At 73.2% G+C, this 57,671-nt stretch carries 41 protein-coding genes (2 of these 41 running past the window's edge); 23 read left to right on the top strand and 18 right to left on the bottom strand.

What is annotated here, in order from left to right; genetic code table 11:
• From Q7A36_RS06935 to Q7A36_RS06915, 5 genes are all read left to right on the top strand, one after another.
• A protein-coding gene (locus tag Q7A36_RS06935; protein ID WP_305102936.1) for an SMP-30/gluconolactonase/LRE family protein crosses the window boundary here: on the top strand, positions 1–594 show its 3' portion. It extends 351 nt beyond the left edge of the window; only the last 594 of its 945 coding nucleotides appear in the window; the start codon falls outside the window, past its left edge; its stop codon occupies positions 592–594.
• Positions 595–702: 108 nt separating this feature from the next.
• Positions 703–1,476: a fumarylacetoacetate hydrolase family protein gene (locus tag Q7A36_RS06930; RefSeq protein WP_305102935.1), complete on the top strand. Its 774-nt coding sequence runs from the start codon at positions 703–705 to the stop codon at positions 1,474–1,476.
• A gap of 98 nt (positions 1,477–1,574) precedes the next feature.
• Positions 1,575–1,874, top strand: a complete 300-nt coding sequence (locus tag Q7A36_RS06925) for a SemiSWEET family sugar transporter (protein ID WP_305102934.1) — start codon at positions 1,575–1,577, stop codon at positions 1,872–1,874.
• Positions 1,875–2,049: 175 nt separating this feature from the next.
• The gene (locus tag Q7A36_RS06920; RefSeq protein ID WP_305102933.1) at positions 2,050–3,210 is read left to right on the top strand and encodes an MFS transporter; all 1,161 of its coding nucleotides are present in this window, start codon (positions 2,050–2,052) and stop codon (positions 3,208–3,210) included.
• Between the two features lie 26 nt (positions 3,211–3,236).
• Entirely contained in the window at positions 3,237–3,686 is a 450-nt protein-coding gene (locus Q7A36_RS06915; RefSeq protein WP_305102932.1) for a MaoC family dehydratase, read from the top strand.
• 16 nt (positions 3,687–3,702) lie between these two features.
• Here the strand turns inward: Q7A36_RS06915 and Q7A36_RS06910 are convergent, their stop codons facing one another.
• A complete protein-coding gene (locus Q7A36_RS06910) occupies positions 3,703–4,500 on the bottom strand; it encodes an alpha/beta fold hydrolase (protein WP_305102931.1) in 798 nt (265 codons plus the stop codon).
• A 132-nt stretch (positions 4,501–4,632) separates the two neighbouring features.
• On the opposite strand from Q7A36_RS06910, the gene Q7A36_RS06905 reads away from it, so the two are divergent.
• Positions 4,633–5,826: a caspase family protein gene (locus Q7A36_RS06905; protein WP_305102930.1), complete on the top strand. Its 1,194-nt coding sequence runs from the start codon at positions 4,633–4,635 to the stop codon at positions 5,824–5,826.
• Positions 5,827–5,836: 10 nt separating this feature from the next.
• Here Q7A36_RS06905 and Q7A36_RS06900 read toward each other — a convergent pair whose 3' ends face one another.
• Positions 5,837–6,472 carry a JAB domain-containing protein gene (locus tag Q7A36_RS06900; protein ID WP_305102929.1) on the bottom strand — a complete coding sequence of 212 codons (636 nt, stop codon included), beginning with the start codon at positions 6,470–6,472 and terminating at the stop codon, positions 5,837–5,839.
• A gap of 577 nt (positions 6,473–7,049) precedes the next feature.
• Here Q7A36_RS06900 and Q7A36_RS06895 point away from each other — a divergent pair.
• Positions 7,050–7,334: a hypothetical protein gene (locus Q7A36_RS06895; protein WP_305102928.1), complete on the top strand. Its 285-nt coding sequence runs from the start codon at positions 7,050–7,052 to the stop codon at positions 7,332–7,334.
• 8 nt (positions 7,335–7,342) lie between these two features.
• On the opposite strand, the gene Q7A36_RS06890 is transcribed toward Q7A36_RS06895, so the two are convergent.
• Positions 7,343–7,927 carry a TlpA family protein disulfide reductase gene (locus tag Q7A36_RS06890; protein ID WP_305102927.1) on the bottom strand — a complete coding sequence of 195 codons (585 nt, stop codon included), beginning with the start codon at positions 7,925–7,927 and terminating at the stop codon, positions 7,343–7,345.
• Positions 7,928–7,982: 55 nt separating this feature from the next.
• Here Q7A36_RS06890 and argH point away from each other — a divergent pair, with 55 nt between their 5' ends.
• Together argH and Q7A36_RS06880 are read left to right on the top strand one after the other, a co-directional pair.
• Positions 7,983–9,311 carry an argininosuccinate lyase gene (argH, locus tag Q7A36_RS06885; protein ID WP_370655641.1) on the top strand — a complete coding sequence of 443 codons (1,329 nt, stop codon included), beginning with the start codon at positions 7,983–7,985 and terminating at the stop codon, positions 9,309–9,311.
• A complete protein-coding gene (locus tag Q7A36_RS06880) occupies positions 9,308–9,472 on the top strand; it encodes a hypothetical protein (protein WP_305103079.1) in 165 nt (54 codons plus the stop codon). The genes argH and Q7A36_RS06880 overlap by 4 nt, the downstream gene beginning before the upstream one ends.
• 71 nt (positions 9,473–9,543) lie before the next feature.
• Here the strand turns inward: Q7A36_RS06880 and Q7A36_RS06875 are convergent, their stop codons facing one another.
• Both Q7A36_RS06875 and Q7A36_RS06870 read right to left on the bottom strand, forming a co-directional pair.
• Positions 9,544–10,728: a cytochrome P450 gene (locus tag Q7A36_RS06875; RefSeq protein ID WP_305102925.1), complete on the bottom strand. Its 1,185-nt coding sequence runs from the start codon at positions 10,726–10,728 to the stop codon at positions 9,544–9,546.
• Between the two features lie 2 nt (positions 10,729–10,730).
• Positions 10,731–11,717, bottom strand: a complete 987-nt coding sequence (locus Q7A36_RS06870) for a Bug family tripartite tricarboxylate transporter substrate binding protein (RefSeq protein WP_305102924.1) — start codon at positions 11,715–11,717, stop codon at positions 10,731–10,733.
• Between the two features lie 131 nt (positions 11,718–11,848).
• Here Q7A36_RS06870 and Q7A36_RS06865 point away from each other — a divergent pair, with 131 nt between their 5' ends.
• Positions 11,849–12,847, top strand: coding sequence for a Bug family tripartite tricarboxylate transporter substrate binding protein (locus tag Q7A36_RS06865; RefSeq protein WP_305102923.1), 999 nt, complete (start codon positions 11,849–11,851; stop codon positions 12,845–12,847).
• A gap of 272 nt (positions 12,848–13,119) precedes the next feature.
• Here Q7A36_RS06865 and Q7A36_RS06860 read toward each other — a convergent pair whose 3' ends face one another.
• A complete protein-coding gene (locus Q7A36_RS06860; protein WP_305102922.1) occupies positions 13,120–15,522 on the bottom strand; it encodes a tetratricopeptide repeat protein in 2,403 nt (800 codons plus the stop codon).
• A gap of 240 nt (positions 15,523–15,762) precedes the next feature.
• Between Q7A36_RS06860 and Q7A36_RS06855 the strand changes: the two genes are divergently transcribed.
• The 6 genes from Q7A36_RS06855 to Q7A36_RS06830 all read left to right on the top strand — a co-directional run bounded on the left by Q7A36_RS06855 (position 15,763) and on the right by Q7A36_RS06830 (position 29,813).
• Entirely contained in the window at positions 15,763–16,752 is a 990-nt protein-coding gene (locus Q7A36_RS06855; RefSeq protein ID WP_305102921.1) for a Bug family tripartite tricarboxylate transporter substrate binding protein, read from the top strand.
• Between the two features lie 52 nt (positions 16,753–16,804).
• Positions 16,805–18,040, top strand: a complete 1,236-nt coding sequence (locus Q7A36_RS06850) for an MFS transporter (RefSeq protein WP_305102920.1) — start codon at positions 16,805–16,807, stop codon at positions 18,038–18,040.
• 199 nt (positions 18,041–18,239) lie between these two features.
• A complete protein-coding gene (lysA, locus tag Q7A36_RS06845) occupies positions 18,240–19,589 on the top strand; it encodes a diaminopimelate decarboxylase (RefSeq protein ID WP_305103076.1) in 1,350 nt (449 codons plus the stop codon).
• Positions 19,568–22,255, top strand: coding sequence for a DUF4175 domain-containing protein (locus Q7A36_RS06840; RefSeq protein ID WP_370655640.1), 2,688 nt, complete (start codon positions 19,568–19,570; stop codon positions 22,253–22,255). The genes lysA and Q7A36_RS06840 overlap by 22 nt, the downstream gene beginning before the upstream one ends.
• A gap of 94 nt (positions 22,256–22,349) precedes the next feature.
• Positions 22,350–25,919, top strand: a complete 3,570-nt coding sequence (locus tag Q7A36_RS06835; RefSeq protein WP_305102919.1) for an FG-GAP-like repeat-containing protein — start codon at positions 22,350–22,352, stop codon at positions 25,917–25,919.
• A 117-nt stretch (positions 25,920–26,036) separates the two neighbouring features.
• Positions 26,037–29,813 carry an FG-GAP-like repeat-containing protein gene (locus Q7A36_RS06830; protein WP_305102918.1) on the top strand — a complete coding sequence of 1,259 codons (3,777 nt, stop codon included), beginning with the start codon at positions 26,037–26,039 and terminating at the stop codon, positions 29,811–29,813.
• A gap of 15 nt (positions 29,814–29,828) precedes the next feature.
• On the opposite strand, the gene Q7A36_RS06825 is transcribed toward Q7A36_RS06830, so the two are convergent.
• Entirely contained in the window at positions 29,829–30,788 is a 960-nt protein-coding gene (locus Q7A36_RS06825) for a TIGR03557 family F420-dependent LLM class oxidoreductase (protein WP_305102917.1), read from the bottom strand.
• A gap of 143 nt (positions 30,789–30,931) precedes the next feature.
• Between Q7A36_RS06825 and Q7A36_RS06820 the strand changes: the two genes are divergently transcribed.
• On the top strand, positions 30,932–34,078 hold the full coding sequence (locus tag Q7A36_RS06820; protein ID WP_305102916.1) for a calcium-binding protein: 3,147 nt from the start codon (positions 30,932–30,934) through the stop codon (positions 34,076–34,078).
• Between the two features lie 3 nt (positions 34,079–34,081).
• Here the strand turns inward: Q7A36_RS06820 and Q7A36_RS06815 are convergent, their stop codons facing one another.
• From Q7A36_RS06815 to Q7A36_RS06790, 6 genes are all read right to left on the bottom strand, one after another.
• A complete protein-coding gene (locus tag Q7A36_RS06815) occupies positions 34,082–35,179 on the bottom strand; it encodes a PQQ-dependent sugar dehydrogenase (protein WP_305102915.1) in 1,098 nt (365 codons plus the stop codon).
• 92 nt (positions 35,180–35,271) lie between these two features.
• Entirely contained in the window at positions 35,272–35,601 is a 330-nt protein-coding gene (trxA, locus tag Q7A36_RS06810) for a thioredoxin TrxA (RefSeq protein WP_305102914.1), read from the bottom strand.
• A 191-nt stretch (positions 35,602–35,792) separates the two neighbouring features.
• A complete protein-coding gene (gene addA / locus Q7A36_RS06805; protein ID WP_305102913.1) occupies positions 35,793–39,368 on the bottom strand; it encodes a double-strand break repair helicase AddA in 3,576 nt (1,191 codons plus the stop codon).
• Between the two features lie 82 nt (positions 39,369–39,450).
• Positions 39,451–42,540 carry a double-strand break repair protein AddB gene (addB, locus tag Q7A36_RS06800; RefSeq protein WP_305102912.1) on the bottom strand — a complete coding sequence of 1,030 codons (3,090 nt, stop codon included), beginning with the start codon at positions 42,538–42,540 and terminating at the stop codon, positions 39,451–39,453.
• A gap of 78 nt (positions 42,541–42,618) precedes the next feature.
• A complete protein-coding gene (locus tag Q7A36_RS06795; protein WP_305102911.1) occupies positions 42,619–43,347 on the bottom strand; it encodes a nucleotidyltransferase family protein in 729 nt (242 codons plus the stop codon).
• An 85-nt stretch (positions 43,348–43,432) separates the two neighbouring features.
• On the bottom strand, positions 43,433–44,410 hold the full coding sequence (locus tag Q7A36_RS06790; protein WP_305102910.1) for an aminoglycoside phosphotransferase family protein: 978 nt from the start codon (positions 44,408–44,410) through the stop codon (positions 43,433–43,435).
• Positions 44,411–44,581: 171 nt separating this feature from the next.
• Between Q7A36_RS06790 and Q7A36_RS06785 the strand changes: the two genes are divergently transcribed.
• Positions 44,582–46,738, top strand: a complete 2,157-nt coding sequence (locus tag Q7A36_RS06785; RefSeq protein WP_305102909.1) for a methyl-accepting chemotaxis protein — start codon at positions 44,582–44,584, stop codon at positions 46,736–46,738.
• Between the two features lie 145 nt (positions 46,739–46,883).
• Here Q7A36_RS06785 and tsaE read toward each other — a convergent pair whose 3' ends face one another.
• Positions 46,884–47,354, bottom strand: a complete 471-nt coding sequence (gene tsaE, locus Q7A36_RS06780) for a tRNA (adenosine(37)-N6)-threonylcarbamoyltransferase complex ATPase subunit type 1 TsaE (RefSeq protein ID WP_305102908.1) — start codon at positions 47,352–47,354, stop codon at positions 46,884–46,886.
• Between the two features lie 86 nt (positions 47,355–47,440).
• Here tsaE and Q7A36_RS06775 point away from each other — a divergent pair, with 86 nt between their 5' ends.
• Together Q7A36_RS06775 and Q7A36_RS06770 are read left to right on the top strand one after the other, a co-directional pair.
• The gene (locus Q7A36_RS06775; RefSeq protein WP_305102907.1) at positions 47,441–48,487 is read left to right on the top strand and encodes an NAD(P)/FAD-dependent oxidoreductase; all 1,047 of its coding nucleotides are present in this window, start codon (positions 47,441–47,443) and stop codon (positions 48,485–48,487) included.
• Positions 48,488–48,655: 168 nt separating this feature from the next.
• Entirely contained in the window at positions 48,656–50,512 is a 1,857-nt protein-coding gene (locus tag Q7A36_RS06770) for a putative bifunctional diguanylate cyclase/phosphodiesterase (protein ID WP_305102906.1), read from the top strand.
• A 127-nt stretch (positions 50,513–50,639) separates the two neighbouring features.
• On the opposite strand, the gene Q7A36_RS06765 is transcribed toward Q7A36_RS06770, so the two are convergent.
• The 4 genes from Q7A36_RS06765 to tsaD form a co-directional block, all read right to left on the bottom strand.
• A complete protein-coding gene (locus tag Q7A36_RS06765) occupies positions 50,640–51,398 on the bottom strand; it encodes an iron-containing redox enzyme family protein (RefSeq protein ID WP_305102905.1) in 759 nt (252 codons plus the stop codon).
• Between the two features lie 38 nt (positions 51,399–51,436).
• Positions 51,437–52,828 carry a hypothetical protein gene (locus Q7A36_RS06760; RefSeq protein WP_305102904.1) on the bottom strand — a complete coding sequence of 464 codons (1,392 nt, stop codon included), beginning with the start codon at positions 52,826–52,828 and terminating at the stop codon, positions 51,437–51,439.
• Positions 52,829–53,338: 510 nt separating this feature from the next.
• On the bottom strand, positions 53,339–53,737 hold the full coding sequence (locus Q7A36_RS06755; protein WP_305102903.1) for a hypothetical protein: 399 nt from the start codon (positions 53,735–53,737) through the stop codon (positions 53,339–53,341).
• A gap of 123 nt (positions 53,738–53,860) precedes the next feature.
• Positions 53,861–54,895 (bottom strand): tRNA (adenosine(37)-N6)-threonylcarbamoyltransferase complex transferase subunit TsaD, encoded by a 1,035-nt coding sequence (tsaD, locus tag Q7A36_RS06750; RefSeq protein WP_305102902.1) that lies wholly within the window; start codon positions 54,893–54,895, stop codon positions 53,861–53,863.
• A 53-nt stretch (positions 54,896–54,948) separates the two neighbouring features.
• On the opposite strand from tsaD, the gene hemC reads away from it, so the two are divergent.
• The 3 genes in view from hemC to Q7A36_RS06735 are tightly spaced (at most 9 nt apart) and all read left to right on the top strand, a layout consistent with a single transcriptional unit that may run on beyond the window.
• Positions 54,949–55,938: a hydroxymethylbilane synthase gene (gene hemC, locus Q7A36_RS06745; RefSeq protein WP_305102901.1), complete on the top strand. Its 990-nt coding sequence runs from the start codon at positions 54,949–54,951 to the stop codon at positions 55,936–55,938.
• Complete coding sequence (locus Q7A36_RS06740) at positions 55,935–56,651, top strand: uroporphyrinogen-III synthase (protein ID WP_305103074.1); 717 nt, start codon at positions 55,935–55,937, stop codon at positions 56,649–56,651. Before hemC ends, Q7A36_RS06740 begins: the two co-directional genes overlap by 4 nt.
• Positions 56,652–56,660: 9 nt before the next feature.
• A protein-coding gene (locus Q7A36_RS06735; RefSeq protein ID WP_305102900.1) for a hypothetical protein crosses the window boundary here: on the top strand, positions 56,661–57,671 show its 5' portion. Its footprint extends 471 nt past the window's final position; the window shows 1,011 of its 1,482 coding nt (coding positions 1–1,011); it begins with the start codon at positions 56,661–56,663; its stop codon lies beyond the right edge, outside the window.

Here is a 57,671-nt window from a genome sequence, read left to right as displayed (position 1 = left end):
GAGAACACGCTGAAGGGGCCGAACGACATCGTCTTCGCCCCGAAGGGGTCACCGGGGGAGGGCGGCTTCTGGTTCAGCGACCTCGGCAAGGTGCGCGCCCGCGACCGCGACCATGGCGGGGTCTATTGGGCTGCCTCGGACGGCTCAAGGATCGTCGAGGCTGCCTTCCCGATCTTCGGTGGCGCCAATGGCATCGCCCTCTCGCCCGATGGCCGCACGCTCTATGCCGCGGAGACCGAGACGGGCCGGCTCTGGGCCTGGGACGTGGAGGGGCCGGGCGTGGTGCGGAAGGACCCCTGGCCCTCCTCGAATGGCGGGCGGGTGATCTGCCAGTTCCCGGGCTACCGGCGCCTCGACAGCATCGCGGCGACGGCGGCGGGCAATATCTGCGTCGCCACGCTGGTGAGCGGCGAGATCACCACCGTCTCCCCCACCGGCGAGATCCTGCGGGTCGTGAAGATGCCGGAGCGCATGCCGACGAACATCTGCTTCGGCGGGCCCGGCCTGCGCACGGCCTATGTCACGCTCTCGCTGACGGGCCGGCTGGCGGCGATGCCCTGGGACGAGCCGGGCCTCGAGCTTCCCTTCGGTTGACACCACACGTCACGCCGGTAGACCCCGGCGCGACCTACGGTGTCACGAGCAGTTCCACGCGTCCGGGCCCGCACCCGCCCGCGATCTGCTCCGGCGGGAGAGACGGCAATGGCCCTCTGGGTGCGCTATGCGCAAGGCGAGACGCGCGGCTTCGGGACGCTGGAGGGCGGGACGATCGCCGTCCATGCGGGCGACCTCCTCGCCGGCGCGGCGCCGACCGGCGAGACGCTCGCCTTGGCCGATGTCTCCCTCGAGGCGCCGGTGCGGCCGGGGGCCTTCATCGGGTTGTGGAACAACTATGCCGAGCTTGCGGCGAAGCAGGGGAATGCGACGCCGGAATTCCCCCTGTACTTCCTGAAGAACCCGCGCTGCGTCGTCGGACCGGGCGAGGCGATCCGCCCGCCCGCGGGCTACACGGGCAAGGTGCTGTACGAGGGCGAGCTGGGCCTGGTCATCGGCCGCACCGTCTCGAACGCCGATGAGGCGGAGGCCGAGGCCGCGATCTTCGGCCTGACCTGCGTGAACGACGTCACCGCCCTCGACCTGCTGACCGCCGACGCCTCCTTCCCGCAATGGGCGCGGGCCAAGGGCTGCGACGGCTTCGGCCCCATCGGCCCGGCGATCGCCACCGGCCTCGACTGGCGGGCGCTGCGGGTGACGGTGGCGCTGAACGGAAGGGTGCGGCAGGACTACCCCTGCAGCGACATGATCCTGCCGCCGGCGCGCATCGTCTCCCTGATCTCGCGGGAGATGACGCTGCAGCCCGGCGACGTGATCGCCTGCGGCACCTCGGTCGGCGCGCTGCCCATGCGGCCGGGCATGACCGTGGAGGTGACCATCGCGGGGATCGGGACGCTGTCCAACCCCTACGCGCCGGGATGAGGGCGCTCGCCGGGTGCGCACGGCTGCCAGGGCCGGCACGCCGGAACCCGCGGTGCGCCCCCGGGTTGAGGGCCGGCGCCGCCAAGGAGACCCGCCGCATGGACACCGTCAGCGTCATCGGCGGGCTCGCCACGCTCTGCTCCACCACCAGCTTCGTGCCGCAGGCCTGGAAGGTGATCCGCACGCGCGACACCGCCTCGATCTCGGCCGGGATGTATGCGGTGACGGTTCTCGGCTTCTCGCTCTGGCTGACCTATGGCTGGCTGAACGGGCAGTGGCCGCTGATCGTGACGAACGGCATATGCCTGCTGCTCTCGGCCTTCATCCTGGTGATGAAGCTGCTGCCTAAGCGGCAGAAGGAGCAGGTGGCTGAGGCGCTCGACCCAGCGGCGGGGTGAGCGCCCGAGGCGGGCGCCCGACCGGGTGAAGCGCGGCTTCGCCCCCGGGCCGGCGCCGCGCCGATGACGTTCGGCCGTGATCGCCTTTGCCACGGCCGAAGGCGTTGCCGCCCGGACTGGACCGCCTGCCACCCCGCTTGACGCGGCGCAGCATGCGCTGGCCTATCCCCCGCGCATGCCAGCCTCCGTCCCCATCGCCCTCTTCGCCCTCGCGGGCTTCTCCACCGGCGCCGGGATGCGGATGCTGGACCCGCTGCTGCCGCTCGTCGCCGGCGAGTTCGGCGTCACCGTCGCGCAGGCCACCGCCCTCGTCGCCGGCTTCGTCCTGCCTTACGGCCTGGTGCAACTCTTTGCCGGCCCGCTCGGCGACCGGCTGGGCAAGGTGCGCATCGCCTGCTGCGCCGTGCTCCTCTTCGGCCTCGGCCTGCTGGCGAGCGGCCTCGCCACCGGCTTCGCCGGCCTGGTCGCGCTGCGCGCCTGGTGCGGCTTCTTCGCCGGCGCCGTCATCCCGCTGCTGATGGCGCATGTCGCGGACAGCGTGCCCTATGCCGAGCGGCAGGTGACCATCAGCCGCTTCCTCACCGGCATGGTCATGGCCCAGCTCCTGGCCGGCCCGGTCTGCGGCGTGCTGGCGCAATATGCCGGCTGGCGCATGCCCTTCCTGGTGCTCGGCCTGCTGACCCTCGGCATCGGCGGCCTGCTCGCCCGCCATCTCGGCGCCGCGCTGTGGCGGGGCGATGCCGGGCGCGGGGCTGGCCGCGGCATGGCGGCCTATCTCGATCTGCTGCGCAGGCCCTCCGGCCGCTGGCTCATGGCGGTCGCCTTCGCCGACGGCTTCCTGCTCTTCGGCGGGGCCTTCCCCTTCACCGGCTCCTTCCTCATCGAGGTCTTCGGCCGCAACGCCGCCGAGGCCGGCCTCGTCGTCGCCGGCTTCGGCCTCGGCGCCTTCGCCTATACCCGCGCCGCCCGCCACCTGCTCAGGCGCTTCGGGGAGCGCGGGCTGCTGACCCTCGGCGGCGCCGGCCTCGCGGTGCTGCTCACGGTCCTCGCCCTCGCGCCGGCCTGGCCGGTGGTGGCCGCGGCGCAGGTCGTGCTCGGCCTCGCCTTCTACATGTTCCACGGCGTGCTGCAGACCCTGGCGACGGAGGCCCTGCCGGAGGCGCGCGGCACCGCGGTCGGCGCCTTCGCCCTCGCCCTCTTCCTCGGCCAGAGCGGCGGCTCGCTCGCCTTCGGCCTCGGCCTCACCGTGGTCGGCTATCGCGGCGCCTTCCTCGCGGCCGCGCTCGGCGTCCTCGCCCTCGCGCTTTGGGCGCGGCGGGGGGCGCGTGTAGCCTGAGGCCCGGAACGCCGGGAGGGTCGGCCATGGATCGCATGTATCTCGAGGATTTCGCGGCGGGGCAGGTCTTCCGCTCCCCCACCTATGCGGTGACCGAGGCGGAGGTCCTGGACTACGCCCGCCGCTACGACCCGCAGCCCTTCCACCTCGACCATGAGGCGGCGAAGGGCACGCTCTTCGGCGGCCTGGCGGCGAGCGGCTGGCACACCGCCGCCATGACCATGCGGCTGATCGTGGACAGCGAGTTCCGCCCGGCCTGGGGCGTCATCGGCGGCCGGATGGAACGGCTGGAATGGCCCCGCCCGGTGCGGCCGGGCGACGTGCTGCACGTGGTCACCGAGGTGCTGGAGGTGATCCCGAGCCGCAGCAAGCCCGGCCAGGGCATGCTGCGGGTGCAGTGCACCACCTGCAACCAGCGGGACGAGCCGGTGCAGGTGATCGTCCCGAACATCATCGTGCCGCGCCGGCCGGGCTGAGCCGGCGGGCACGGGGTCAGGCGATGCCGTCGAGCAGCGCCGTGACCTCGGCCGGGGCGGTGATCGGCGCGAAATGGCCGGCGGCGATCTCCACCCATGTCCAGCCCGGCTGCCGCCGGACCCAGTCGCGCATGCTCGCCAGTGCAGGGAAGGGCGGCGAGTTGGCGAAGACATAGGTCTTCGGCCGGCCGTTGCCGAAGGGGTTCTCCAGCCGCAGCGGCGTCTCGTAGCTGCCGAGCGGCTGCGCCGCCATGTGCCGGTGCACCCAGTCGGCCAGCGGCCCTGGCGGGATGCCGAGGGCGCCGAGGCCCGCGAGCGGCGGCGGCGGCACCGCGAGCCCGCCGCCGCGCTCCTCGGCCGCGCGGCGGCGCTCCGCCACCACCTCGGGCGGGTAGCTGTCGGAGAAGCTCTTGCCGCCCTCGATGACCAGGGCGTCGAGATAGACCAGGTGCCGGATGCGGCCCGGGATGCGGTCGGCGACGCCGGTGATCGGGATGCCGCCGAAGCTGTGCCCGACCAGGACGACGTCCTCGAGCTCCTCGGTCTCGATCAGGCTCGTCACGTCGGTGACGAAGGTGTCGAGCGTGATGCCACGCGTCAGCAGGTGGCGACGCTCGCCGAGGCCGGTCTGGGTGGGGGTGTAGACGCAATGGCCGCGGGCGCGCAGCCGCTCCGCCACGGGCGCCCAGAGCCAGCCGCCGGTGAAGGAGCCATGGACCAGCACATAGGTCCTGCCGCGGGCCGCGAGCAGGCCGGGCGGCTGCACCGCGGCCGGCGAAGCGGCGGCCAATTGCAGGAGCGGACGACGATGCATGCTGGACCTCCTCTGCCCCGACCCGGGTAGCCCAGGGCCACGGCGGCGGTCCCGAGCGGCCGCCGAAGGAATGGCGAAATTCGCCGAAGGCCCGCTAGAATGGCCGCCGGGATCGGCAAGGGGCCTGGCGCCATGCTGCCCGCGCGACCGGAGGCGCTCCGCTTCGGCGGCTACACCCTCGACCTCGCCCGCTGCGCCCTGCTGCGCGGGACGCAACCCATCGCATTGCGGCCCCGGGCTTTCGAGACGCTGCGGTTGCTGGCGGAGAACCCCTATCGCCTGGTGACCAAGGCCGAGTTCTTCGAGACGCTCTGGCCCGGCCTCTGCGTCACCGACGACAGCCTGGTGCAATGCATCGGCGAGGTGCGCCGCGCACTCGGCGAGGACGGGCGCGGGCTGATCCGGACCGTGCCGCGCCGCGGCTATCTCTTCGCGGCGGAGGTCGTGCCGAGGGCCGCCCCGGAGCCGGTGCCGGACGCGCCGCCGCGGATATCGGCCGCGGGCGGTGCCCGGGTGTGGCGGGCCCTCGGGCTCCTGGTGCCGCTGCTGCTCCTGGCCTGGCTGGCCGGCGGTCTCCTGCAGGTGCCGGCGGAGGACCGGGCCATCCCGTCCCCGCCGGCGGCGGCTCCCGGCCGGCGGGTCGCGCTGGTGATCGGCAATGCGGCCTATCCCGGCGAACCGGCGCCGCTGAACGCGCGGCGCGACGCCACCGCCGTCGCGACGGCGCTGCAGCGGGCCGGATTCGCCCAGGTCACGCTGCTGCACGACCCGCCGCGCGACGCGCTGCTCGCCGCGATCGCGGCTTTCGCGCGCCAGGCGGAGGAGGCGGACTGGGCGGTGGCCTACTATGCCGGGCGCGGCATCGAGGCGGCGGGGGCACCCTACCTGGTACCGGTCGATGCCGTGGCGCCGGAGCTTGCGCCGCCCGGGCAGGTCGTGGCCCTCGACGCGCTTCTCCGGGGCGCGGCGCCGGCGCGGCGGCTGCGTCTCGTGATCTTCGATGCCTGCCGCATCGGTCCCGACTCCGAGGCCGGTGTCTCCCCTGTCCCCTCGCTCGGCAGGGGCGCGGGCACGGCGTGGCCGGCGGGCGGCGCGACGCTGGTCGCCTTCTCGACGGACCAGGGGGAGACGGCTGCCGACGGCGATGCCGGAGGGAACGGCCCCTATGCCGAGGCGCTGGTCGCGGCGCTGGACACGCCCGGGCTGGAGATCGCCCTGGCCTTCCGCGTGGTGCGCGACCGGGTCGTGCAGGCGACCGGGCAGCGCCAGCAGCCCTTCCTCTACGGCTCCCTGCCGGCGGAGCCGCTGTATTTCCGCTCGCCTTGAGGCGCCTTCGCTACCGCCCGATCACCCCGAGCTGCCGCAGCGACACGATCCCGCCCCGCGCCACCACCACATGGTCGTGCAGCACCACGCCGAGGGTCGCCAGCACGTCGCGGAGCTGGCGGGTGTAGTCGATATCCTCCGGGCTCGGCATCGGGTCGCCGGAGGGATGGTTGTGCGCGAGGATCAGCGCGGTCGCGTGCAACTGCACCGCCCGGTGCGCCAGCGCCCGGTGGTCGGGATTGACGCCGCGCGGGCCGCCGCGGGCGATCACCTCGTCGGCGATCAGCCGGTTGCGCGTGTCGAGGAAGAGCGCGCGCGCCTGCTCCAGCGGCTCCCGCGCCATGGCGGCCATCAGATAGGCCTCGAGGTCGCGCCACCGGCCCAGCACCGGTCCCTGCTTCAGCGGCGCCGAGACCAGGCGCAGCGCGGCGGCATGCGTCACCTTCAGCACGCCGGCAGCCGAGGGGCCGAGTTCGGCGATGGCGGCCAGTTCCGCCTCCGGCGCGGCCAGCGCCTCAGTGAGGGAGCCGTAGTGGCTGAGCAGCGCGGCCACGGCAGCCGAGGCCTGGGCCCAGGGCATGACCTGGGAGAGCAGGCCGAAGAGCGCGTCGCGGTCGCCGATCTGCTCGATGAAGTCCGGCTGCACGGCCGGGGCCTGCCGGCCCTGGCCCGCCCCGCCCAGGCGCACGGTTCGGGGCTGCGTCGGCCGCATGCGTGGCGGAATGGGTGCCGGCGGCAGCCACCGGCCGCCCGCCTGCAGGTCGGAGAGGGCCGCGGCGCGCTCATCCTCCGTCGGGGGATCGGCCGCCGGCCCCCGGCGCCGGCCGGCCGTCCTCGAAGCGGGCGCTCCCATCAGTTCCCTCGCGACAATCGGCGATGCATGAAGCGCTTTCTTTCCAGAGCTTTCGAGGGCAGCACAAGCAATTGCTGGTCAACAATCCTCCATTAGACTTGGCTTTGTGAACATGCCTGTACTGGATCGGACTGCCAGACTTCGAAACACGAAAGCAAACACTCGTCGGATACGAGACTGATCGAGTAAGGGGATGCTGGGGCAAGGATTGCCAGATGGCCCTGTTTCGTGAGCCAGGATGCTTCGCATTGCTGTTGGAAAGCCAGAACGGGCCCACGGAGACTTGCTGAGGTGAGTTGCGCCCGGCGACCCGGTGCGACTACACTCCGGCACCGGATTGGCCGGGCGGGACAGGTCGGGGCGGCGGCGGATGATGACCTGCGGGGACAGCGAGGTCTGTGACGTCCTCACGGAGACATTGGTCGCGGCGGCGCGGCACCTGCCCGATCCTGGGGAGTTCTTCGTCAAGGCGGGGCCGGCGGTGATGGGCTTCGTCACGCAGATGACGCTGCGCATGCTGCCCATTGCCGACTCGGCCCGCCTGCAGGCGGAGATCGCCCGGGAATACCCGCGCGCCTTCGCCCGCGCCCGCGATATCGTCCTGCCCGCCGCCGGCGGCGCGGACGGGCAGGCGCCGCCGCCCGGGCCCGCCTGACGCGGCGCTCAGGTCTTCGTCTGGTCTGGCGGCGCCGACGCCGGGCCGATCAGGCGGCGCACCGCGTCCAGCATCGGCGCCGTGTCCCAGGCCGCCTCGCCCTCCAGCCGCGCGCGCTCCCGCCCCTCCCGGTCCACCACCACCGTCGTCGGCAGGCCCCGCACGCCGAGCGCCCGGCCTGCCGCGCCCTTCGGGTCGAGCCAGAGGCCGAGGCGCTCGATCTTCCGCTCGCGGTAGAAGGGCTCCACCGCGCTGCGGCCGCCGCGGTCGGAGGAGAGGGCGAGGACCAGGATCCCCTCCTGCTTCAGCACCGCCTGGGCGCGGTCGAGGGAGGGCATCTCCGCCACGCAGGGCACGCACCACGTGGCCCAGAGATTGATCAGCAGCCCCTGGCCCGGGAAATCGGCCACGCGGTGCTCCGCCCCTTCGGCATCGGTGAAGATGAAGTCGGGCAGCGGCTTCGGCGCACCCTCGGTCAGCCTGCCCAGGCTGCCCGCCGCCCGGGCTTGGCGCAGGGAGGGCGCGGCGGCTAGGGTCCCGGCCGCCAGCAGCAGCCCCCGGCGGGGCGTCGAAAGGCCGGAAAGGTCCACCATCGTGTCGCAGAACCTCCAATGGGGCGGTCGCTTCGCCGCCGGTCCCTCGGCCATCATGCAGGCGATCAATGCCTCGATCGGCTTCGACCGCAAGCTGTGGCGCCAGGACATCCGAGGGAGCCTCGCCCATGCCGCCATGCTGGCGCATGTGGGGATCATCGGCGCCGAGGACGAGGCCGCGATCCGCGAGGGGCTCGCCGTCATCGGCAAGCGCATCGAGGCCGGGGAGTTCCCCTGGGACGAGGGCCTCGAGGACATCCACATGAACATCGAGGCGCGGCTGACCCAGGCGATCGGGGAAGCCGGCAAGCGGCTGCATACCGGCCGCAGCCGCAACGACCAGGTGGCGCTCGACGTGCGGCTCTGGGTGCGGGACGCCATCGACGGCCTCTCCGGCCAGGTCGAGGACGTGATGCGCGCCCTCGTCGCCCGTGCCGAGGAGCATGCCGCGACCGTCATGCCCGGCTTCACCCACCTGCAGCCGGCGCAGCCCGTCACCCTCGGCCACCACCTGCTGGCCTATGTCGAGATGCTCTCGCGCGACCTCTCGCGCCTGCGGGACTGCCGCGCCCGAATGAACCAGAGCCCGCTCGGCGCTGCGGCGCTGGCCGGCACCGGTTTCCCCATCGATCGGCACATGACGGCGCAGGCGCTCGGCTTCGACGGGCCGACGCGCAACAGCCTCGACAGCGTCGCCTCCCGCGACTTCGCCGCTGAGTTCCTCTTCGCCTGCGCCATGTGCGCGACGCACCTCTCCCGCTTCGCCGAGGAGGTGGTGATCTGGACCAACCCCTATTTCGGCTTCGTCAAGCTCTCGGACGCCTTCACCACCGGCTCCTCCATCATGCCGCAGAAGCGCAACCCCGACGCAGCGGAATTGGTGCGCGGCAAGACCGGCCGCATCACCGGTGCCCTTGTCGGCCTGCTGACGGTGCTGAAGGGCCTGGCGCTGACCTATTTCAAGGACATGCAGGAGGACAAGGAAGGCATCTTCGACGCCGCCGAGAACCTGACGCTCTGCCTCGCCGCCGTCGCCGGCATGGTGCGGGACATGCAGCCCGATGTGGCGCGGCTGGAGGCGGCGGCGGGCGCCGGCTTCTCCACCGCGACCGACCTGGCGGATTGGCTGGTGCGGGAGCTGCGCATGCCCTTCCGCGACGCGCACCACGTGACGGGCCGGCTGGTGGCGAAGGCCGAGGCGAAGGGCACCAACCTGGCGGGCCTGACGCTCGCCGAGATGCAGGCGGAGGAGCCGCGGATCACCGAAGGCATCTACGGCGTGCTGACCGTGCAGGCCTCGGTCGCCTCCCGCACCTCCTACGGCGGCACGGCGCCGGAGAATGTCCGGCGCATGGCGACCGAGTGGCGGGAGCGCCTGGCGTGACCCGGCTGCTGCTGGTCCTGCTCGCGCTCGGCACCCTCGCCGCCTGCGGCCGCGCCGGCCCGCCGCGCGTGCCCGGGCCGAAGGAGGCGGTGATCTACCCGCGGGGCTATCCGCACTACGAGCCGCAGCCGGCGCCGCAGGCCCAGCCGCCGGCGCGCTGAAACAGTCCCGGGGCGCTGCCCCGGACCCCGCGAAGGGGGCGAAGTCCCCCTTCGAGACCCCCCTTCAAATATCACGCTGCGTGCAGGCGGACTGGCAGGCTCGAGAGGCCGCGCAGCGTGTTGTTGTAGCGGCGCCGCGGCGTACCGGTGATCTCGACGCGCGCGACGCGCCGCGCCAGGGCGGCCAGCACGCATTCGCCCTCCAGCCGCGCCAGCGCCATGCCGACGCAGGCATGGATGCCGCTGCCGAAGCCGACATGCCCTGGCGTGCGGCGGCCGATATCGTACTCGTCCGGCCGCTCCCATCTCCGCGGGTCGCGGTTGGCGGCGCCGAGGAACATAAGCACCTTCGAGCCCTCCGGGACCGCCGCGCCGCCGAGATCGACATCGCGCGTCGCCGTGCGGAAGAAGGTCTGCACCGGGCTCTCGTAGCGGACCGCCTCCTCGAAGGCATTGCGCGCCAGCGTCGGGTCGGCGCGCAGCCGGGCGAACTGCCCGGGATAGCGCGCGAGGCAATAGACCGCCGCGCCGATGCCGCTGACCGTGGTGTCCACGCCAGCGGTCAGGACCGAGCGCACCACCTGCGGCGTCTCCGCCGGCGTCAGTTCACCGACGTCGGCCGCCGCATGGATCCCGGCGCCGAAGCCACCCGCGGAAAGATTCTCCCGCTTCGACTGCTCGAAGACCCAGGGGGTCGCCTCCTTCGCGCCCTCGATCGCCTGCGCCAGGTAATCGTTGGCCGGGCCGAAGCTGTTGAAGACCAGGTTGCCCCAGGGCAGCAGGTGCCGGCGGTTGCCGCGCGGCATGCCCATGGCGTCGGGGAAGACCTCCAGCGGATAGGCCTCGGCCAGGTCCGGGATGGCGTCGAACTCCCGTCTTTCGACCAGTCCCTCCACCAGCGCCTCGGCCGCCGCCGTGAAGGGCTCCCGCAGCGCCGCGATCGCCGCCGGCGAGAGCACCCGCGCCTGCACCTTGCGGGTGCGGTCGTGCAGCGGCGGGTCGGTCTCCAGCACGATTGAGGGCGGCCGCGCCGGCTTCTCCTTCGCGAAGTCCTGGATGCCGACGCCGCGGGCCGAGGAGAAGGCCTGCCAGTCGTCCAGCACCGCCTTCACCTCGGCATGCCGCGCGACGGCCAGCACGCCGTAGCGGGTCAGCCGCACCACCGGCCCGGCCTCGCGCAGCGCCTCCTGCGCGGGATGCGGGTCCTCGAAGAAGGCGGCGCAGAAGGGGTCGATGTCGCTCTCGGGAATGGCCATGCTCAGCCCTCCAGCGTGATGCCCAGCTCGCGGATCAGCGGCACCCAGTAGGTCCGGTCCTTCGCCATCAAGGCGTCGAACTCCGCAGGCGTCGAGCTCAGCGGCTCGACGCCGATCTCGATCATGCGGTTGCGGATGGCGGGCGTGGCCATCACCTGCGCCAGCGCCTCGCCGAGGCGTTGCACGACGGGCTCCGGCGTCGCGGCGGGCACCACCAGCCCCATCCAGACCGGCGCACGGTAGTCGGCGAGCCCCGCCTCCCGCAGCGTCGGCACATCAGGCAGGGTGCGCCAGCGCTCCGTCATCGTCGTCGCCAGGGCGCGCACCTGCCCGCCCTTGATCGCCCCGCCGGCCGAAGCGATGTCGACCATCATGCTCTCCAGCGTGCCGGCCAGCAGGTCGTTCACCCCCGGCGCGCCGCCGCGATAGGGGATGAGGTTGAGCTGGATCGCCGCCTCCTTCTGGAAGCGCTCGACGGCCATGTGGTGCGGCGAGCCGATGCCGGGCGTGCCGCAGGCGATGGCGCCGGGCGCGGCCCTCGCCGCGGCGATGTAGGCGGCGATGCTGCGGTGCCTCGAGGCCGCCGGCACCGCCACGACCAGCGGGAAATCGGCGAAGAGGCCGACGCCGCGGAAATCCTTCACCGGGTCGTAGGGCAGCCGCCGGAACAGCGCGATGTTGTTCATCATCGCGCCGCTGTCGCCGCTGAACAGCGTGTGGCCATCTGGCGCCGCCTTGGCCGCCGCATCGGCGCCGAGCGTCGCGCCGGCGCCCGGCCGGTTCTCGATCACCACGGGCTGGCCGAGGCCCTTGGCCAGTTCCGCCCCGATCAGCCGCGCCAGCATGTCCGAGCCGCCGCCGGCGGGATAGGCGACGATCCAGCGCACCGGCCGCTCCGGCTGCCAGCGGGCTTGCGCGAGGGCAGGGGCGGCGAGCGCGGCGAGTCCGGCCGCGAGCAGCGGCCGCCGCCCGGTCGGGCGTGGGGACATGGACGGGCTCCTCGGGTTCTTCTTCTGGTTCGAATTGCTGCCGGTTTCCGCGGCTCTTGCCAAGCCGGGACGGTCGTCCGACATGGCTAGGCGAGACCGGCATCGAGCCGGCGGGACAGGGGAGGGACGGCATGGCCGGGACGGATGCGCCGATGCGGGCGCGGGGGATGACGCGCCGTGCCGCGCTGGGGGCGGGGGTCGCGCTGCTGGCCGCGCCGGCGGTGGCGCAGGCCCAGTGGCCGGCCGGGCCCATCCGCTTCATCGGCATCTTCCCGCCCGGCGGCGGCACCGACATCCTCTCCCGCATCTGGTGCCAGCGGATGTCGGAGGTGACCGGCGAGCAGTTCGTGGTGGAGAACCGCAGCGGTTCGGCCGGCAATATCGGCACGGAGGCGATTGCCCGCGCGACGCCGGACGGCCGCACCATCGGCCTTGCCTCGGTCGCGCCGCTCGCCATCGGGCCGACGCTCTACCGCAAGCTTCCCTTCGACGTGACGAAGGACTTCACCTGGCTCGGCGGGCTCTGGAAGCTGCCCAACCTGCTGGTGGTGAACAACGACGTGCCGGCGCGGACCGTGCCGGAACTGATCGCGCTGGTGAAGGCCAGTCCCGGCCAGTACAGCTATGCCTCCTCCGGCTCCGGCACCACGGTGCATCTCTCGGGTGCCAAATTCGCCGCCATGGCCGGACTCGACATGATCCATGTCCCCTATCGCGGCGGCGCGCCGGCGCATGTCGACCTGCTGGGTGGGCGGGTGCACATGATCTTCGACAACATCCCGCAGGCGCTCGCCGAGGCGCGGGAGGGCAAGGTCCGCGCCCTGGCGGTGACCGGCGCGCAGCGCAGCCCGCAGGCGCCGGAGATCCCGACCATGGCGGAGTTCCTGCCGGGCTTCGAGATCACCTCCTGGGCGGGCGTGATGGCGCCCGCCGGCCTGCCGCCGCCGATGGTCCAGCGCATCGCCCGGCTCACCCGCCAGGCGCTGGAGGGCCCGGACCTGCGGGCGCGCTTCGAGGAGAACGGCGCGACGGTCTGGCCGGCCGACCCGGAGGAATTCGCCGCCTTCCGCGCGGCGGAGGAGCGCGCCTTCGCGCCGGTGATCCGGGCAGCGGGGGCGCAGGTGGATTGACGCCGGCCGGCAGAAGCCGTGACGTGTGCCGACCGGTATCGCGTGCAGGATCGGTGTGGCGGCTGCGTGCCGAACAATGAGCCATACCGGCCAGCATTCATGCTGGGCGGACTGAGGCGCGCCGATGACCGAAGGGGTCCCACGAAGCGACGCTTCGTGGGGTGTCACGGATGGCCCGGAGGTCTGAAGCGGCTCGCCCAACATACAAGGTGGGCCGATGACCGGAGCGTTGCGAGGCGCGGAGGTCTGCAGCGGCCAGCCCGGCGGGCGCCTTACAATTCCTGCGGCTTCGCCTCGACTTCCGGCAGGCCGCGCGCCTCCCACAGTTCCTTGCCGTCGCGGTACCAGCGCACATCGGCATGGCCGAGCGAAAGGAGGCGCAGGACGAGGTTGTGCGCCGAGATGCTGTCGGCGTTCCACGCCACGACCACCACCGGCCTGGCCAGGTCGCCCCCGGTCAGCACCTGCATGCGGCTGCGGAGGCGCTGCTGCACCTCGTCCTCCAGGCTGCCGCCGAGGAAGGGGCCCCAGGGCAGCAACACCGCGCCGGGCAGCGCCACTCCGTTCGGGTTGAGGTCGAGCAGCACCACCGGCTCCTCCGCCATGGCGCGTTGCAGGTCCGCCGTGCCGATGGTCCGCGCCCCCGGCACCTGCCGCGGCATGCGGCGCAGCCGGTCCGCCAGCAGCGCCCCATCCGAGACCTCCGGGCCCGGCGCATCCTCCTCGACATGGTCGCGCAGGCCGGCGAGGCGCAGCCCCTCCGCCACGTAGTGCTGCTGCGCGACGAAGGGGGAGGTGGAGGCCGGCCGGGATTCGTATCGCCGCGCCGTCAGCCAGGGATCCATGGCCAGCACCGTCGCCAGTTCCCGCCCCGCCTCGGCCGTGCGGCCGAGATGGCCGAACGCGCTGGCGAGGGCGGTGCGCGCCACGAGCGAGGATCGCTCCTCCCGCGCCGGATTCTCCTCCACGGCGCGGCGCAGCCAGACCGCGGCATCCGCCGGCTGGCGCATGCGCAGCAGTGCCAGGCCCATGATGGCGTAACGCTGGTGGATGGTGTTGCTGCGGGGGTTGCGGCGTATCGACTCCCGCAACAGCGGCACCGCCGCCTCCGGCTGGCCGAGGAACATCCGGCACAGCGCGATCTGGCCATAGGCGATGGAGGCGTTCGGGTCGAGCTCGATGACCCGCTGGTAGGCGGCGATCGCCTCCTCCCAGCGTCCCTCGGCGCGCAGCACATAAGCGCGCAGGCTGAGCACGTCGAGCGCGCGCGGCTCACGCTGCTCGGCGGCCGTCAGAAGCTCCCGCGCGCGGCGGAAGGCAGCCGGCCGGCCATCCGACAGGGCAACCCATTCGTAGATCAGCAGATTGCCGAGCCCGACCATGGCCGCGACCGAGTTCGGGGCGATCGAGAGCGCACGCTCGTAGAGGGCGAGCGCGGCCGTCACCCGCTCCTTGTTCTGGGCGCGCGCCATCAGGGAGCGGGCGCGCAGCATGAGGTCGAAGGCGTCCGGGTCGCTCGGCCGCTCGCGCAGGCTGCGCTCGCCCTCGGCCGTCACCAGCTCGGTGTGCAGGGCGAGCGCGATGCGGCGCACGATGTCGTCCTGGCCGCGCGCCAGGTCGCCCATCTCCTGGTCGAAGCGCTCCGACCACAGCTCCCGGCCCGTCTCGGTCGAGACCAGGCGGGCGTTGACGCGGACGATGCCGTCGAGCCGCCGGATGCTGCCCTGGACGACGTAGCGCACGCCGAGCTGGTTGCCGACGGCGCGGACATCGAGCTCCTGCCGCGGATAGGTGAAGGCGGAGCCGCGTGCGACGACGAAGGCGCCGCGCAGGCGCGACAGGTCGGTGGTAAGATCCTCCGTCACCGCATCGGCCAGGTAGTCCTGCGCCGCGTCGCCGCTGAGATTGGCGAAGGGCAGGACGACGAGGGAGAGCCGCGGCGCCTTGTGGATGCTGAAGTCGGGCAGGGCCGCCGCGCCCTGCACCAGGTCCTGCCGCCGCAGGTCGAGCGGCGCGAGGTAGAGCAGCAGGGCCGCGAGCGCCGCAGCGGCGAGGGCGCCGAGGCGGCGCGGCCGCGGCACGCGGCGGAGCAGTGCCCGCCAGCGCGGCGCCGGCCCGGCGGCGGGATGGACGAGGAAGGCCTCGACCGGGCGGGCGATGTTCCTCAGCGCCTGGGCGCCCAGCGGCTCGAGCCGGAATTCCGCACGGTCCCGCACCCGGTCGCGGACCGCGCGGGAGACGCAGACCCGGCCGGGTGGGCAGATCGCCTGCAGCCGCGCCGCGACATTCACGCCCTGCCCCTGGACATCGGCGCCATCCGCCATGACGTCGTCGAGATCGACGCCGATGCGGTAGCGGATGGCACGGTCCGGCGACGGCGCGGGGCGCGTTGCCAGCGCCTGCTGCAGGGCGACGGCGCAGCGCACGGCGGCGGTGACGCTGCCGAAGACGGCCAGGATGCTGTCCCCGGCGGTGCCGACGATCCTGCCCTGGCCCGCGGCGACGAGGGGCGGGAGGATCTCGTCCCGCACGGCGCGGAGGGCGGCGAGGGTGCCGGCCTCGTCGCTTTCCATGAGCCGGGAGTAGCCGACCATGTCGGCATGCAGGATGGCGACGAGCCGGCGCTCCGGCACGAGGGCGGGCAGGGTGATCCGGTTGGCCTGCGACAGGGTCATCGCGGTCTCTCCGGCGAGGCGGCGGCCGGGCCGCCGCGGGGACCGGAGCATCGTATACGATTTTGTACGCTCGTCGCAGCAGGGTCGCGGGCCACGGCGCGCGGTGTGCCCGGCAGCACGGCGCGGGCGGGCGACGGGCCGCCGGCAGGTCCCTGCCACGGCGTCATATGGTCCCGCCGGGCCTGCCATGGCAGCATCCCGCGATCGCCCGGGGACACGGGCGCTCGGGAGGAAACGACGATGCCGGATACCGCCCCGCCGGGGAGCTTGCCGCGCCGCGCCCTGCTGGCGGTGGCGCTCGCCGCCCCTGCCGTCGCGCGTGCCCAGGGCGCCGACTGGCCGAACCGGCCGGTCCGCTACATCAACCCCTACCCGCCGGGCGGGCCGACCGACACCCTCTCCCGCCTCTGGTGCGCGCGGATGTCGGAGATCACCGGCCAGCAATTCGTCGTCGAGAACCGTAGCGGCTCCGGCGGCAATGTCGGGGCGGATGCGATCGCCAAGTCGGCGCCCGATGGCTACACGGTCGGCCTCGGCGGCATCGCCTCGCATGCCATCGCGCCGACGCTCTATGCCTCGCTGCCCTTCGACCCGCACAAGGACTTCACCCTGGTCGGCGGGCTCTGGCAATTGCCGAACCTGCTGGCGGTGAACCTGGCCCTGCCCGCGCGCGACGTGCCGGAGCTGATCGCGCTGCTGCGGGCCCATCCCGGGAAGTACAGCTACGGCTCCGCCGGGTCCGGCACGACGCTGCACCTCGCGGGCGAGATGTTCGGCCAGATGGCGGGCGTCGAGATGGTGCACGTGCCCTATCGGGGCAGCGCGCCGGCGCAGCTCGACCTCGTCGCCGGGCGCATCCACATGATGTTCGACAACATCCCCGGCACGCTCGCCCTCTCGCGCCAGGGCCAGGTGCGGCCGCTCGCCGTCACCTCCTTGAAGCGGAGCCCGGTAGCGCCTGACATCCCGGCGATCAGCGAATTCCTTTCCGGCTTCGACGTGGTCTCGTGGACCTGCCTCTCGGCGCCCGCCGGCCTGCCGCCCGTGATGGTCGCACGCATGAGCGCGCTGTCGCGGCGCGCGCTGGAGAGCGAGGCGCTCATCAAATCCTATCGCGACCTGGGCGCCGAGACCTGGTGGACGACGCCCGAGGACATCGCCAGCTTCCGCGCGGCGCAGGAGGCGCGGCTGGCGCCGCTGATCCGGGCTTCCGGGGCGCGGGTGGACTGACCCTGCCTCGGCTGCTTTCATCCCGGCGGCGCCCTCGCGCCGGGAGAGGAACATGCCAGTCACGACCCGCGCCGGCGACGGCGTGGACAGCCGCTATGCCTGGATGCGGCTGGCCGCCGCGGTCTCGCTCAGCACCCTCGGCGGCGTCGGGCTGTGGTCCATCGTGGTGGCGTTGCCGGCGGTGCAGGCGGAGTTCGGCACGGCGCGCGCCGATGCCTCGCTGCCCTATACGCTGACGACGCTGGGCTTCGCGGTCGGCGGCGTGCTGATGGGGCGGCTCGCCGACCGCTTCGGCGTCATCGCGCCGGTGCTGCTCGGCACCGTCTGCCTCGCGCTCGGCTATGTCCTCTCCTCCCGGGCCGGCAGCATGACGCAGTTCGCCGTCATCCATGGCGCGCTGATCGGGCTGCTCGGAAGCTGCGCGACCTTCGGGCCGGTGGTCGCCGACACCTCGCTCTGGTTCCGTCGGCGCCGCGGTTTCGCCGTCTCGCTGGCCGCGAGCGGCAACTACTTCGCGGGCGCGGTCTGGCCGCCGCTGGTGCAGGCCGGCATCGCCGAATATGGCTGGCGACAGACCCATGTGGTGATCGGGATCGCCTGCCTCTGCCTGATGCTGCCGCTGGCGCTGGTGCTGCGCCGGCCGGCGCCGCGGCAGGAAGCACCGGTCGCCATGGCGGGCGGCGCGGTGGCGGGGGCGCCGCTCGGCCTCGCGCCCAATGCCCTGCAGACGCTGCTGGCCATCGCCGGCATCGCCTGCTGCATCGCCATGGCCATGCCGCAGGTCCATATCGTCGCCTATTGCGTCGACCTCGGCTATGGCCCGGCGCGGGGGGCGGAGATGCTCTCCGTTATGCTCGCCTTCGGGGTCATCAGCCGGCTCTCCTTCGGCGCCATCCTCGACCGCATCGGCAGCGTGGCGACGCTGCTGCTCTCCGCTTCCCTGCAGGCGGTGGCGCTGGCGCTGTTCCTGCCCTTCGACGGGCTGGTCTCGCTCTACGCCGTTTCGGCCGTGTTCGGTCTGTTCCAGGGTGGCATCGTCTCCACCTATGCGGTGATCGTGCGGGAGAACGTGCCGGCGAGGGAGGTGGGCGTGCGGGTCGGCATCGCGCTCTCCGCCACGCTCATCGGCATGGCGATCGGCGGCTGGATGTCCGGCCTCGCCTTCGACCTGACGGGGTCCTACCGCGCGGCGGTGGTCAATGGCATCGCCTGGAACGCCGTGACCATCGCCATCGCCGCCTGGCTAGTGCTGCGGCGGCGAGCGAGGGAGCGTGTCGCCTATGCCTGATCGAGCGGCGGGACGCCCGGTCCGGCGTCCTGCCCCGTCATCGGGTCAGCCGGTGCCGCGGTGAGTCCCGGAGAGCGGAACGGGATAGGGGCCGCAGGCGCCCGCCGCCACATCGCCTTCGCCAGCCCTGCCATGCCCCGCGTGTAACCACCGCACGCGCCGCTTGTCCCGCACCCCCGCGGCGCCGCACAATGGCGGGATGGCCTCCCCGCTTCCCGTCGCCTTCAACGACCCCGACCCGAGTTTCGCCGAGCTCCTCGCCGCCCGGCCGCACCTCTCCATGAACGCCCTCGACGGCCTGACCGTCGAGGAGGTGCCGCTCGCTCGCATCGCCGCCGCCGTCGGCACCCCGACCTGGGTCTATTCGGCCGGCGCCCTCCGCCGCCGCGCCCGGGCCTTGAAGGCCGCGCTCGACGGCGCCGGGCTGCGCGCCTCCGTCCATTACGCCGTCAAGGCCAATACCAGCCTCGCCGTCCTCCGCGTCCTGGCCGCCGAGGGCCTCGGCGCCGATGTCGTCTCGGAGGGCGAGCTGCGCGCCGCCCGCGCCGCCGGCATCCCCGGCGCGGCCATCGTCTTCTCCGGCGTCGGCAAGACGGAGCGCGAGCTGCGCCTCGCCCTCGCCGAGGACATCGCCCAGATCAACCTCGAGAGCGCCGAGGAGGCCGAGATGCTCTCGGCCCTCGCCGCTTCCCTCGGCCGCACCGCCCGGGTCGCCCTGCGGGTGAACCCGGACGTGGACGCCCGGACCCACGCCAAGATCACGACGGGCAAGTCCGAGAACAAGTTCGGCGTGGCGATCGACGACGCGCCCGCCCTCTATGCCCGCCTCGCCACCCTGCCGGGGCTCGAGCCGGTCGGCGTCGCCACCCATATCGGCAGCCAGATCACCTCGGGCATGGCCGCCTATCGCTCCGCCTATGCCCGCCTCGCCGAGCTGGTCCAGGCGCTGCGGGCCGCGGGGCTGCCGGTGCGGCATGTCGATTGCGGCGGCGGCCTCGGCATCCCCTACCGGGACGAGCCGGCACCGCTGCCCGAGGCCCTGGCCGGCGCCATCAAGGCCACCCTCGGCCCGCTCGGCCTACCGGTGATGCTGGAGCCGGGGCGCTGGATCGCCGGGCCGCCGGGCCTGCTGCTGGCCTCCGTCGTGCTCCATAAGCAGGGGGCAAACCGGCGTTTCCTCGTGCTGGATGCCGGCATGAACGACCTGGTCCGCCCGGCGATGTACGAGGCTTGGCACGGCATCCTGCCGGTCGGCCCGGAGGACTTCGTCGCTCCCGTCTCGCCCGCCGACGTGGTCGGCCCGGTCTGCGAGACCGGCGACACCTTTGCGCGCGGCCGCGCGTTGCCATCTCTGAAGCCCGGGGCATTGGTCGCCTTCCTCGATGCAGGAGCTTACGGCGCCGTGATGAGCAGCACCTACAACATGCGGCCGCTCGCCGCGGAGGTCATGGTGGACGGCACCCGCTTCGCGGTCACCCGCGACCGGCAATCCTATGAGGACCTGCTGGGACGCGACCGCCTGCCCGACTGGCTCGGGGGCGCGCCCTGAGCCCGCCCCTGCCTCCCGAAAGGGGGCCGGCGCCGCCGGGGAATACCCCCGAGGGCGTCGCCGCGGCGCTGCAGCGCCGGCGCCGCCTCGCGCGGCTCGCCCTCTTCTGGGAGGCCGCCTGGCCGCGCGCCTGGCCGGTCCTCGGGGCCATCGGCCTCTTCCTGATCGTCGCCCTGCTCGACCTGCCGCAGCAATTGCCGGGGCCGGTCCATATCCTGGGGCTGCTGGCCGCCTTCGGGGCGATCGGCTGGCTCGCCTGGCGCGGCTTCCGCGGATTCCGCTGGCCGGGCGAGGCCGCGGCGGAGCGGCGGATGGAGCGCATGTCGGGCCTGCGGCACCGGCCGCTCGCCGCGCTCTCCGACCGGCCGACGGGCGACGATCCGGCCGCCCTCGCCCTCTGGCGCGTGCACCAGCAGCGCGCGGCCGCGCAGATCCGCCAACTCCGCATCGGCGCGCCGCGGCCCGGCCTGCCGGCCCGCGACCCGCGCGCGCTCCGCGCCGCTGTCGGCCTCGTCGTCCTCGCCGCCTTCGTCATGGCCGGCGCCGAGGCGCCGGAGCGGCTGCGCCGCGCCTTCACGCCGGCCTTCGCCGGCCCCGTGCCGGCGCCGCCGCTGAAGCTGGAGGCCTGGGTCACCCCGCCCGCCTATACCGGCGCGGCGCCCATCTTCCTCGACCCCGCCGGCGGGGCCGCCACCGTGCCGGCCGGCAGCAAGCTGCAGGTCTCGGTCTCCGGCGGCCATGGCGGGGCGCCGGACCTGCTGCTGGACGCCGAGGCAACACCCTTCCGCGCCCTCGATGCCGCGAGCTTCGCGGCGGAGGCGATGCTGGACCATGGCGGGAAGCTGGCCATCCGGCGGGAGGGGACGGAGATCGCCCGCTGGGCGCTGGCGGTGCAGGCCGATGCGCCGCCGCGCGTCGCCTTCGCCGAGCCGCCGGGCCGCGCCCCGCGCGGCCTCGGCACGCGCCTGCCCTGGAAGGCCGAGGATGACTGGGGCCTCGCCGGGCTGCAGGCGGAGCTGCGGCTGAAGGCGCGGCCTGCGGCGGCGCCGCTGACGGTCGAGCTGCCCTTGCCGGGCGGCCAGCCGAAGCAGGCCAAGGGTGCCGCGACCCCGGACCTCTCGGCGCATCCCTGGGCCGGGCTGGAGGTCACGGCGAAGCTCGTGGCGAAGGACGGGGCGGGGCAGCAGGGCGTCTCGGAGGAGGCCGGCCTCGCCCTGCCGGAGCGCAGCTTCAACCACGCCGTCGCCAAGCGCCTGATCGCGGTGCGCAAGGCGCTGTCGCTCGAGCCGGAGCGGCGCGCGCCCGCCCGTCGGGAGCTGGAGGAGATCGCCCAGGCGCCCGAGGCCTTCGAGCACGACGTCACCACCTATCTCACCCTCCGCGCCGCGCGGACGCGGCTGCTGGTGGACCGCCGGCCGGAGGCGGTGCCGGAGGTGCAGGAGATCCTCTGGCAGGTCGCGCTGGCGCTGGAGGAGGGCCGCGACGGCCGGACCCTGCGTGCCCTGCAGCAGGCGCGGGAGGCGCTGAAGCAGGCGCTCGACCAGGCGGAGCAGCAGGACAAGGCGCGGCAGGACGCGACCGACCCGCAGCAGAAGGAACAGCAGGACGCCCAGCGCGCCGAGCTCGAGAAGCGGATCCAGGAGCTGCGCGATGCCATCCGCCAGCATTTGGAGGCGCTGGCCGAGAAGCTGCAGCGCGAGAATGCCGAGGCCATCCCCTTCGACCCGCAGTCCCGGCTGATGGACCAGAAGGAGATGGACCGGAAGACCCGCCGGATGCAGGAGGCCGCGCGCGAGGGCCGGACCGAGGACGCCAAGAAGGAGCTCGCCGAGCTCGAGGAGATGCTGAAGGCGCTGGAGGAGGGCCGCGCCCAGCGGGCCGAGAGCCCGGAGCGGCAGCAGAAGCGCGAGCGCGGCCAGCAGCAGATGGGCGTGGTCCAGGACATGGTGAAGCGCCAGTCCGAGATGCTGGACCGCAGCCATCAGCGCGCCGAGGGCGATGAGCGCGACCGCGCCGCCCGCCAGCGCCAGCAGCGCCTGAACCAGCAGCAGTTCCGCTGGCCGCCGGAGCCGCAGCAGAACGGGCAGCAGGGCCAGCCGGGGTCGCAGGAGCAGCAGGCGCAGCAGCAGGAGCGCGACCGCGACGGGCGGCAGCAGCGGGCGCTGCGCCGGGCGCTCGGCGAGCTGATGCAGCAATTCGGCGACCTGACCGGCGAGGTGCCGGAGGGACTCGGCAAGGCCGACCAGGCAATGCGGGAGGCGCAGGAGCAGCTCCGCCAGGGCGGTGATGCCCGCGACGCCCAGCAGCGCGCCCTGAAGGCGCTGCAGGAAGGCGGCAAGCAGATGGCGCAGTCCATGCAGCGCCAGTTCGGCATGAGCCAGGACGGCGATGAGGAAGGCGACCCGCAGGACATGGCGGGGGAGAACCAGCAGGGCGGCAACGGCCAGGACCAGGCCCAGGGCCAGGGCGAGGGGCGTGACCCGCTGGGGCGGCGGACGCGGGATGTGAACGGCACGGCCGACAACGGCGCCGATACGCGGGTGCCGGAGGAGGCGGAGCTGTTGCGCACGCGGCGGTTACAGGAGGAATTGCGCCGGCGCGAGGCGGAGAAGGAACGTCCGGCGGAGGAGCTGGAATATATCGATAGGCTTCTGAAGCGGTTCTGAGATACCGCGTCGCCCGGCAGGAATTCCTTAACCGTAAGTTGACTGTCAGCCGGTTTCTCTTTACCCACGGTTCACCATTCCTTGGTGAACCGCGATGGCCCTGTACACTGGCACGACCGGCAGCGACTCCGTCACGGGCGGGGCGGACAACGACACGCTGCAGGGCCTGACCGGTTCGGACACTTTGCTGGGCCTGGGCGGCAGCGACAGCCTGGATGGCGGGGCGGGCAACGATCTCCTCTATGGTGGCCTGGGCAACGACACCCTGCTGGGCGGAGACGACGCCGACACCCTCTATGGCGAGGCGGGCAACGACAGCCTGAGCGGCGGCGCCGGCAACGATTCGCTCTACGACACCCAGGGCAGCAACACGCTGCTGGGTGGCGACGGCAATGACACGATCTGGGGCGGCGCCGGGGCCACGAGCATCGATGGCGGCAGCGGCAACGACAGCATCGTCGCGGGGGCCAGCGGTACCGTGCTGGGCGGCGATGGCGACGACACCATCAGCCTGACCTATGGCGCGGTGACCATCACCGGCGGTGCCGGGCACGACACCTTCATCCTGCCGAGCTTTGTCTCCCTCACGCCGCCGATCAGCAACACGCCCGCCTTGGAAATCACCGATTTCCAGGCCGGCCCAGGGGGTGACCGGCTCGACCTCACCCAGCTTCTGACCTACGCGACCTCCGGCTATACCGGCAACAATCCCTTCGGTGACGCGGGCTATCTGCGGCTGCGCCAGGACGGCGCTGACACCTTCATCGATTTCAACAGCAGTGGCGACGGCAACAGCGCCCATTTCGCCACCCTGATCGACCTCAAGGGCGTGACCGCGTCCACCCTCACGGCCGACAACCTGGGGTTCAATCCGAACGGCGCGACGGTCGATGGCATGGCCCTGACCGGCAACGCGGCGGCCAATAGCCTGACCGGCGATGCCGGTGCCGATACGATCAGCGGCCTTGACGGCAATGACACGCTGTCGGGCCTCGGCAGCAACGACAGCCTCGATGGCGGCACAGGCAATGACCTCCTGTATGGTGGCCTGGGCAACGACACGCTGCTGGGCGGTAACGATGCCGACACCCTGTATGGCGAGGCGGGCAACGACCTGCTGAACGGCGGGGCGGGCAACGACTGGGTATTCGACTACCAGGGCAGCAACACGCTGCTGGGCGGCGACGGCAACGACACCATCTGGGCCGGTACCGAGGCCACGAGCATCGATGGCGGCAGCGGCAATGACAGCATCGCCGCGGGGTCGAACGGCACCGTGCTGGGCGGCGATGGCAACGACACCATCAGCCTGACCTATGGCGCGGTGACCATCACCGGCGGCGCCGGACGCGACACCTTCATCCTGCCTGGCTTCGTCTCGCTCACCGCGGGTGACAGCACGACGCCGCTCGTGGTCACCGACCTCCAGGCCGGCCTCGGGGGTGACCGGATCGACCTCACCCAGTTGCTGACCTACGCGACCTCCGGCTATGCCGGCGACAACCCGTTCGGTGCTCCGGGCTATCTGCGGCTGCGCCAGGTCGGTGCTGACACCTTCATCGATTTCAACAGCAACGGCGACGGCAACGGCGACCACTTCGCCGCCCTGCTCCGCCTCAAGGATGTCGCCGCGTCCGCCCTCATTGCCGACAACCTGGGGTTCAGTCCGGACGGCACGCCGGTCCCGGGCAAGACTCTGACCGGCGATGCGCAGGCCAATAGCCTGACCGGAGATTCCGGTGCCGATACGATAAGCGGCCTTGGCGGCAACGACATCCTGTCGGGCCTGGGCGGCCGAGACAGCCTGGATGGCGGGGCGGGCAGCGACCTCCTCTATGGCGGCCTGGGCAACGACACCCTGCTGGGCGGAGACGACGCCGATACCCTCTATGGCGAGGCGGGCAACGACAGCCTGAACGGCGGTGCCGGCAATGATTTGCTCTACGACACCCAGGGCAGCACCACGCTGCTGGGTGGCGACGGCAACGACACGATCTGGGCCGGTACCGAGGCCGCGAGCATCGATGGCGGCAGCGGCAACGACAGCATCGCGGCGGGGCCGAGCGGCACCGTGCTGGGCGGCGATGGCGACGACACCATCAGCCTGACCTATGGCGCGGTGACCATCACCGGCGGTGCCGGGCACGACACCTTCATCCTGCCGTACTTCGTTTCTCTGACCGCCGGCGCCACCACGACGCCGCTCGTGGTCACCGATTTCCAGGCCGGCCTCGGGGGTGATCGGCTCGACTTCACCCAGTTTCTGACCTATGCGACGACCGACTACGACGGCGGCAACCCGTTTGGCAGCGCGGGCTATTTGCGGTTGCGCCAGGACGGCGCCGACACGGTTATCGATTTCGATAGCGACGGTGGCGGCAATGGCTTCGCGGCCCTGATCCACCTCAAGGGCGTCATGCCGTCCGCCCTCACCCTCGACAATCTCGGATTCGATCCCGGCTCCCTCGATCTCAGCGGCACCGCCGGCGCGGACAGCCTTGTCGGCGGCCTGCACAACGACACGCTGACCGGTCTGGCAGGCAATGACAGTCTGACGGGCCAGGACGGCGCCGACTCGCTTTCCGGCGGTGATGGCAATGACACGCTGACGGGTGGCAATGGCAGCGACCTGCTGTCGGGCGGCAGCGGCCGGGACATCGCGCTCTTCTCCGGCACGAAGTCGCAGACGACGCTCACCCACGATGCCGACGGCTCCTGGACCGCGGTGGGGCCCGACGGCACCGACAGGCTCGCCGGCATCGAGGTCGCGCGCTTCAGCGACGGCGACCGCGCGCTGGTCGTCCCGCACGATTTCACCGGCGCCGGCACCAGCGACATCCTGTTCCGCGCCACCGATGGCGGCGTGGCGCAGTGGCAGATGGACGGCCTCACCTATGTCGGCGGCGGCAGCCTGTGGAACCCCGGCACCGCCTGGGCCATCGCCGGCCTCGGCGACCTCGATGGCGATGGCCGCGCCGACATCCTCTGGCGCCATGCGGACGGCACGCTCGCGGCCTGGCTGATGGACGGTCTCGGTGCGTCGAGCGGCAGCATCGGCGCGGCGGACAACAACTGGCGCATCCTCGGGCTCGGCGACTTCAACGGCGACGGCAGGGCCGACATCCTGTGGCAGTATGTGGACGGCACGCTGGCGCAGTGGTGGATGAACGGCACCGCGGGCGTCGGCGGCGGCGGCTTCGGCCAGGTCGACCTGGCCTGGAAGGTGGCCTCGATCGCCGACTTCAACGGCGACGGCAAGGCCGACATCCTCTGGCGCAACGCGACCGACGGCAGCCTGTCGCTGTGGCAGATGGACGGCCTCTCCGGCACGGCGGCCGACATCTGGCAGCCCGGCCTCGACTGGAGCATCGCCGGGGCGGGCGACTTCAACGGCGATGGCAAGGCCGACATCCTCTGGCGCGGCCCGGCCGGGGAACTGGTGCAGTGGTGGATGGACGGCGCCGCCTATCTCGGCGGCGGCGGCTTCGCCACGGTCTCGGCGGACTGGAAGGTCGCCAATATCAGCGACTTCAACGGCGATGGCCGCGCCGATATCCTGTGGCGCAACGACGACGGCCGCCTGGCCATCTGGGAGATGGACGGGCTGCACGCCGTCGCAACGGGCGATCTCTACAACCCGGGCACGAGCTGGACCGTGGTCTGACCCGCCGCGGCGGCCGCAGCGCCGGCGCAGCCTTCGCGTCATGAGCACGCCGCACCGCTGATGTGGCCGCCGCCGATTCAGATCTATGGCCGTTGCATTCTGCGATGGTGACTCCTGATGGCACTGTATGGCGGCACGGCCGGAGACGACACGCTTGTCGGGGGTGCCGAGGGTGACACCCTCCAGGGTCTCGGCGGGAACGACACGCTGTCCGGGCTGGACGGCGCTGATCTGCTGGACGGCGGGGCCGGGGCGGACAGCTTGGTGGGTGGCCCTGGCGATGACACGCTATTGGGCGGGGACGATGCGGACATCCTGTACGGTAATGCGGGCAATGACCTGCTCAACGGTGGGGCTGGGGACGATGTCATTTCCGATGGCTGGGGCAACGACATGCTGCAGGGCGGCGAAGGCAACGACACGCTCTCTGCAATGGCTGGCGCATCGAGCATTGATGGCGGTGCCGGCAACGACAGCATCTCCGGGGAGTGGGGCAATACCGTGTCCGGCGGCGAGGGGCGGGACACGATCGGCTTCTACTCTCTGGACAACGTCGCTGGAGCGCCACTGCTGGTCGACGATTTCCAGGCGGGCGCGGCGGGCGACCGTCTCGACTTCCGGGATCTCCTGATCTACCGCGCGACCGGCTACCGGGGAGGCGATCCTTTCGGTGCTGCCGGCTTTCTGCGGTTGCGGCAGGATGGATCCGACACGGTTTTCGATTTCGACAGCAATGGCGGCGGTGACGGCTTCGTCGCCCTGATCCGGTTGGCGGGGGTCGCCGCCAGCACCCTGATCGCTGACAACTACGGGGTTGGCCCAATCAACCGGACCGGCTCTGCCGGGGCAGACAACCTGTCGGGGCTCATCGGCAATGATACCCTGAACGGCGGTTTCGGCGACGATACGCTCGCCGGCGATGGCGGCGGCGACTGGCTCTCCGGCAACGACGGCAACGATTCGCTGCTGGGCGGCGCCGGCGCCGACATGCTGGATGGCGGCGCAGGCAACGACACCGTGCTGGGCGGTGACGACAGTGACCACCTCTATGGCAGCGAGGATGCCGACAGCCTCGTGGGTGGCAACGGGGCGGACTATCTGGAAGGCGATGGTGGTGCCGATACGCTCCTCGGCGGGGCGGGCGCTGACACCTTCAATATGGAACCGCTGAATGTTTCCGGCATCGTCGACTGGTCGACGCTGACCAGCATGGACGCCATTCCCGATTTTAGCCGGGCAGAAGGCGACAAGCTGCAGATCAGCGATGCTTGGGCGGGCGTGCCTGGCTGGTCCATCCCGGCCGATGCCGGCATCTTCCGCGCCACCTGGAACAATCCCGCGGCAACGCTTGCCCTGGTCTTCAGTGGCAGCACGAACATGCCGCAGGCAAGCCTTGCTGCTGGCCTCAGGCTGCCTTCGCAGCCGCTGAATGGCCTGGCGGCCTACCAGGTTTTCTGGGTGGAGGCTGTCGAGTCCGGCGGTGCCGCCGGTGGCTGGGTCGTGCTGGACCTGAACCGCGACAGCCTGCTTGATGCGCAGGACCTGGTCTTCCGCGTGGGCTCCGCTGCGAACCCCGTCACCATCACTGCGGCTGATTTCGTCACCGGCACCTTCGTCACGACCGGCGCGGCCATCCCGCCTTCCGGGACCACCGGCAACGATACGCTCCTGGGTGGCAGCCTGAGCGAAGCCTTCTTCGCCAGCGCGGGCGCGGATGTCTACGATGGGGACGCCGGCGCGGCCAACACGCTCAATTATCAGAGCATCACTGGCCCCGTCACCGTCATCTTCACGGGCTATGCAGCAGGGACGGTGACCAAGCCAGGAGGAAGCCAGGACCGGTTCAGCAACGTCAGCGGCGTCGTCGGCACGTACTGGGCTGATCTGTTCGACGCCAGGGCGTGGCCGGGCACGAGCTTCTTCTCAGCAACCGTCACGCCCGGCTTCGGCTCGGATACAGTCCAGGGAAATGGCACGACCGCGGTCCAGGTGAGCTACTCCACCAGCCCGGCCGCAGTGGTGATCGACCTTGCTGCGGGCACCGCAATCGACGGGTTCGGCACGGTTGACAGGCTGGTCGGCATCAATCGGATCAGTGCTACCAGCGCGTACAACGATACTGTCCGCGGGTCGGCCCAGAACGACGTCTTCCAGTCCTCCCAGAATGGCAGCAAGCTGTTCGACGGCCGCGGCGGGGACGACCAGTACAGATTCAGTGCGAGCACGGCGGTCACGATCCTGCTCGGCACCTCGCTGGACGCCGACGGCACCTGGCATGGCGTTGCGATCAAGTCCGACGGCACGGATACGCTGGTCTCGATCGAGCGCGCCCGTGGCGGCGGTGGCAATGACAGCATTCTCGGGTCCGGCGCGGACAACCGCCTCGCTGGCAATGAGGGCGCCGACACACTCGACGGCGCAGACGGCTACGATACGGTCGAATACGATACCTCGGCGTCGACGATCCTGCCGCCTGCCCCGGTGGTGCTGAACCTCGCCACCGGCACGGCCCTTGATCCCTGGGGCAACACCGACATACTCCGCAACATCGAGGCTGCCTTCGGTACCCAGCTCGGCGACGACATGACCGGCGTCGATCTCGGCGCGACGCGCAGCATGCTGCGTGGCCTGGCGGGCAACGACCTGCTGCGGGCGCCGACTGCGGGGACCAAGGTTACTGCGGACTACCTCACAGACCCGATCGGCATCCGGGCCGATCTCGAAGCCGGCCTGGTGCAGGATGGTTGGGGCGGCACCGACCAGCTTTTCGCCATCCGCTCCATCCGCGGCTCCATCTTCGCCGACACCATCGCGGGGGCGTCCGGCAACGACCTGCTCGAGGGGGCCGGCGGCGATGACCTGCTGTCGGGCGGCAGCGGCCGGGACATCGCGCTCTTCTCCGGCACGAAGTCGCAGACGACGCTCACCCACAATGCCGACGGCTCCTGGACCGCGGTGGGCCCCGACGGCACCGACAGGCTCGCCGGCATCGAGGTCGCGCGCTTCAGCGACGGCGACCGCGCGCTGGTCGTCCCGCACGATTTCACCGGCGCCGGCACCAGCGACATCCTGTTCCGCGCCACCGATGGCGGCGTGGCGCAGTGGCAGATGGACGGCCTCACCTATGTCGGCGGCGGCAGCCTGTGGAACCCCGGCACCGCCTGGGCCATCGCCGGCCTCGGCGACCTCGATGGCGATGGCCGCGCCGACATCCTCTGGCGCCATGCGGACGGCACGCTCGCGGCCTGGCTGATGGACGGTCTCGGTGCGTCGAGCGGCAGCATCGGCGCGGCGGACAACAACTGGCGCATCCTCGGGCTCGGCGACTTCAACGGCGACGGCAGGGCCGACATCCTGTGGCAGTATGTGGACGGCACGCTGGCGCAGTGGTGGATGAACGGCACCGCGGGCGTCGGCGGCGGCGGCTTCGGCCAGGTCGACCTGGCCTGGAAGGTGGCCTCGATCGCCGACTTCAACGGCGACGGCAAGGCCGACATCCTCTGGCGCAACGCGACCGACGGCAGCCTGTCGCTGTGGCAGATGGACGGCCTCTCCGGCACGGCGGCCGACATCTGGCAGCCCGGCCTCGACTGGAGCATCGCCGGGGCGGGCGACTTCAACGGCGATGGCAAGGCCGACATCCTCTGGCGCGGCCCGGCCGGGGAACTGGTGCAGTGGTGGATGGACGGCGCCGCCTATCTCGGCGGCGGCGGCTTCGCCACGGTCTCGGCGGACTGGAAGGTCGCCAATATCAGCGACTTCAACGGCGATGGCCGCGCCGATATCCTGTGGCGCAACGACGACGGCCGCCTGGCCATCTGGGAGATGGACGGGCTGCACGCCGTCGCAACGGGCGATCTCTACAACCCGGGCACGAGCTGGACGGTGGTCTGACCCGCCGCAGCAGCCTCAGCGTCGGCGCAGCGCCGGCGCCAGCTCGCGCTCGAAGAACTCGATGAAGCCGGCCTGCTGCGGCCCGACCTGGGTCAGGATGATGTGGTCGTAGCCGGCCTCGATGAACTTCGTGATGGATTGCAGGTGCACCTCCGCCGAGGGGCCGCAGGTCACCTGCTGCGCCACCACCTCCGGCGTCACGTGCTTCGTCGCCGCTTCGAAGCCGCGGGTATTCGGCAGTTCCGCCTGCACCGCCCAGCCGGTGACGGACCAGCGGAACAGGCGGTGCGCGGTCTGTCGCGCCTCATCCTCCGTCGGCGCCCAGCACATCGAGACCTCGGCGAAGCGCGGGCCCTCGCCGCCGACTGAGCGGAAGGCCTCGACCAGCTCCGGCTTCGGCTCCGTCGCCACCAGCGCGTCGCCCTTGCGGCCGGCCAGCCGCGCCGCCTCCGGCCCGCCGGCGGCGACGGCCACCAACGGCTTCTTCGCCGGCCGGTCGTAGAGCCGCGCCTGGTCCAGGGTGAAATAGGCGCCGCGGTAATTGGTCAGCTCGCCCTCGAGCAGCCCCTGGATGATGTCGAGCGCCTCCGAGAACCGCTCGTGCCGCTCGCCGAGGCCCGGCCAGCCCTCGCCCACCACATGCTCGTTCAGCCGCTCCCCGGCGCCGAGGCCGAGGACGAAGCGGTCCCCGCTCAGCAGGGCGATGGTCGCCGCGGCCTGGGCGATGATCGCCGGGTGGTAGCGCATGATCGGGCAGGTCACGGCCGTCATCAGCCCAATGCGCGAGGTCGCCTGGGCGCAGGCGCCGAGCACCGACCAGGCGAAGGGCGCATGGCCCTGCTCCTCCACCCAGGGGGAGAAGTGGTCGGAGATGGCGGCGAGGTCGAAGCCGGCCTGCTCTGCCCGGACCAGGTTGCGGACCAGGTCCTGCGGGCCGTGCTCCTCGGACATCAGCTTGTAGCCGAGCTTGATCATGCGGGACGCTCCGTCGGGGGGTGCCGGCCCAACGCGGCGCGCCCGCGAATGTTCGTGGGCGCCCACCCGGCTTCACCCTTCCGCAAACCCGCCTCGCCTAACCCTGGGGCGCGGCCGGCCCCGGTGGCCGCGGGCGGAGGGCGATGGCAACCCGGAACGGCACCAGCGGCGACGACCTGCTGACAGGCACCGCCGGCGCGGATTCCCTGGCGGGCCTCGCCGGGAGCGACACGCTCTCCGGCGGCACCGGCGCCGATACGCTCGATGGCGGCGCCGGCCGCGACCGGGCCATCCTCGACCTTGGCGCGGAGACGGCATCGCTCGATGTCGTGATGCTCGACCCGGCCTTCACCACCCGGGTCGGCGGCGCGCGGCTGACGGGGGTGGAGGCGCTCTGGCTCACCGCCGGCAGCGGCAACGATAGCCTCACCGGACTCGGCGGCGCGGATTCCTTCGCCGGCGGCGCGGGCGCGGACCTGCTGCAGGGCGGCGCGGGGAACGACACGCTCGCGGGCGGGGAAGGGGCGGATACGCTGCTCGGCGGCGCCGGCGCGGATTCGCTCATCGGCGGCACGGGCGCGGACCGCTTCGTGCTGCAGGGCGTGGCCGGCGTCGAATCCACCCTCTCGGCCATGGACCGCCTGCCGGACTTCAAGGCGGCGGAGGGCGACCGCCTGGTGCTGCGCGGCCAGCCCGTCGGGTCCGGGCTGATGCTGCTGGCGAACGGCGTCTGGGGCCTGCCCGGCCAGGCGCCGCTGCCCATCGGCTGGGGCGGCAGCCTGCCCGCCGTGGCGGCGCCAAGCCTCGGCATGGCGCTGCCGGACCCGACCGGCGGCGCCGCCTTCCTGATGCGCTGGCTGCCCGATGCCGCCGGGCAGGGCGGCTGGCTGGTGCTGGATGCCGACCGCGACGGCAGCCTCGGCGCCGCGGACCTGGTGGTGCGGATCGGGGTGCCGCGCGGCACGGCAATCACCGCGGCGGATTTCCTCGCCGGCAGTTTCTCCGTCGTCGGCACCACCGGCGCCGATGCCCGCAGCGGCACGGCCGGGGCGGACCGCATCTTCGGCCTCGCGGGCAACGACACCCTGGCCGGCCAGGACGGCAACGACACGCTGGAGGGCGGCGCGGGCAACGACAATCTCGGCGGCGGCAACGGCTTCGACAGCCTCACGGGCGGGGAGGGCGACGACACCCTGGCCGGCGGCGCCGGGCCGGATGCGCTGGTCGGCGGCACGGGCAATGACCGGCTGGATGGCGGCACGGGCGACGACCTGCTGCAGGGCGGCACCGGGAACGATGCCCTGCTGGGCGGCGACGGCAATGACAGCCTGGAGGGCGGGCCGGGCGCCGATACCCTGCAGGGCGGCACCGGGGCCGATACCCTGCTGCTGCAGGCGATGGGGGAGGCCGCCTGGTCCACCCTCGCGGCCATGGACCAGGTGATGGGCTTCATCGCGGCGGAGGGCGACCGCCTCCGGGTCAGCGATGCCTGGGCCGGATCCGCGGATGGCAGCGGCGCCGATCTCGGGACCTATGCCGGTCAGGACGGCGTCGCGCGCGCCCTGCTCTGGGGCGGGGTCACCCGGCCGCTGGCGGCGCTGCCCGCCGGCACCGCGCTGCCGGCGCAGCCGACCGGCGCGACGGGTGCTTACCAGGTCTTCTGGGCACCGGCGATGGCCGGCGGCACCACCCCGGCCGGCGGCTGGCTGGTCCTCGACCTCGACCGGGACGGTAAAGTCGGCGCGGCCGATCTCGTGGTCCGGATCGGCTCGACGGCGGAGCCCGTCTCGATTGGGCCGGAGGATTTCGTCGCCGGCACCTTCCTCTCCCTCCTCCGTCCTGGGGTGCAGCGGACAGGGACGGCGGGCAACGACACGCTCGCGGGCGGCAGCCTGGCCGAGAGCTTCCAGGGCAGCGCCGGCAGCGACCGCATCGCGGGCGGCGCGGGCGCGCCCAACGCACTGAGCTATGCCGGTCTGACGGGCAGCGTCTCCCTCACCCTCTCGGCCTATGGCACGGGAAGCGTCAGCAAATCGGCCGGCGGCGCCGATACGCTCTCCGGCGTCCAGTCCTTCACCGGGACGGCGGGCGCCGACCGACTGGATGCTGCGGCCGCCGGCAGCGGCCTCTTCGTCACCAGCCTGGAGGGGCGGGAAGGCAACGACACGCTCATCGGCAACGGCACCGCCGCCGTCCAGGCGAGCTATGCCGCGAGCCCAGGCTCGGTGCTGGTCGATCTCGCGGCCGGGACGACGCAGGACGGCTGGGGCGGCACCGACCGCCTCGTGAACATCCGCCGGGTCGCCATCACCTCCGGCTGGAACGACACGGTGCTCGGCTCGGCCGGGGACGACGTCATCATCTCCGGCGCCTGGGGCTGGCATACGGTCGATGGCCGTGGCGGCACCAATGAATGGCGCTATGCCGGCACCGGCGATGTGGTCATCAACCTCACCGTGGGTGCCGCCTACAAGGCGGCGGGTACCGATGGCTATCGGCACATGGACGTGCTGGCGAATATCCAGGCCGTCGCGGGCGGGGCCGGGAACGACAACATCTACGGCTCCCCGGGCAATGACCGCCTGGCCGGCGCCGCGGGCAACGACACGCTCGACGGCGCGGCCGGGCTGGACACCGTCGCCTACGACGTCATCGCCCCCGGCAGCGACCTGCCGCTGCATGGGGCGGTGGTGGACCTGACGGCCGGGGTGGCGACCGATCCCTGGGGCGGGCAGGACGTCCTCCGCAATGTCGAGAATGCCTGGGGCTCCCGCCTCGGCGACGACCTGACCGGCCGGGCCGTCGCCGGGACCAATACCTTCCTCCGCGGCCTCGCCGGCGACGACACGCTGCGCGGGCCGGCGCCGGGCACCATGGTGATGGCGGACTATTCCGGCGACCCGGCCGGCGTCTCGGTCGATCTCGCCGCCGGCACGGCGCGGGATGGCTGGGGCGGGACGGACCGGCTGGTCTGGATCGATCATGCCCGCGGCACGCCCTTCGACGACCGCCTCGTCGGGAATGCCGGCGGCAATAACCTGCAGGGCGGCGCCGGGCGGGACACGCTGCTGGGCGATGCGGGCAACGACACCTTGATCGGCAATGCGGGCAACGACCTGCTGGATGGGGGGCCGGGGACCGATATCGCGGTCATTCCCTATGCCAGGGCCCGCACCACCCTGACCCGGCAGGCCGACGGGTCCTGGATCGCGGTGGGGCCGGAGGGCACGGACACGCTCATCGGCATCGAGCGGGTCCGCTTCACCGATGGCGACGTGGTGCTCTGGTAGGGTTCACCCCGGCTCGAGCCGCAGGATCCGCCCGCGGGTCTCGTCCGTCAGCAGGTAAAGCAGCCCGTCCGGCCCCTGCACCACCTGCCGCAGCCGGGTCCGGTTCCAGAGCAGCCTTTCCTCACCCGTCACCCGGTCGCCCTCGGTCGAGAGCCGCACCAGGCCGGGCGGGTTCAGCGCCGCGACGAAGAGGCTGCCGCGCCAGGCCGGGAGGGCGCTGCCGGTATAGAAGGCTATGCCGGAGGGGCTGACGGAGGGCACCCACCAGTGGACCGGCTCCTCCAGGTCAGGGCGCGACGTGCCCTCTCCGATCCTGCTGCCGTCATAGTCCACGCCCTTGGTGACGATCGGCCAGCCATGGTTCCGGCCGGGCTTCAGCACGTTGATCTCGTCGCCGCCGCGGGCGCCGAACTCGGCCTCCCAGAGGCTGCCGGTCCAGGGATTGAAGGCGAGGCCCTGCGGGTGCCGGTGGCCGAGGGTGAAGATCTCGGGCCGCACGCCCGGCCTGCCGACGAAGGGGTTGTCCGGCAGCGCCGCGCCGTCGCGGCCGAGGCGCAGCACCTTCCCGGCCAGGTCGTCCAGGCCCTGGGCACGCATCTTGGTCACGAAGCGGTCGCCGGTGGAGAGGAAGAGCGCGCCGTCCCGCCCGAAGACGATGCGGCAGCCGAAGTGGTTGCGGCCGCTCTCCTGCGGCGGCGTCGCGTCGAGGATGGGCGTCGCCCCCTCCAGCGCCGTCGCATCCGGGGCGAGCCGGGCGCGCACCAGCCGGGTCAGGGCACCGCCCTGCACCAGCGCCGACTGGCAGAGATAGACCTCCCGCGTCGTGGCGAAATCGGGCGCGAGGGCGACGTCCAGCAGCCCGCCCTGGCCGCGCGCCTCGACCTCCGGCACGCCGGCGAGCGGCGGGGAGACCTGCCCGTCCTTGCCGACCAGCCGCAGCCGGCCAGGGCGCTCGGTCACCAGCAGGCGGCCATCCGGCAGGAAGGCGGCGCCCCAGGGGTGGTCGAGGCCGGTGGCGAAGTCGGCGACCCGGAAGGGCAGGGGCTGCGCCCGGGCGGCGCCGGCGAGCAGCAGCAGGGCGAGGAGAAGCAGTCGGGCCATGCCGGCCAGATGGGGCGCGCCGCCGGCCATGCCACGGGGCCGCGCCTGGAAAGTTCCTGCCCGGGCCGCCCCGGGCAGGACGTCAGTCCCGGTCAGCCGATATGCCCGGCGATCCAGTCCTTCATCTGCCCCTTCGGCGAGGCGCCGACCTTGGTGTCCAGCAGCTTGCCGTCCTTGAAGAGCAGCATGGTTGGGATGCCGCGCACCGAATACTCGTTCGGCGTCATCGGGTTCTCGTCGATGTTCACCTTGGCGATGGTGAGCTTGCCCTCGTACTCCTTGGCGAGGTCGTCGAGGATCGGGGCGACCATGCGGCAGGGGCCGCACCACTCCGCCCAGAAATCGACCAGCACGGCGCCCTCGGCCTCGAGCACGTCCTGCTTGAAGCTGTCGTCGGTGACGGCCTTGGTGAGTTCGCTCATCGGATCCTTGCCTCGCTCGGCGGGGCGGGGCCGCCCCATTGTCGCCACAAGGTCGGGTGGCGCGGGTCGCCGGTCAAGGATGGGCTGCTGCGGGGCGCCGCAGGATCGGCGTGGTCGGGGCGGGGTGCCGATCCCGGGACCCTGGCGGGACAATGACTTGGGCGCGGCAGCCATGCCCTGCCGCGCGGCCGTCATGCGTCCGGCGCGTGCTCGTCCAGGAGATCCCCCGGCAGGAGCATGAGGCGCGCGCCATAGGTCCAGACCAGGGCGCAGTCCACGGCGCGGCCGGGGAAGGCCTGGCGCAGCACCGCGCGATAGGCCGCCATCTGCCGGAGATAGAGGGGCGCGACCTGCTCCGGCGCCGCGGGCGGCGGGCGGTTGGTCTTGTAGTCCAGCACCAGCACCCGGTGCGGCTCCACCACCAGCCGGTCCACCTGGCCGGCGACCAGCTTGCCGTTCACCCGCCCGGCAATCGGCGCCTCGGCCAGGCTGCCCGGCGCGAAGGCCGCCGCCGCCTCGGGCGCCGCGAGCAGGGCGAGCACCTCCTCGGCCGTCTCCGCCTGCTCCTCCGCGCTCAGGCCATGGCCGGGTCGGGCGAGGAAGCGCCGCGCGGCCTCCTCCCGCTCCGCCTCCGGCCGCTCCGGCAGGTGCTGCAGCAGGGCGTGGATGACCCGGCCGCGGCGGAAGCGGCGGCCGGTCGGGTCGCGCTCGCCATGCGGGGCGGCGGCGGGCGTCTCCGTCTCGCCCGGCAGGGCGGAGGGACTGAGGGCGAGTTCGGCGGCCTCGGGCGGCGCCGGGCGGGTCGCCCAGTCCGGCAGCGGGCCGGCCTCGTCATGCGCCGCGGCGACCGCCTCCGGGACGGGATCGACGGTCTGATCGCATGCCGCCTGCCACAGCACGCAGTCGCCGAAGTCGCAGGCGGCGGGGGCGCCGAAGCGGGCATGCTCGAAGGGCGCCTCGGCCGCGCCCTCCATGCGGCGGAAGCCGGCGGCGACATGCAGGTACCACTCGCCGGGCTCCTTGCCCCAGCCGCAGACCAGCAGCCGGTCCTCGGCGCGGGTCAGCGCCACATAGAGCAGCCGGTTCTCCTCCTGCTGCCGCCTGGCATCGTCGCGCGCCTTGGCCTCGAGGAAGGCCTGGGCGTGGAAGCTCTTGTTCGGCGCCCAGAGCGGCAGGTGCATCCCGTCGCCTTCCCTTGATTGGGCCGGCGATTCACGCCCCGAGGCTGACGCCTCGGGACGATCGCAGGCCAGCCAGCGGATCGCCTCGTTGCCCGTGCCGCTGCCGACATCGGGCAGGATGACGATGGGCGCCTGCAATCCCTTGGCGTTGTGCACGGTCATGATGCGGACGGCATCGCCGGCCGCCTCGGCCTCCCGCTTCACCTCGGCGCCGCCCTGGCGCAGCCAGTGCAGGAAGCCCTGCAGGCTGGGCGGGTGCTTGCGCTCATAGGTCAGGGCGGCGTTCAGCAACTCGTCCAGCACGTCGGCGGCCTCGTGGCCCAGCCGCGCCAGCAGCCGCGCCCGGCCGGTGCGGCCATCCATGGAGGACTCGCCCAGCACCTCCGCCAGCAGCGCATGCGGCGAGACGAGGTCGGCGCGGGCCGAGAGCCGCGCCAGCCAGGCCGCGGCGCGTGCCTCCGTGCCACCGGCCGCCTCGTCGCGCCGCGCCATCAGCGCGCCCCAGAGGCTGCCCTTGCGGCCATGGGCGAGGGCGAGCAGCGCCTCCTCGGAGAGGCCAATCAGCGGGCTCTTCAGCAGCGCCGCGAGCTGCAGGTCGTCCTCCGGCAGCAGCAGCACGTCGCAGAGGGCGAGCAGGTCCATGACCGCGATGTGCTCGACCAGCTTCACGCGCGTGACGCCCGCGACCGGCACCTGCCGCGCCTTCAGCGCCCGCACCAGCAGCGGGACGAGTGCGACATTGGCCTGCTTGCGCAGCAGCACCAGCACGTCGCCGGCGCGCACGCTCCGGCCGCGCGCCTCCAGCCGCTCGGTGCGGATCATGTGGTCGATGCGGGCGGCGAGGGCTTCCGCCATCAGCGCCTCGGCGCTGGCGACGCGCTGCGGCTCCTCCGGCACCTCCCAGGGCATGGGCGTCGGCGTCTCGGCCGGGCGCAGCAGGGGCCAGAGCTCGACACGGCCGGCATGGCCGATTCGGTCGGGCAGGTGGCGCAGCACCTGTCCCTCGGCCACCACGCCGTCGCGCGCCGCGCCTTCCGCGAAGACTGCGTCCACCAGGGCGAGGACCGGCGCGGTGGAGCGGAAGGAGACGTCGAGCTGCACCTCGCGGAACTCGCCGCCGCCGGCCGCGACATGCCGGCTGTAATGCCCCTGCCATGTCGAGAAGCCGGCGCTGTCCGCGCCCTGGAAGCCGTAGATCGCCTGCTTGATGTCGCCGACGGCGAAGACCGTGCGGCGCGGCGCCGGCGTCTCCACCGCCGCGGCGGAGAGGGAGCGGAGCCGCCCGCGCTCGGCGCCCTCGCCCGAGAAGAACTCGTTGGTCAGCGCCGCGGCGATGCCCCATTGCGCGGGATTGCTGTCCTGCGCCTCGTCCAGCAGGACGTGATCCAGGCCGCCATCGAGCTTGTAGAGCACCCAGGCGCTGCCCGGGTCCTCCAGGATCCGGCGGACATGGTCGATCAGGTCGCCATAGCCGAGCATGCCCGCGCTGCGCTGGCGCGCGCGGTAGCGGTCGAGCACCGGCGCGGCGAGCGCCAGCAGCGCCCCGGTCGCGGCGGCGAGGCGACAGGCTGCGCGCTGCTGCTCGATCCGCAGCAGCCGCTCGCCTTCGGCGACCAGCGCCGCCACCACCTCGGCATGCCGCGTGCCGACGCTCTTCGTGGCGAGGCCGGTCGCCGCGCGCACCGTGCCCTCCTTGGTGTGGAAGAAGGCGCACCAGTCCGCGAATTGCCCGGCGCGCGTCGGCCCGTCCGCCTCGATCCAGGCGATCAGCCGCTCGGCGCGCTTGCGGTCGTTCTCGTTCTTGCTTGCGCCCAGCAGGCTCGCCGCCATGCGCAGCGGCCCCTCCTCCACCGCGCAGGCCTCGGTGATCACCTCGGCCTCGTCCAGGCTGTCCGGCGCGCCGAGCGCGGCGGCGAGGCGCAGGCGCAGCCCCGCGATGCCGTTGCAGCCATCGAGGCAGCGCGTGAGCTTCTCGCGTGCCGTGTCGGCCAGCAGCGCGCGCGTTACCTCGGCGAAGGTGTCGGCGGAGGCGATGCCGGCGAGCAGCGCCAGTTCGCGCGCCATGGCCTCGGCCTGGGCGAGGACCGCCTCCCGCGCCTCGGCCAGCATGGCGTTGCTGTCCTGCTCCTCAAGGACGGCGAATTGCGGCGGGAGATCCGCTTCCAGCGGGAAGCTGCGCAGCAGCGACTGGCAGAAGGCATGGATGGTGGAGATGCGCATGCCGCCAGGCATCTCCAGCACCTCGACCAGCAGGCGGCGGGCGCGGCCGATCCGCCGCGCATCGGGCTCCGCGCCGGTCAGCCGGGCGATCTCGCGGGCCAGCCGCGCTTCCTCCCACACCGTCCATTCACCCAGGCGCCGTCGCAGCCGCGACTGCATCTCGGCCGCCGCGGCGCGGGTGAAGGTGAGGCAGAGGATGCGCCCCGGCACCTGGTCGGGGTCGAGCAGCAGCCGCAGCACGCGGTCGATCAGCACCTTGGTCTTGCCGGAGCCGGCCGAGGCGCCGACCCAGGCGGAGACCAGCGGGTCGGAGGCCGCGCGCTGCTGCTGCTCGGCGCGCTGGCGGGCGATGAGGGAGCCGCTCATCGGCGCGGCCCTACCATGGCCGGCCGCCCGGCGCGAGCATTCCCGCCCCGGCGGAACAGGGGGAAGGTCGGCCAGGCCGCCATCATGCGCCGCCCCTTGCGTCCTCCGCGCCCGCCCATTCGGCGAGGCGCGAGAGGTGGTCGTAGTCGCTGCCGGCCGGCGCGCGCTTCGGGTGCGGCCGCGCGACGAAGGCGCGGTTGCCCAGCAGGAAGCCGCCGACCAGCCCTACCAACTCGCCCACCGCCTGGTCGGCAAGCTGCTTCGCCAGCCAGCCCTCGGTCACCATCGGCCGCTCCTCGCCCGGCTTCGGCCCGCCGGACAGCTTCCAGTAGAGCAGTGCCGCGGCATCGCCCGCCGCCACGCCCTCGAAGCCGCCGGCCGCGGCGATCGCCGCTTCCAGCGTGAGCTGCGGCTTGCGGCCATCCTGCACCGCCTCCCGGCTCGGTGGCTCGCCGGTCTTGTAGTCGAGGATGCGCATGCCCGCCGGCAGGATGTCGATGCGGTCGGCATAGGCGGTGAGCAGCACCTCGCGCCCGTCGAGGCGCAACGGCAGCTCGCCCTTCACCTCGACCACGCTGCGGATCGGGCCTTCGTCGCGCCGCAGCGCGGCCTCCTGCCCGACGGCGAAGCCGCCGATGCGCTCCAGCCGCGGCGCCCAGAAGGCGGCGAGGCCGGGGCGCGGCGCGGCCTCGGCGAGCGCGGCACGCGCCGCCTCCGCCCAGATCGTCCGCGCCGCATCCTCGCCCGGCCAGGGCTGGCCGGAGAGGCGCCGCACGAAGCCGGCCATCGCGGCATGCACCAGGTTGCCGTAGTCGAGCACGCCGGCATCGGCATCGAGCGGGTCGAGCGGATAGAGCCGCAGCACGTTGCGGGCGTAGAAGGCATAGGGGTCGGCGATCAGCGTCTCGACCTGCGTCACGCTGATGCGGCCCGGCCGCTGCTCCCGCGCCGGCCGCGGTGCCGGGCGGGCGCAGGGCTCCACGCGCTCCGGCCGGTCGAGCAGCCCGGCCCAGGCGATCGCCGGGCTCTGCGGCAGGGCGAGGCCGTCCTGGCCCTGCAGGAAGGTTTCCATGCGTGTCAGCCAGCGCGCCGGGACGGTCGGGGCGCCGCCGCGCCGCGCCGCGCGCGAGAGGACGGCGACCGGCGCGCTGCAGGCGGCCAGCATGAAGTCCGCGCAGACGCGACCGATGCGCGCCTCGGGCTCCGGCAGGCCGAAGTCGCGCCGCATCGGCCGGCTCATCCAGGGGCCCGGGTCGGTCGCCAGCGGCCAGACCGTCTCGTCCAGCGCGCCGAGCACGACGCGGTCGAAGGTCAGCAGCCGGGCTTCCAGCAGGCCGAGGATCTCGACGCGGGGGTGCGCTCCGCTGTCGCGCCCCCGGGTTGCGCGCAGGCTGGGCGCCGAGGCCCCGTCCATCGCCGCATCGAACAGCGCCGGCCAGGCGGCGGCCGCGACCGGCGGCATCGCCGCCATGGCGGGCTCCAGGGAGGCGAGATGCGCGGCCAGCGCGTCGCCCTCCTCCCCGGCATAGAGGCGGAGGCCGCCCGGCATCAGGTCGGTCGCGGCCAGCGCCTCGGCCGCCGCGAGATGCGAGGCCAGCAGGTCGGCGGGTGGGCGCGCGATGCCATCGGGCAGGGAGGCGAAGTCGCCCAGCGCCGCCTCGACCGCATCGAGCAGCGCCATGACCTCGGCGAGGATCTCCGCCTCGCGCTCGCCCCGGAGGCCGGCCCGCGCCGCGGCGCGCAGGCCCGCCAGCCCCGGCGCCGGCCGCGCCCCGCGCAGCGCCGCCTTCTCCAGCTTGCGGACGGCGGAAAGCCAGCGCGGCCGCTCCCACCCCCCGGCGCAGAGTGGATGCTTGAGCGCGGCGAGCAGCGGCACCGGCGCCAGCTCGGCCGCCGCCATGCGGGCGAGCAGCCGCAGGAAGGCGCCGGCCGGCGTCTCGCCCAGCGGCTCGCCGGCCGAATCATCCGCCGTCACGCCATGCCGCGCGAGCTCGGCCGAGACGCGGCGCGCCAAGTCGCGGTCGGGGGTCACGAGCGCGACGCGCGCCTTCGGGTCCTCCAGCGCCTCGCGCAGGGTGAGCGCGATCGCCACGGCCTCGGCCTGGGCGTCGGGCGCGGTGAGCTGGGTCAGGCCTTCCAGCGCCGGTCGCCACTCGGAAGGGCGGCGGGACTGCCAGGCGGGCAGGCCCTCGGCCGGGCGCAGCGCCATTCCGAACAGCGCCGGGCGGCCCTCCGCGACGGCGAGCGGCACCGACTCGGCCGGCAGGCAGCCGGGCCAGGGCTTCACGTCCTCCTTCGTCGCGCCGAGGCGGTGCAGCAGGCGCTGCTGGCCGCAGAAGGGATGCGTCGGCGCCTCGCGGATCGCCTCCCAGACCCGCGGCTCCGTGCTGCCGGCATCCAGCCCGTGCAGCACCACGCAGCCGCGCGGCAGGTCGTTGGCGATGACGCGCAGCAGCTCCTCGGCCGCCGGGATGGTGCCGCCGACGCCGATGCCGGCGGCGACCACCGGGTCCTGCGGCGGGTCGGCCTGCCAGGCACGGGTCTGCGCCCGGAGCGCCTGGGCGCGGCGCATGCCGATATCGAGCAGCCCCTCCCGCGCCAGCCAGTCCTGCCAGGCCGCGAGCACGCCGCGCAGGAAGGCGAGGGTGATCTGCCAGTGCGCCGCATGCGTCTCCGGCACCAGCGTCTCGAGCCGCTCGAGCCAGTGGTCGTTCAGCCGCTCCGGCGGGCTCTCGGCCAGCAGGTCGAGGTCCTTCTCCTCGAGCGCGATCTCATCCAGCAGCGTCGCCAGCGCGCCGGCGAGCGACCAGGCCTGCTCCGGCGTCGCGGGCCCGCCGCGCTCCTTCGGCAGGCGGGCGATGAAGCCGGCCAGCACCGCCTGGCGCCGCAGCGGATCGACGGCGGGCGGCAGGTCGAGCAGCGCGGGCAGCGCCAGTTCGTCGGCATCCTCGGTCGAGAGGCCGGCCAGCGCCCGCATGCGCGGCAGCAGCAGCGCCCGGCCTTCCGCAGCACGGAGGAAGGCGACGCGCAGCGCGCGGGCGGAGCGGCGGGTCGGCAGCAGAATGGTGACGCGGGAGAGCCGCTCCGGCGCCTCGCCCGGCACGGCGCGCAGCACGCCGGCGGCGAGGCAATCGAGGAAGGGCAGGTGCGCCGGGATGTCGAAGAGGTTCATTGCAGCGGTGCGCCCAGGCTCCCGGCCGCCTGCGGCGGGTGCAGGCCGGGCATGCCTCTCAGCAAAGGGGTCACGCGCTCAGAACGGCGCGCGGACCAGCCCCGCCTGCATCGCGGCCTCGGCGCGGTCCAGGTCGGGCGGCGTCGAGAGATGGAACCAGACCCCGTCATGCACCAGCGCGTAGAGCCGCCCCGAGTCGATGGCGCGATCATAGAGGATGTTGAGGCTGAAAGGCCCCTCCGGCACGTCCCGCACCAGGTGCGGCGCCAGGATCTGCACGCCGGCGTAGACATAGGGGGCCAGCTCGCGCTCCCGCGGCCGGCGCACGCGGCCATAGGGGTCGAGCAGGAAGTCGCCCCGGCCGATATCGCCCTCCACCTGCGCGCCGCGGACCACCAGCAGCAGCGCGTCCATCGCCTCCGGATCGAAGACCGCGGCCATGCGCAGCAGGGCCTGGCGCGGCCCGTCCAGCCACATGCTGTCGCCGTTCACCACCGCGAAGGGACCCTCGCCCAGCAGCGGCAGGGCCTTCGCCACGCCACCGCCGGTTTCCAGCAGCACCTGTTCGCGTTGCAGCGTGACCCGCGGCGCGGCGCGGCCGGCGACCGCATCCGCCACCTGGTCGGCATGCCAGTGGGCGTTCACCACCGCCTTCTCGACGCCCGCCGCCTCCAGCCGGTCCAGCGCATGGTCGAGCAGGCTGCGGCCATGCAGCCGGAGCAGCGGCTTGGCGGTGGTCTCGGTCAGCGGGCGCATGCGCAGGCCGAGGCCGGCGGCGAGGACCATGCCATGGGTGAGCGTGATCACGCGGCGGCACTCCGGCGGCTGGTGGCGGGGGACAGGCAATCTCCTAACCCGTGAGCGGCCCGGGTGGGAACACCCCCCACCGCCGTCAGCCCGGCGCCGGGTTGCGCCGCATCTCCTCCGGCACGTGGCGGTCGAGGAAGTCGTGCAGCGGCGCGCAGGCCGGCTGTGACAGGGACCGTGCCAGCAGCGCCCAGCAGCGCGGGCCGTGCCGGAGGTATTGCGGCTTGCCGTCCCGCCGCTCCAGCCGCACCCAGAGCGCGGCGACGCGCAGGTGACGCTGCGCCCCGCAGGCCGCCATGGCGCCGAGGAAGGCGCCGCGGTCGAGTCCGGGGCGGGCGGCGAGATAGGCGGCGAGCGCCGCCCGGCGGGTGGCCGGCGCCACGTCCCGCCGCGCATCCTCGACCAGGGAGATCACGTCATAGGCGGGATGGCCCAGGGCGGCGTCCTGGAAGTCGAGGATGCCGGTGCGGCGCGCGCCCTCCCGCGACTCGAGCCGCATGAGGTTGGCCGGGAAATAGTCGCGGTGGACGAAGCCGCGCGCCTCCGAGAAGGGCGCGAGCATGGCGTGGATCGCCGCGTCCAGGTCCTGCCGGACCGACTCGGCCGGGTCGCGGCCGAAGGCGGCCGGCCACCACCAGTCGAGGAAGGTGGCCGCCGTCGCGCGGGACATCGCCGCGGCGTCCCAGGCCGGCAGGCCGGGCGGCGGCGCGGCGGCGTGCAGGGCGGCGAGCGCCTCCGCGGCCTCGGTATAGAGCGGCACCGGATCGGCGCCGGCATCGAGCAGCCCGGCATGCGTCGCCTCGCCGAAATCCTCGATCAGCAGGAAGCCCGCCCCGGCATCCTCGGCCAGGATCTCGGGCACCGAGAGGCCGGCGGCCAGCAGGTGGCGGGCCAGCGCCGCGAAGGGGCGGACGTCCTCGGGCGGCGGCGCGTCCATCAGCAGGGCCGGGCGCGGACCGCCGACGAGGCGGACATAGCGGCGGAAGCTGGCATCGGCGGGGAGCGGGTGGCGCTCGGCGGCGCCGAAGCCATGGGCGGCCAGGAAGGGGTCGGGGTATCGCATGCGGCGCCCGTCATGGACCGACGGGACGGGGATGTCAGCCGGAAAGCACGCGTCGCGCGACGCCCCCATCGGCCTGCGGCAGTTGAGGCACCGGAGTTTGGTGGATCGTAACGGATCCTGATCTACAGGACGACCCCGACGACGATACCCGCCGAAGGAATCCTCCAAGCCATGCCGCCTGATCCGTCTGCCGCGACCCGGACGTCACGTGCCGGGCTCACGATCCGCCACGCGCTGCTCGGCGCCATCCTCGCGCTGACGGTGGTGATCGCCTGCGGGCTCGGCTGGCAGGTGCGGAACGGCTGGCAGGCGCTCGCGGCGGCGCAGGCGGCGCGGCAGGCGGACGAGGCCGCCAACCGCTTCGCCGCCGGCCTGTTCGAGGTGCTGATGGAGCGCCTCGCCACCAACAACGCGCTGCAGGCGCCGGGCCCGGCGACGTCGGAGGACCTGGCGGAGATCGCCCGCCGGCGCGCCGCGGTGGCGGCGAATTTCGCACCCGGGCTGGCGGTGCTCTCGATCGAGGAATTCTACGGCCGCGAGACCCTGCTGGCCGAGCTGCGGAGCGCGCTGGAGCGGGCGGATGGCTTCCGCCGCCGGGCGGACGAGGCGATCCGCCTGCCGCGCGAGCAGCGCGACGAGGCGCTGCGGCGCGACTTCATCCCGACCATCACGGCCTCGGTCAATGCGGCGCTGAACCTCTGGTTCGCCGCCTCGCACGCCGTCGCTGCGGCCGATCCGGTGCTCGCCCGGCTCGCCGTGGTGAAGGAGCTCGGCTGGCGCGCCCGCGACACGGCCGGGTTCGAGCGTTCCAACATCGCCTCGGCGATCGCCGCCGGCCAGCCCGTCGCGGCCGACCGGGTGGCGGCGAATGCCGCCATCCGCTCCCGCGTCGACCTGATCTGGCAGCAGATCGGCGTCCTGGCGCCGGAGGCCGATCCGGCGACGCATCCGGCGCTGCGCGCGGCGGTCCGCGCGGCGCGGGGCGAGTATTTCGAGGCCTTCCGCCGCCTCGCTGACGAGATGGTGCAGAAGGGCGCGGAGGCGCCGGGCGGGCGCTACCCGATGGACAGCACCCGCTACGTCGCCACGACCACGCCGCAGCTCGGCACGCTGCTCGAGGTGATGCACGCCGCGGGGCGGGCGAGCGAGGCGCGTGCCGGGGAGATCGTGGACGGCGCGCGCACCGACCTGGCGACGGCGGCGGGCCTGCTGCTCATCGGGCTGGCGGCCGCCGGGGCGGCGGCCTGGGTGGTGGCGCGGCGCGTCCTCCGGCCGCTCGCCAACCTTGGCGCGGAGACGGCGCGGATGGCGGCAGGCGACCTGGACACGGAGGTCTCCGCGGCCGGCCGCGGCGACGAGATCGGCGCGCTGGCGGCGGCGTTGATCACGCTCCGCGACGGCGCCCGCCGCGCCCGTGCCCTGGAGGCCGAGGCAGAGGCGATGCGCGCCCGGGCCGAGGGCGAGCGCCGCTCGGCGCAGCTTGCCCTGGCGGAGGACGTTGAGCGGGCGCTCGGCGGCATCGCCGGCACGCTCGTCACCGCGGCGTCGCGGCTGGACGGGACGGTGGAGGACCTGGCCCGGGGGGCGGGCGCGACGGCGACGGAGGCGGCCCAGGCGGCGGCCGGTGCCGCCCAGGCCAGCGGCAACGTGCAGACCGTGGCGGCGGCGGCCGAGGAGATGGCGGCCAGCATCGGCGAGATCACCCGGCAGGTGGCCGAGGCGGCGGAGGTGGCCAGGCGGGCGGCGGCGGAGGCCGAGGCGACCGACGGCACCGTGCGCGCCCTCGCCGAGGGGGCGGGCCGGATCGGCGACGTGGTGCGGCTGATCGGCGACATCGCCGGCCAGACCAACCTGCTGGCGCTCAATGCGACGATCGAGGCGGCGCGCGCCGGCGAGGCCGGCAAGGGCTTTGCGGTGGTGGCGAGCGAGGTCAAGACCCTGGCCGCCCAGACCGCCAGGGCGACCGAGGAGATCGGCCGGCAGATCACCGACATGCAGGCCGCGACGGGCCAGGCGGTCGAGGCGATCCGCAGCATCGGCGGCACCGTCGCCCGATCGAGCGAGATCGCCACCACCATCGCCGCGGCGGTGGAGGAGCAGGGGGCGGCGACGCGGGAGATCGCGCGCAACGTGACCGAGGCGGCGCGGCGCACCGACGAGGTCTCGGCGGGCGTCGGCCGGGTGACCGCGAGCGTCGACGGGACGACGGCGGCGCTGCGGGAGTTCCGCAGCGGTGCCGAGGCCGTGGCGCGGCAGGGCGAGGCCCTGCGCGGCGAGCTGTCCGGGCTGGTCGCGCGGCTGCGCGGCGAGGGCGGGCGCGCGGCCTGAGGCCGGGCGCCGCGGCGCCGTCGCCCTGCGACTGTCGGGCGGCGGTGCCGGTCCGGCCAGCGGATGCGCTGGGGCCCGGGCGGCGGCCTACGCCGGTCCGCCCGACGCATCGCGCCGGCGGTCGGCCCTTCCCGGGGCGCGGCGCTCAGGCCGAGGGTCCGATGCCCGGCCCCGGCCGCCCCTCCCACCCGGACAGGGTCGCGACGCGCTCCTCCTCCCCGGCGCCATAGGCCATGCGCACCAGCAGCGCGCCGCCCGGCCGCTCGGTGCCCAGCCGCTCCGGCCATTCCACCAGCACCAGGCCGCGCCGCGCCTCCTCCCAGCCCAGCTCCGTCAGGTCGCCCGGCCCCTCCAGCCGGTAGAGGTCGAAATGATGCGCTTCCCACCCGCCCGGGAGGTCGTAGCTCTGCACCAGGGTGAAGCTGGGGGAGGGGACCTCCAGCGCCGGGTCGCCGGCGAGCGCCCGCAGCAGGGCGCGGGCGAAAGCGCTTTTGCCCGCCCCCAGCGGGCCCTCCAGCAGCACGGCATCCCCGGGCCGCAGCAGCGGCGCGATGCGGGCGGCGAGGCGCCCGGTCGCCTCCAGGTCGGGCAGCGTCACGGTGATCGGGCTGTCCATCGCTGTCCCGGACCGGCAGGGGGCTGCGGGCTTGGTCGCCGCGCGCTTCTCCTGTAGGACGCGCGGCGTCTGCGGGGAAGGCGCCGATGACGGCGGGAGTGAGCGGCATGCGCGCCTCGGGCGTGAGCGTCGAGACGGATGTGGCGGTGATCGGCGCGGGGCCCGTCGGGCTCTTCGCCGTCTTCGAATGCGGCATGCTGCGCATGCGCTGCGTGGTGGTGGACGCGCTGGACGCCATCGGCGGGCAGTGCAGCGCGCTCTATCCGGAGAAGCCGATCTTCGACATCCCCGCGCACCCGCAGATCGAGGGTGCGGCGCTGATCGAGAGGCTGGAGGCGCAGGCGGCGCCCTTCACGCCGCTCTACCTGCTCGGCCGGCGCGTCGAGCGGCTGCGGGAACTGGACGGCGAATGGGAGATCGCCACCAGCGCCGGCGACCATATCCGCGCCAAGGCGGTGATCCTGGCCGCCGGCGCCGGCGCCTTCGGCCCGAACCGCCCGCCGCTCGAGGGCCTTGCGGGCTACGAGGCCTCGGGCGCCGTGCGCTACCTGGTGGCGCGGCGGGAGGATTTCCGCGGGGCGCGCGTGGTCATCGCCGGCGGCGGCGACAGCGCGGTGGACTGGGCGCTGAGCCTCAAGGAGGTGGCGGCGAAGGTCACCGTGGTGCATCGCCGGCCGAAATTCCGCGCGGCGCCCGAGAGCGCGGCGCGGCTCGACCAGGCGGCGGCGCGCGGCGAGGTGGAGATGGCCATCCCCTACCAGTTGCACGGGCTGGAGGGAGACGGCTCGCGCCTGACGGGCGTCGTGCTCTCGACCATGAAGGGTGAGACCAGGAGCGTCCCGGCAGACCACCTGCTGCCCTTCTACGGCCTGTCCATGGAACTCGGCCCCATCGCCGACTGGGGGCTGGGGCTGGAGCGCAGCCATGTCGCGGTCAACCCGGCGACCTGCGAAACCAACCTGCCCGGCGTCCATGCCATCGGCGACATCGCGACCTATCCGGGCAAGCTGAAGCTCATCCTGCAGGGCTTCTCCGAGGCGGCGATGGCCGCGCATGCCATCCACCCCCGGGTCTTCCCGGGGGAGGCGCTGCATTTCGAGTACAGCACCAGCAAGGGCGTGCCGGCGGGCTGAGCGGCCCGGGGCGCGCCCTGTCCCGAGGTCGGCGAGGCAGGGCAGGGCGGGGTCGCGGCTCCCTCCGGCCTGCGCCGGCTGCCCTGGGTGGGCGGTTGAGGCACAGCGCCGGACCACAACCATCCCGAGACGTCGCAGGATGCGGCCGCCAAAGCAGCCCCTGGGCCCATGATCGACGAACGGACGGAAGCGGCACGCCTCGACGCGCTGCGCATGCTGGACTTGCTGGATACGCCGCCGAGCGAATCCTTTGACCGGATCACCCGCATGGCGGCGCAGCTCTTCCGGCTGCCGATCGCCGCGGTCTCGCTGACCGACTTTGACCGCCAGTGGTTCAAGTCGCGCGTCGGCGTCAGCCATACCGGCCTCCCGCGCGAGAAGGCGCCCTGCGCCCTGGTCGCCGAGAGCCGGGACTGCCTGGTGGTTCCGGACCTGCTGACGGATGCCCGTTACCATGACAGCCCGCTCGCCGGCAGCGGCGCCCGCTTCTATGCCGGCGCCCCGCTGCTGACGCGGGAGGGCTTCGGCCTCGGCGCGATGTGCGTCGTCGGGCCCGAGCCGCGCGCGGCGACGCCGGAGGAGATGGCGGCACTGGCCGATCTCGCGGCCATGGTGATGGCGCAGATCGAGCTGCAGCACGCCTTCGGCCGGGTCGATCCGCTGAGCGGCATGCCGAACCGCATCCAGTTCCTCGAGGATCTCGAGGACATGGCCCGCGACCGGCCGCCGGGCGAGCCGCGCATTGCCGTGCTGATCGACCTCGCCAGCCCGGAGCGGCTGAGCGCCGCGGTGCGGGTCATGGGCTCCGTCTATCTCGACGACATGATCCGGCTGGCTGGGCGCATCCTCCGCGCGGCGATGCCGGCGGGCTGCAAGGCCTATCATGTCGCGGCGACGCAGTTCGCCTTCGTCGCCCCGCCCGACCTCGCGGAACCGGGCTGCACCGTGGCGATGCGGCGCATGCTGGACCGGCTGGCCGAGGTCGCCAGCCCGCATCTCATGGCCGGGCTGGCCGCCGGGCTCGCGCCCTTCCGGCTGGGCGAGACCGCGCCGCGCGACGTGCTGCGGACCGCGCATGGCGCGGCGCAGGATGCCCGTGGCTCGGAGGGGCGGATCGGCATCCATTCCTCGGCCCAGGACGCGGCGCATCGGCGTCGCTTCGGCCTGCTGCAGGATTTCGCCCAGGCGCTGGAGCGGCCCGACGAGCTGCGGCTCGTCTTCCAGCCGCGCATCGACCTCGCCAGCGGTGCCTGCCGCGGTGGCGAGGCGCTGCTGCGCTGGCGGCACCCGGCCCTCGGCGAGGTCTCGCCGGGCGAGTTCATGCCGCTGGTCGAGCAGACCTCGATGGCCCGGCCGGCGACCGCCTGGGTGCTGGAGGCGGCGATGCGGCAGCTCGCGGCCTGGCGGGAGGCCGGGCTCGACCTGCAGCTCTCGGTGAACGTCTCCGCCGCCAACCTGGCCGAGCGCGACCTGCCGGGCCGCGTGCTGGATGGCTTGCGGCGGCACCGCCTGTCCCCCGACTGCCTGGAGCTCGAGGTGACGGAGAGCACGGTGATGGAGGATGCCGGGCAGGCCCTCGCGGTGCTGGAAGCCCTCGCCGGCGCCGGGATCCGCCTGGCGATCGACGATTTCGGCACGGGCCACAGCAGCCTCTCCTACCTGCAGCGCCTGCCGGCGCAGGTGGTGAAGATCGACCAGTCCTTCATGCGCGGGCTGATGTCCGACGATCGCAAGCAGGCGCTGGTCTCCACCATGATCCTGCTGTCGCACGACCTCGGCTACGAGGTGGTGGCGGAAGGCGTGGAGGATGCCGAGGTGCGGGACTTCCTGGTGGCCGCGTCCTGCAACGAGGCGCAGGGCTATCTCTTCGCGCGTCCCATGGCGGCCGGGGATTTCCTGGCCTGGCGGCAGGCGCATGCGGATGGCGAGGCGGACCGGCACCGCCAGGCCAGGCAGCCGCGGCTTGCCGTCCCCGGCGAACGGCGCCCGGGCCGAGCCGTCCAGGCCGGCTCGCCCGTCGGCTGATCCGCCCGGGACGAAAGCCGGCGCGGCTTTCGCCCCGACGGTGCCGGCGCCTGGTCGGGCGCCGTCACCGGCCGGGTGACCCGGCAGGACGCATCGGGCGGCGCATCGGCGCGCCCGTGGCCGACGGTCAGTTGCGGGGGCCGGCCGGCATGCCGTCGGGCGACGGGCCGCGGGCGGGCGCTGCGGCGGGGCTCGCCCGCGCGAGCGCCTCGCCGATGCCGTGCCAGAAGGCGCTGAACAGGCCGGTGCAGGCCTGCGCGCCCTGCATCAGTTCCTCCTTGTCCTCGCCGTTGTGGAGCAGGCGCTGCAGGGCGATCTGCATCAGGCGGATATGGTCCTTCTCCTCCACTTCGTGGACCCGGAAGAATTCGAGGTTCCTCTCGTCGAGGCGCATGGCGTGGAAGCCCCGCGAGAGGCTCTCGAGCATGTTGTCGGCCTGGAATTCCAGCGCGTACTGCGCGCCGAGCGCCCTGGACAGCGGCGCCTCGGCGTAGAGGGCCTGCAACCCGCGCAGGAAGTCCCGGGTCGAGGGAAGCCGGCCCTGCGGCCGTTCGGCGAGGGCGCGCGTCACCTCCTGCGCGTCGAGGCAGCTCGCGAGCAGCCGCACGAACAGCCTGGCATGCGCGTTCTCCGGGTTCCCCGAGCCGAGTTCCGAGTGGAGGATCTCGACGAGCAGGGCGCGCATGCCGTCGTCGTCGACCCGGGCGCACAAGGCGGACAGCATCTTCGGGAAGGCCGCGGTGAAGGCCAGATACTCGAAGCCGATGACGCGGGCGTCCTCGCAGGACCAGGGGCCGCGGCGCGACCGCTCGAACACCGGATTGGACCAGGCCCGGCTTCTCGCAATCTTCTCGTTGATGGCGGACATGATGAGCGACGTCGTCATGCGATATCCTCCCACGCCGCCCAGGCGATGGGGTGCGCCTAGGCGGCAGCCTCGGCGCGCCAGGCGCCCGAGAACCTGTTCTGGAACAGCGCCGGCTCGGCCGGCATGGCCCGGACGATCTCGATGTCCGTCTGAAAATGCCCCATGGCATTGAGGCATTCCGACGATTCCGAGTAGATGTACTCGAGCGACTTGTTGACGTTCGGCAGCCGGCGCGAGGCGATGTGCTGCACCGCGACCGAGGCATTGCGCAGGCATTGCTCCATCAGGGCCTGCCAGTCCTGCGCCTGCTGGAGGTCGCCGTACTCGACCTCGAGGCGGCGGGGCTGGCCGAAGCCGACAATCTCCTGCGAGAGCCGCATCGCGATGATGAAGGCGACGCAGAAGTTGTAGATGGCGGAGACGGTGGGATCGGTCTCGGTCCGCCGGATGCGCTCGTAGCGGTCGAAGGCCACGTCCAACGCCTCCCAGAGAAGGTCGTGGTTGTCCCGGCTGCCCTTCCGGGTCCCGTCGAGCCAGAGCGCCTTCGCGGTGTAGAAGGCGATGGAGCCGTCGGCGAACCGGCCGCCATAGACGCCGCGGTCTCCGGCCGCGCCCAGGCGGATCTCCTGCCCGAGTGCCCGCCAGCCATAGATGCGCCCGAAATGCTCGCGCAGCGACGTCACGGCCTCGGCCAGCAGTTGCGGGCGCGCCGAGGGGCTGCTGAGGATCTCCTGGATATTGATGATGGCTGCGGCGAGATCGACGATCACGATCCATTCGTTGCCGGCCTGCGAGGTGCCGGCGGCGAGACCCGCGCGGAGTTCGTCCACCACGGACCGCGCCTCGGCGAAGCGCCGCATCTGGCGGTAGGCCTGGATCCGCCGCAGCTTGATGTTCCTCTGCACCACGATATCGGGCGCGAAGATCTCCTGCGCGTCGCTGAGCAGGCCGAGGACTGAGGCGGGCCCGTCCTCGACATTGTCTCGCGCGAGCGGGTCGAGCGCGAGACGCTGGATCGCGGTGCCATAGGCCAGCCACCCCAGGAGTTCCTGCGGGACGTTCTCGGCCGAGGTGAGCTTGCTGCGCAGATCGGCCTTCAGCACGTAGGACAGGTTCTTCAGCAGGCTGATCGGGATCTGCTGCGTCAGGGAGATCGAGGGCAGCGACTCGAGCGTGAAGATGGTGAGCGCGACGGCGCGCTCCGACGCGATCTTCTGCGTCTCCTCGAGGACCGTCTGCAGCTCGGCCAGGTGTTGGCGTTCGGCCTGGATTTCCTGCTGCGTCCGGTTGATTTCCTGCAGCTTGTCGCCGAGCTCCTTCGCCAGGTAGTTCTTGATGATCCGCTCGACCTCGGCGGTGATGAAGCGGGAGATCCCGAAACCGGAAGCGATCAGGCCGAGGATGGCACCGCCGACCGTCAGGTACAGCCGCATCTCGTCAGGGGTCATGAAATTGGCTCTGTAGAATCGAACACGATCGAAAATAATGCGCTGAAAAAGGCTCTGCCGAACGCTACGTGGGCGGCCGCAGCACCGTCCAGAGCGCCGTCACAGGCTCGCCGGCACGTGAAGGGAAGCGCGGGCGGGGAGGGGAAGACTGTCGGCGGCCACGCGATGCCGTGTCACTGGGAACGGACCGCCGCGGAGCGGCAACGCCCGGAGGCGTGCGCCTACTCCGGACAACAAAGGCTTCTGGACAACAAGGTCCCGCACATGCGGAGGGAGACGCCGACGGGCCTGCGGGGAGCCCGTCCGGACCGCCTATCTCCGCTACTGGTGGGTCAGGGCGGGGTCGGGGCCGGCGGGCCCGCCTCGCCACTGCCTGCCGCGGCACCTGCCGAAGCCCCTCCGGCCATCTGGGCAGGGTCTCACCCTTCGGGCCGCAGGTCGCGCGGCCCGAGCCCTTGAGATGGATGCCTGCCCGGCACCCCGTCGCGGCGCAAACCCGGAGGGGTTTGCTCAGGCCTCCATGCCGCCATGCTTCTGCAGCAGGCCGTGCATCCGCTCGCGGTCGGCGCGCGGAACCTCCAGCCGCATCGTCACACGGTCGTCGTCGAGGTCGATCGTCGCGCTGCGGCGGTCGATCGGCCCCTCGCGGACCGCGGCCTCCAGCGCCAGCTTGGCGGTCTCGCTGTCGGGGAAGCGGAGCGAGAGCGTGACGCCGTCGTCGCAGGGCGCGGGCTTCGATCCCTGCTCGTGCAGCATCGCCGCCGGCGGGACGGCGCGCGAGCCCTGCGCGGCGGTGTGGGAGACCGGGTCGCTCGCGGGAAATGTCCCTTCGACCGCGCTCTCCACATTGCTGTCGGACGTATTCTCCGGACGCTCCGTACCGGAACGGTTCTGGGTCTTGGTGGCCATGATGGAGGTGTCCCTCTCCGCGTGGCCTTTCGAACGCGGCCCGGGGCGGCCGGTTCGTCCGCACCGTTCCGCTCCCGGCGATGGCATGGGCATTCCCCTGGGCACGAACCGCGGGCGGCCTGCTCAGGCCGCCATCCCCTCCAGCGGCCAGCGCGGCCGCGGCGCGTGGCCGAGTTCGTCCGTGGGGCCGAGGCGCAGCCGCTCGATCCCCGCCCAGGCCACCATGACGGCATTGTCGGTGCAGAGCCGCACCGGCGGCGCCACCAGCGGCAGGCCCCGCTTCGCCGCGGCGCCCGAGAGCGCCGCCCGCACCGCCCCGTTCGCCGCGACGCCGCCGGCAACGACCATCGCCGTCGCCTCAGGCACCATGGCCAGCGCATGCGCGGCGCGGTCGGCCAGAACCGCCGCGACCGCCGCCTGGAAGCCGGCGGCGATATCGGCCCTGGCCTGCTCCGTCGCCGCGCCGCGCGCGACCGCATGCGCCACGGCGGTCTTCAGGCCCGACCAGGAGAAATCGCAGCCCGGCCGGCCCAGCAGCGGCCGGGGCAGGGGCACCTTCGCGGGATCGCCCTGCCGCGCCAGCCGCTCCAGCGCCGGTCCGCCCGGCCAGGGCAGGCCCAGCAGCTTTGCCGCCTTGTCGAAGGCCTCCCCCACCGCATCGTCGAGCGTCGTCCCGAGCCGCCGGTAGCGCCCCACCCCTTCGACCGCCACGCACTGGCAATGCCCGCCCGAGAGCAGCAGCAGCAGGTAGGGGAAGCGGACGGCCCCCTCCACGATCCCCGGCAGGGTGGCGGTCAGGGCATGCGCCTCCAGGTGGTTCACCGCGACGAAGGGCAGGCCATGCGCGAGCGCGATGCCCTTGCCGAGGGTCGCGCCCACGATCAGCCCGCCGATCAGCCCGGGGCCGGAGGTGGCGGCGACGCCCGCGAGGTCGCCGTAGCCGAGCCCCGCCTTCGCCATGACCTGCGCGACCAGCCGCGGCAGGTGCTCCAGATGCGCGCGCGCCGCGATCTCCGGCACCACGCCGCCATAGGGGCTGTGCTCCTGCTCCTGGCTCAGCACCGCCTCGGCAAGGATGGTGCCGTCGGCGCGGAGCACGGCCGCCGCGGTCTCGTCGCAGCTCGATTCCAGCCCCAGCACCGCCGCCCGATCGTCCATCCGGCCTTTCCTCCCACCTTCCTCTGGGTCCGTCCGGGTTCTATGACGGGCGGATGTCGCCCGGCCAGACACAAGCCGCCGTCCCGCGCCACGGGCGCGCCCTGCCGCTCCGGGTCGGGACCCGGGGCTCGCCGCTCGCGCTCTGGCAGACGCGGCATTTCCTGGCGATCGTCACCGCGCTCTGCCCGGTCCTGCGCGTCGCGCAGGCCTTCGAGGAGCACGTGATCGCCACCTCCGGCGACCGTATCCAGGACCGGCGCCTCGCCGATATCGGCGGCAAGGGCCTCTTCGCCAAGGAGATCCACGAGGCGCTGCTGGACGGCCGCGTCGATTTCGCGGTGCACAGCCTGAAGGACCTCGAGACCGAGCTGCCCTCCGGCATCGTCCTCGCCTGCACCCTGAAGCGGGAGGATGCGCGCGACGCCATCATCCTGGGTGCCGGTTGCGGGGCGCCGGACCCGGCCAATCCCTTCGCCTGCCTGCCTTCGGGCGCGCTCATCGGCACCGCCTCGGTCCGGCGGCAGAGCCAGATCCTGCATGCCCGGCCGGACCTGCGCTGCGCGGTCATCCGCGGCAATGTCCAGACCCGGCTGTCGCGCGTCCGCGCCAACGAGTTCGCGGCCAGCCTGCTGGCCCTGGCCGGGCTGAAGCGCCTCGGGCTCGAGGCCGAGGCGGCCGTGGTGCTCGATGCCGAGGCCATGGTCCCCGCCGCCGGCCAGGGCATCGTCGGCATCACCGTCCGCGCGGCGGACGAGGAACTGCGGGAGCTGCTCTCGGCCATCGAGGACCGCGAGGCGGCGGCGGTCAGCCGGGCGGAGCGCGCCTTTCTCGGGGCGCTGGACGGCTCCTGCCGCACCCCGATCGGCGGCCATGCCCGCCTGCTGCCGAATGGCGAGCTGCATCTGACCGGCCTCGTCGCCCGGCCGGACGGCAGCTTCCTGCTCAAGCGCGCCGCGACCGGCCCGGCGAAGGAGGCCGCGCGGCTCGGCGCCGAGCTTGGCCGCAGCCTCCGCGCCGACAGCCCGGCGGACCTCTTCGCCTGACGCCCGCCCCGCCCGGCGTCCTGGTCACCCGGCCGGAGCCGGGCGCGGCGGAGACGGCGCGCCGCCTCGCCGCCCTCGGCTGGCGGCCGGTCCTCGCCCCGGCCCTGGTGCTGGCGCCGCGGCCCTTCGCCATGCCGGCGGCCCAGGCCCTGCTGCTGACCAGTCGCGCCGCCGCCCGGAGCCTGCCGCCGACCGATATCCCCGTGCTGGCAGTGGGGGAGGCGACCGCGGCCGAGGCCCGCGCCCGCGGCTTCGCGCGGGTCGAGGCCGCCGCCGGCGATGCCGCGGCACTGGCCGAGCAGGCGGCCCGCAGCCTCGACCCCCGGGCCGGGCCGTTGCTGCTGGCCGTCGGGGAGGGCTACGGCGCCGGTCTCGCCGCCGACCTGCGGGCCCGCGGCTTCCGCGTGATCCGCCGCATCGCCTATGCCGCCCGGCCGGCCGAGGCGCTGCCGGCCGAGGCGGTCGCGGAGCTGCAACATCAAGGTCGGGTCGTTGCCGTCCTGTTCTTCTCGCCGCGCTCGGCGCAGTGTGCGATGTCACTTCTGAAAGCTTCCGGACTCGGTGCAACCGTGGCGGGAATGGAGGCGTTGGCGATCAGCCCGAGGGTCGCCGAGGCGGCCACCCGGGCGCTCGCACCCCTGGCTTGGCGCGCGGTGCGGGTCGCCGACCGGCCCGACCAGGACGCATTGTTGGCTTTGCTCGGTCCCAGGTAGGCTGCACGCATGAGCGAGACATCCAAGGACACAACCGGGGCTGCCCCGCCGGCGCCCCGCAACTCCCCGCTGGACCCGCCCGCGCCGCGCCGCCTGGATCCGGCCGCCGTCACGATCGGCATCGGCGGGGTGGTGCTGCTGCTGGCGGTGTGGTGGCTGCTGAATACCCCGCGCGCCACCAATGATGCCGCGGTCGATCCGGCGCGGGTCTCGCAACTGGAGCAGCGGCTGGCGAGCCTCGAGGGCGTGCGCGGCGAGGTCGGCACCCTGACCGGCCGGCTCAATGCGCTCTCGGGCGTCGAGCCCCGCATGCAGGCGCTGGAGAACCGCCCGGCGCCGGCCATCCCGGACATCCGCCCCGTCGAGTCGCAGCTCAACAGCCTGAACGAGCGCAGCGCCGCCAATGACCGCCGCATCGCGGCGCTGGAGGGGCGGCCGGCCCTCGACCCCACGGCCTTCGTCCCGCGGGGATCGCTGGAATCCCTGACCGGGCGGCTCGACCAGCTCGATGCCGCGGTGACGAAGCGGCTGCAGGAGGCGACGGCGGCCGACCAGCAGCGCGAGCAGGCGGCGGCCCAGACCATGGAACGCCGGCTGCAGGAGCTGGCCCAGGCCATGGACCGCCGGCTGCAGGAATTCGCCCGGGCCGATGAGCAGCAGGAGCAGGCCGCGGCGCAGGTGGTGGAGCGGACGCTGCAGGAGTTCGCCCGCGCCGTCGAGCAGCGCGACCAGGCCATGACCCGCCGGCTGCAGGAGCTGACCCAGGCCGACGAGCAGCGCGAGCAGGCTGCGGCCCAGGCGGTGGACCGCAAGCTGGCGGAGGCCGCCCGCACCGACGAGCAGCGCGAGCAGGCCGCCCGCCAGGCGGTCGACCGTGCCCTGCAGGATGCCGTCCGCGCCGATGAGCAGCGCGAGCAGCAGGCGGCGCAGCGGCTCGCCGCGCTCGAGGCGCAGGTCAACCAGAAGCTCGCTGCCCTCGACCAGGCGCAGCAGGCGCTGCGCGCCGGGATCGCCCGCAAT

Origin of the sequence: Paracraurococcus lichenis (genome assembly GCF_030657435.1) — a bacterium.
GTDB classification, from domain to species: domain Bacteria; phylum Pseudomonadota; class Alphaproteobacteria; order Acetobacterales; family Acetobacteraceae; genus Paracraurococcus; species Paracraurococcus lichenis.
Note: the sequence above shows the minus strand (reverse complement) of the source record. Positions and strands in the feature narration are given on the sequence as shown.

Bases quoted from the DNA above. Each gene is read 5' to 3' on its own strand.
- Q7A36_RS06930 (WP_305102935.1), top strand. From the start codon at position 703: ATGGCCCTCTGGGTGCGCTATGCGCAAGGCGAGACGCGCGGCTTCGGG.
- Q7A36_RS06925 (WP_305102934.1), top strand. From the start codon at position 1,575: ATGGACACCGTCAGCGTCATCGGCGGGCTCGCCACGCTCTGCTCCACC.
- Q7A36_RS06920 (WP_305102933.1), top strand. From the start codon at position 2,050: ATGCCAGCCTCCGTCCCCATCGCCCTCTTCGCCCTCGCGGGCTTCTCC.
- Q7A36_RS06915 (WP_305102932.1), top strand. From the start codon at position 3,237: ATGGATCGCATGTATCTCGAGGATTTCGCGGCGGGGCAGGTCTTCCGC.
- Q7A36_RS06910 (WP_305102931.1), bottom strand. From the start codon at position 4,500: ATGCATCGTCGTCCGCTCCTGCAATTGGCCGCCGCTTCGCCGGCCGCG.
- Q7A36_RS06905 (WP_305102930.1), top strand. From the start codon at position 4,633: ATGCTGCCCGCGCGACCGGAGGCGCTCCGCTTCGGCGGCTACACCCTC.
- Q7A36_RS06895 (WP_305102928.1), top strand. From the start codon at position 7,050: ATGATGACCTGCGGGGACAGCGAGGTCTGTGACGTCCTCACGGAGACA.
- Q7A36_RS06890 (WP_305102927.1), bottom strand. From the start codon at position 7,927: ATGGTGGACCTTTCCGGCCTTTCGACGCCCCGCCGGGGGCTGCTGCTG.
- argH (WP_370655641.1), top strand. From the start codon at position 7,983: ATGCAGGCGATCAATGCCTCGATCGGCTTCGACCGCAAGCTGTGGCGC.
- Q7A36_RS06875 (WP_305102925.1), bottom strand. From the start codon at position 10,728: ATGGCCATTCCCGAGAGCGACATCGACCCCTTCTGCGCCGCCTTCTTC.
- Q7A36_RS06870 (WP_305102924.1), bottom strand. From the start codon at position 11,717: ATGTCCCCACGCCCGACCGGGCGGCGGCCGCTGCTCGCGGCCGGACTC.
- Q7A36_RS06865 (WP_305102923.1), top strand. From the start codon at position 11,849: ATGGCCGGGACGGATGCGCCGATGCGGGCGCGGGGGATGACGCGCCGT.
- Q7A36_RS06860 (WP_305102922.1), bottom strand. From the start codon at position 15,522: ATGACCCTGTCGCAGGCCAACCGGATCACCCTGCCCGCCCTCGTGCCG.
- Q7A36_RS06855 (WP_305102921.1), top strand. From the start codon at position 15,763: ATGCCGGATACCGCCCCGCCGGGGAGCTTGCCGCGCCGCGCCCTGCTG.
- Q7A36_RS06850 (WP_305102920.1), top strand. From the start codon at position 16,805: ATGCCAGTCACGACCCGCGCCGGCGACGGCGTGGACAGCCGCTATGCC.
- lysA (WP_305103076.1), top strand. From the start codon at position 18,240: ATGGCCTCCCCGCTTCCCGTCGCCTTCAACGACCCCGACCCGAGTTTC.
- Q7A36_RS06835 (WP_305102919.1), top strand. From the start codon at position 22,350: ATGGCCCTGTACACTGGCACGACCGGCAGCGACTCCGTCACGGGCGGG.
- Q7A36_RS06830 (WP_305102918.1), top strand. From the start codon at position 26,037: ATGGCACTGTATGGCGGCACGGCCGGAGACGACACGCTTGTCGGGGGT.
- Q7A36_RS06825 (WP_305102917.1), bottom strand. From the start codon at position 30,788: ATGATCAAGCTCGGCTACAAGCTGATGTCCGAGGAGCACGGCCCGCAG.
- Q7A36_RS06820 (WP_305102916.1), top strand. From the start codon at position 30,932: ATGGCAACCCGGAACGGCACCAGCGGCGACGACCTGCTGACAGGCACC.
- Q7A36_RS06815 (WP_305102915.1), bottom strand. From the start codon at position 35,179: ATGGCCCGACTGCTTCTCCTCGCCCTGCTGCTGCTCGCCGGCGCCGCC.
- trxA (WP_305102914.1), bottom strand. From the start codon at position 35,601: ATGAGCGAACTCACCAAGGCCGTCACCGACGACAGCTTCAAGCAGGAC.
- addA (WP_305102913.1), bottom strand. From the start codon at position 39,368: ATGAGCGGCTCCCTCATCGCCCGCCAGCGCGCCGAGCAGCAGCAGCGC.
- addB (WP_305102912.1), bottom strand. From the start codon at position 42,540: ATGAACCTCTTCGACATCCCGGCGCACCTGCCCTTCCTCGATTGCCTC.
- Q7A36_RS06790 (WP_305102910.1), bottom strand. From the start codon at position 44,410: ATGCGATACCCCGACCCCTTCCTGGCCGCCCATGGCTTCGGCGCCGCC.
- Q7A36_RS06785 (WP_305102909.1), top strand. From the start codon at position 44,582: ATGCCGCCTGATCCGTCTGCCGCGACCCGGACGTCACGTGCCGGGCTC.
- tsaE (WP_305102908.1), bottom strand. From the start codon at position 47,354: ATGGACAGCCCGATCACCGTGACGCTGCCCGACCTGGAGGCGACCGGG.
- Q7A36_RS06775 (WP_305102907.1), top strand. From the start codon at position 47,441: ATGACGGCGGGAGTGAGCGGCATGCGCGCCTCGGGCGTGAGCGTCGAG.
- Q7A36_RS06770 (WP_305102906.1), top strand. From the start codon at position 48,656: ATGATCGACGAACGGACGGAAGCGGCACGCCTCGACGCGCTGCGCATG.
- Q7A36_RS06765 (WP_305102905.1), bottom strand. From the start codon at position 51,398: ATGACGACGTCGCTCATCATGTCCGCCATCAACGAGAAGATTGCGAGA.
- Q7A36_RS06760 (WP_305102904.1), bottom strand. From the start codon at position 52,828: ATGACCCCTGACGAGATGCGGCTGTACCTGACGGTCGGCGGTGCCATC.
- Q7A36_RS06755 (WP_305102903.1), bottom strand. From the start codon at position 53,737: ATGGCCACCAAGACCCAGAACCGTTCCGGTACGGAGCGTCCGGAGAAT.
- tsaD (WP_305102902.1), bottom strand. From the start codon at position 54,895: ATGGACGATCGGGCGGCGGTGCTGGGGCTGGAATCGAGCTGCGACGAG.
- hemC (WP_305102901.1), top strand. From the start codon at position 54,949: ATGTCGCCCGGCCAGACACAAGCCGCCGTCCCGCGCCACGGGCGCGCC.